We start from the raw sequence: 57,671 nt of genomic DNA, 5'->3' as shown, positions 1-57,671 counted from the left end.
AGCGATTCCAGGTACTGCTTGCCAGTGCGAATCATCGCGAGGTCTCCTTGGTGGGCTTTCGGGGTGTGACAGTCCCTGCCCTGGAGAAGGGCATATGGACACGGATACGAAATTGGGGTTTCGCCTGGCGCGGCCAGGTGGCTTCAAGCAGCCTTAAGCCGCCTTAAGCCGCCTTAAGCCGCGACCGGCTGCGTAGTGGCATAGCTGCGGCGGCAGTAGACCAGCGGCGTGTCGTTGCTGCTCTCAGCGCCGGAACTGCCGAGCACCTGCGCGACGAAGACGCTGTGGGTGCCGATCTCGAGCTGGTCAACGACCTTGCAGTCGAGCGCGACCATGGCGGACTTGCTGTATGGCGCGCCGGTGCCGAACACGCCCCAGCCGTCACCGTCGAAGCGCTGCGCCATCGGCACCGCGCCGGCCCCGGCAAACAGCTGGGACACCGCGGTCTGGCTGGCGTGCAGCCAGTTGATGCTGACCACGCCGTTGGACTTGATCACGCTGTTTGCGGCGCTGCGACGATTGATGCAGAACAGCACGGTGGGTGGCGAATCGCTCACGGAACAGACAGCCGAGCACGTGACGCCAGCGCGGCCTCCGGCGCCGTCGGTGGCGATGACGGTCACGGCGGTGACCGCACGCGACAAGGCGTCGCGGAAGCTGGTGGCGTCGATGGCGGCATCGGTAAAGCGATTCGCGCCGGCTTCGATGAAGACTGCGGACGACATGGCGATCTCCTCCTTGTTGGGGGCCTTCCCCGCTGCCCTGCGACCGGGCTCCGACGAAGCTTTGTCTCTGGAAACCTGCTTTCTGATCTGTGTCAGCTGTGTGAAACTAGACTACAGCCGAGCCGGCCCGTTTGCTAATCACCTCGCATCATGGACACTATTCCCCAGCGTCATGAAGACGAACTCAGCCTGAATCAACTGCTGGTGCTGGATGTACTGCTGAGCGAGCGCAGCCTTACCAAGGCGGCGCGCGTGCTCAACCTGACCCAGCCTGCGTTGAGCAAGACGCTCGCGCGGCTGCGCCAGTATTTCGGGGATCCGCTGTTCGTCCGCGTCGGCCTGCGCATGGAGCCGACACCCAAGGCGCTGGGGCTGGCCGAGCCGGTGCGTGGCATCCTTCAGAGCGTGCGTGCGCTGCGCTCGGACCATGTCGGCTTTGACCCACGCACCAGCCAGCGCAGCTTCAGCTTCTTCCTGCTCGATGCCGGCGCCTCGCAGATGCTGCCGCCGCTGCTGAGCCAGCTGGCGGAGGAAGCGCCGGGCATCCTGGTGCAGGCGGTCAACGCCGATGCCACGCATCTCGACATCTGGCTGGAGAACGGCCTTGTCGACCTGGCCATCGGCTCGTTCCCGGGGCTCACGCAGAGCATCCGCCGGCAGCTGCTATGGCACGAGACCTACGGCGCCGTCGTGCGCAAGGACCATCCGCGGCTGGCACAGCTTGGCGATCTAGATGCCTTCGTCGCCGAGAAGCATGTACTGGTCTCCGCCGTCGGTACCGGCCACCAGCACCTGAGCATCGAGCGCGCCATCGAGGCCGCTGTGCCGCATACCAACATCATCTGCCGCGTGCCGAGTTTCGCCACCGCGGGCCTGATCGCCAAGCACTCGGACGCAGTGGCGGTCTTGCCGCTGACGCTCGCCCGGGCGCTCTGCAAGGACCTCAATCTCACCGTGGTAGCGCCGCCGCTGACGCTGCCCGGCATGGACATCGCCCAGCACTGGCACGATCGCGTGCATCGCGAGCCCGGCAACCAGTGGATCCGCGCGCTGGTGCACAGGCTGTTTGCCCGGCACGATGCCGTGGCGGGCGCGGCTGCCGGGTCAAACATGGAAGGATGAGCGCCGGTTATAGACACCATGAAGGCAAAGGATTGGCGTCGTGCGCCATCGCCTCCTAGCATGCGGTGCATGACAAGAGGAGGAGAACATCATGCAGGTGACAAGGCAAGCAGACGCGCTGCGTCTGGCGGCATCCGTCGTTTCGATCGGCACCTTCGATGGTGTGCACCGCGGGCATCGCGCCGTCCTGGCTGCGTTACGCGCCGCCGGGCGTTCGCTCGGACTGCCGACCGTATTGCTGACATTCGACCCGCATCCGCGCGCGCTCCTGCAGCCGCAGAGCGCGCCCCGCATGATTTCCACCGTCGATGACCGTATCGCGCTGATGGCCGATAGCGGCGCCGTCGACCACTGCCTGGTGCTGCCTTTCGACCAGGCCCTCAGTGAAGCCAGTGCCGATGACTTCGTTCGTGGCTTGCTGCTGGCGCGTTTGGGCATGCGGCGACTGGTGGTTGGCGCAAATTTCCGCTGCGGTCGGGGACGCCAGGGTGACGTCGATTACCTGGGCCAACTTGGCAAGGCGCACGGCTATGCCGTCGAGCCCGTGCAGCTGCATGCCACCAACGCAACCGGGACCGATGTACGCTGTTCGTCCACGGAAGCACGCCGGCTGATCCAGAGTGGCAACGTGCGCGCCGCAGCCGCGTTGCTCGCGCGACCGCATGAAATTCGTGCCATGGTAGTCGCCAAAACACCTGCCCGTGCCAGCGGCGCCGCGGAGATCCGTCTCCCGCACGACATCTGCTTGCCGCCTGTGGGGCAATACGCTGGCGCGGTCCGCACCCAGACGGATACCCCGCACTGGCGACCGGCGCTCGTGCAACTGGGGGATGCGGATGGCTTGGCTCGCGTGTTCAGCGACGCGCAGTTTGCGCCGATGCCCGGGAGTGCGCTTTCGGTGCGTTTTTTTAGCTCGGCGGCGGCTTAGTGTGCGCAAGCCTTCTCGCCTGTTTGGGGCTTTTGGCGCTGCGGTTCGCTGAGTTCTTCTGGGGGCGCTTTTTGGCTTTGTGCTGCTAGTTCGTAACGACGCCCGCGCATGGCATGCGCGAAGTAGAGAGAGAGAGAGAGAGAGAGAGAGAGAGAGAAGAAAACGAACCTCGGGCGCCAGCGACGTTGACGAGCTCGCACCCCGACTACGACGTGCGCGCAGCGCAGCCGAAGGCGTCCCGCCACTGACCTGATTGGAACGCTGTACCCGAGTTCAACTTGGGGATCGTTCAAAAGCCGTGCAGCGCCAGGCGCTTTGCCCCTTCCAGCGCCTGTTCAGCCGGGCCATGCTGTTCCTGGACGCGCCCGATCACGCAAGGCTGCGACAGGGACTCAATGCTGGTTTCCGTCCGGCGGCACTACGCACTTTCGCCGGCACCATCGAGCAAATGACTGCCGGGCTGATTGAGCGGCTCGCAGGCGCCGAAGAGTTCGATTTCATGGAATCGATCGCCAGGCCGCTGCCGGCGATGGTCATTGCCAGGCTGCTTGGGATGGACGCCAGGAACGAGCCGGACTTCCTCGCCTGGTCTGAAGACCTGGCCGCGTTCATCGGCGCGCCGAATCCCGACGCGACGCTGAAACGGCGCGCGCAAGTCAGCCTGCTCAAAATGGCGGCGGCCTTTGAATCGATGCTGGCACGCCGCAAGGCACAGGATTCGGACTTGCCGCAGCGGGCGCAGCCAGAGCAGCGGGACCTGATCGGGCATCTCCTGCATGCCGAGGCCGAAGGCAAGATCGAGGCCGGGGCAGAACTGCTGGCGCAATGTGCCATGCTGCTGTTCGCCGGTCATGAAACGACGCGCAATCTGCTTGGCAACGGACTGCATGCACTACTGAGCCATCCCGAGCAATTCAGCGGCTGCGCCAGGCCCCCGAGCTGCTGCCCAATGCCCTGCGCGAGTTGCTGCGCTACGAGAGCCCGGTCCAGTACACGGGTCGTCGGGTGGCAACGGACATGATGCTGCATGGGCGCCAGCTGCGGCGCGGAGATCTGGTCGTTGCCCTGATCGGGGCGGCCAATCGCGACCCGGCCCGGTTCCGCAACCCGGACAGCCTGGACATCGCGCGGCGCGAAGGGTCGCATCTTTCCTTTGGGCACGGTCCGCCCGTCTGCATCGGCGCCGCGTTGACGCTGATGGAGGCAGAAATCGTGTTCCGGGCGCTCCTGCGCCTCTGGCCCGGGCTCTCGCTCGCGGATGCCGAACCGCATTGGAACAGCAACCCTGTCTACCGTGGACTGACCAAGCTAACCGTGCAAAAGCGGAGCCAGACTGCGTAGCAGTTGGAAAACCAGCCCGCGAGGAATTGAGACCGAGCCCAGCATTCCTCGTGTGCGCCATCGACCAATGAGCATCGGGATGCGTCCATGGAGCACCCGCCCGCATGCTGCAAGCGGACGCCCCGGGCCATGCCATCCAACCGTCTTGAGAGGATGCCTGTATTCTTGGTGCAAAGCCATGCTGGCGAGTTCTGCTATGCATGGCCTTGCTCGCAAGCGCGCCAAACCTTACGCGCCACGCAACAGGATCAAGCCTGAGCCCGCCGCTGCCGCAGCAGCCGGTTGGCCACGCCGATCACCGCGTCCACCGAAGCCTCGACGATGTTGTGGCTCATGCCCACGCCGAAGCCGGTCCCCGGCACGCCTTCCAGCGCTACCTCGACGATGGCCATCGCCTGCGCTTCGGCACCGGCGCCGGTGGCACGCTCCTCATAGGCGTCGATGCGCATGCGCAAGTCCAGCGCATGCACCACCGCCGCGATCGGGCCGTTGCCTTGCCCGTGCAGGGTCTTGCGCACGCCATCGACCGTGACGTCCAGCGCAATGCCCTGTCCGCTCTGATCGAGCTTGTAGCCGTGGTACACGATCGCGGCGCCCGTCGCGTCGGACGACAGATAGGTTTCACGGAACAGCTTCCACAGCTCCGGGGCACTGATTTCGGTCTCACTGGCGTCGGTGGCCTGCTGCACCAGGGTGCTGAATTCGACCTGCATGCGCCGCGGCATCACCACGCCATGCTCGCGCTCGAGCAGGAAGGCAATGCCGCCCTTGCCCGACTGGCTGTTCACGCGGATCACGCTGTCATAGGTGCGGCCAAGGTCCGCCGGGTCGATCGGCAGGTAGGGAACCTCCCAGATGCTGTCGGGATCCTGCGCGGCAAAGCCTTTCTTGATGGCGTCCTGGTGCGAGCCGGAGAACGCCGTGAAGACCAGGTCGCCCGCGTAGGGATGACGCGCGTGGACCGGGATCGAAGTGCATTCCTCGGTGATGCGCGCCACCGCATTGATGTCCGAGAAGTCCAGGCCGGGATGCACGCCCTGCGTGTACATGTTCAAGGCGAGCGTCACGATATCCACGTTGCCGCAGCGCTCGCCGTTGCCGAACCATTCGATCTGGTCGGCAAAGATGTTGGGCGTGGCGTTCTCGACGGTGGTCGGCAGGTTGATGATGACGCGCCGGTCCGCCCGGGCGCCCCACGCCTCGATCGCGGCGTGGCAGGCCTGCAGCGACACCTCAAGCTCGGTCGCGCTGAAGGTCTCGGGCGAATACTGCAGCGTCCACTGGGTCTCGGGATGCTGGTCGGTGAGCTGCTTCAGGTAGCCGACATGATGGAAGGCGCAACATCCAAATCGGCGAAGGCGTCGCACCCCGTTGATGCGGCTCGATAGGTTGAAGTTTTGGCATGGACAGCCGGCTCAGCGAAGGCGCACCGCAATCCATCTCCGCGCCACGGCAGCTGGGGGGCGCGCTTCTCCCATGCATTTTGTCTGACCTCGGCTGTGATGTCGGTATCGGACGCCTCACTGAGCGCCTGAGGGAACTGCAGCGATCCGAAGGGCCAGCCGCTTTTAATCGGCAGACGCCTCCACGAGCCTGGTCAGGCCGCTTACGTCAGGTCTTCCAACAGTACTTTGGCATCTTGCCAGTCAACGGTATCGAATCCCTCGGTGAACGTCCCATGAACACCGGCCAGGATCGAGCGCGCAGCATCCGTCTTGCCGCAGCGTTGCCATAACCGGGCCACGCTCAGCGCGCATTTCAGCTCGACTGACCTGGCTCCTTGGTCACGAGCGATGGCAATTGCCGCCTGAAAACAGGCTTCGGCTTCCTTGGCCCTGGTGGACGAGCCGGCTTCGTCGCCAGACAACATCAGAATCAGTTCCCCCTTGAGCCGAAGCAGAATCGGCTCAGCGAACCGCTCACCCGTGTTCTTCACCAGAGCTAACGCCTCGCTCAGCACATGAAGCCCTGCCTCGGCTTGCCCTGCTTTTCCATAAGCGTTGGCTAGCAGTCCCAGAAGCGTCGGCCGACCCAATGCCGCTCCGGTGGCTTCGTGGGCCCTGAGGCCTTGGTGTATTTGCGCGATTCCCTCCTCATGACTACCCTGCTCGGCCAGCGCCCAGCCGCGCAGGATCGTTCCCCAACCCAGATAGAGTGGGAACCCTTGGTCGCTCGAAAGCGCGATGGCGGCGTCTGCATACTCCTGCGCCAGTTGCACTTCGCGCCGGTACTGGTGCAATTCGGCCGCGAAGATCAGGCTCAAGGCAAGGCCGAACGGGTCAGAGGCCTTTCTCGCCAGCGCCAGCGCTTCCTCGCTGCGCGCGCGCGACTGGTCCGGCAAGCCCAAAAACCAGAGGGTCCAGCTCAACGTGCTCCGCATATGAACGGCGGGGTTCCGCGCATAACGCAGAAGTTTGCTGTATGGTTCCCGATCGGGGCGGTGCAGTGCCAGCGCCTGCTCCGTGTGGGTACGGGCCATCCTGATCTCGCCCAGACGGAACACGGTGGCTCCGAGAATTCGGTGCGCCTCCGCGAGCTGCTCCGGTTCTTGTGTGTCCTGCGCGAGACCGAGGAGCCGCTCCGCCAAGGCGTGTGCCGTATTGAGTTGCGCACGCAATAGATAAAACGACCACAGTCCTAACTGCGCCGAGAAGATCTGCGGTGTTTCTCCGCCCTGTTCGCACAAGGCTAATGCACGCGTGTAGGTCTCCTCCACCTCTGGCGCACCATAGCCTCGAGCGGCCATCCAGGCAGGACCGAGGGTCAGCAGCATGGTGAGTTCCTCGTGGGCGCGTTCGGGGGTATCAGGCAGGGATTTGAGTAGATCAAGGGCTGCACTGAGATGCCCGATCGCCTCGAGCTGAGCTGAACGTTGCAGGGCCTGTTGGCCGGCGAGCTGCAGGTATTCGACCGCCTTCGGAACATTGCCGCTCTGGCTGTAGTGGTGCGCCAGCTCGCTGCAATACTCCTTCAGCCTGCCGGGAAACAATGCCTCGATGGCCTGGGCCGTACGTTCATGCAGTATGCTGCGCTGCCCCGAAAGCAGGGAATTGCCCGCGACCTCCTGCGTCAGCGCATGCTTGAACGCGTACTCCACCTCCGGGAAGGCGGGGCGCTCGTAGATGAAATCCCCAGCCTGCAGGTCAGCCAACAGGGGGTGCAGCACGTCGTCGGGCAGCGCCGTGACATGCCGAATCAGACTGGAGGGAAACTCCTTTCCGATGACTGCCAGCGACTGGAGCAGTTCCTTCTGCGGGACGGACAGCCGGTCGATACGGGCGGCCAGCACGCCCTGCACGGTCGTCGGCATATGCAGCGTCAAAGGGGCCTTCTCGATCCGGTAGTTTCCGGGCTGGCCGAGCAAGGCGTTCTCCTCGGCCAGTGTCTGAACCACTTCCTCCATGAAAAATGGGTTCCCTTCGGTCTTCGACAGGATCAGCAGTTTCAGGGGCGTGAGAGAGGGATCGTCCCCCAGCAACCCCGACAGCAGTCCCTGCGCCTCCGCCTGGCCCAGCGGCTCCAGGCACAAATGGGTGTAGTAGCGCCTGTGTGACCAGTCATGCCGGTACTCGGGACGGTAGTTGACGAGCAAAAGCATCCTGGCACCCGGCACGGCCTCGATGAGGACATTGAGGAAAGCCTCTGTTTCACTATCCAGCCATTGCAGGTCTTCGAACAGGAGTATGAGTGTCTGATTTTGACTTTCGCGCACAAGCAGCCGCGCGATCGCCTCAAAGGTGCGCTGGCGGCGGATGGCGGGATCCATGGTTGGCAAGGCCGAACCCGGGTCGATGATGCCGAGCAGATAGAGCAGGTAGGGTAAATGGTCCTCCAGCGCGCGATCCAAGATCAGCAGCCTTCCGGTGACTTTCTCGCGATACCGGCGTTCATCATCCTGAGTTGTGATCTGAAAGTAGTTTCTCAGCAGATCGATCAAAGGCAAGTAGGGAAACGCCTTGCCGTGCGACACCGAGAAGGTTTCGAGCACCATGCAGCCCTGCTGCGAGCGTGCCTTGAACTCGTAGAACAGGCGCGATTTGCCAACTCCCGCTTCCCCCACGACCCCCACGCTCTGCCCATGCCCGGTCTTGGCGCGTTCCAACGCCTCACTTAAGCGCTCCAGTTCGGCCTCGCGGCCGACAAAGCGAGCCAGCCCGCGGTGCGCCCCCACCTGCAGCCGCGTGCGCAATGCGCCGAGGCCGAGCACCTCATACACCACAAGCGGCTCCCGCAGGCCCTTGATGTGGGTGCTCCCCAGGGTCTTGAATTCGAAATAGCCCTCGGTCAGTTTGTGGGTCGATTCGCTGACGAGGATAGATGACGGCTTAGCGACCCCTTCCATGCGTGCAGCGATATGGATGGTATTGCCGACCGGGTCGTAGTCGGTGCGCAAGTCATCCTTGCGGATCGAACGGACCACCACTTCCCCGGTATGGACACCCACCCGGATCTGCAGCGGGATGCCCTGCTCCAGCCGGACCCTGTCACTATGGCTGCTCATGGCTTGCTGCATGCGGAGTGCCGCAAACAGCGCCCGCAGAGCATGGTCTTCGTGGGCGATCGGCGCACCGAAAAGGGCCAGGATGCCATCCCCGAGGGCTTTGGCCACATACCCCTCATAGTGATGCACAGCTTCCATCATCAGCGCCACAACCGGGTCGATCAGGCTGCGGGCTTCTTCAGGATCCAGGTCCTGGATCAATGCCGTCGATCCGGCCATGTCCGCAAACAGCGCTGTAATCGTCTTGCGCTCGCCGGCTGCATCTGCTCCCTTCGCCTCCATGGCCGCCCGCTCGGCGCGGATCCGTTCGGCCAGATGGGGCGGCGTGTAAAGAACAGGTGCAGGGACAGCCGGCGCTGGAGGCGGGCGATGGAGTGGCGCTGCAACCGAATCGGCCAATACCGCACCGCATGAACGGCAAAATTTCGCGGTGGGACTGGACTCGTAGCCGCAGTGAGGGCAGATTTGCGCAAGCCTTTGCCCACACTCCTCACAGAAATTGGCTCCCGCGGGATTCTCAAACCCGCAATTTGCGCAGCGCATGTTGCCCTCTGAATGCCGCCTGCCACGAACCCATTAGAGGCGCAATCACCGCCCTTCGCAAGACAGATCGTGGAGTCGGAGTGTGAGCCAAGCTGGTCACTTCGAGTTTCGCAGGACCACCTTGCCCGCCATCAGTTCGAGGCAAGCTAGATATGGCAGCAGCCGTGACACGGGTCGCGACGAAGCCCGTCATGCGGGCCGCTGCACCTGAGGATGCGATGCCCGTAGGCCCGGCTGCGCCAAAAGGTGCTCCGCGAAGAAGCCCTGTGGTCACCATTGCATTAACGCAAGTTCGCCGGCGATGAGCGGGCGTTACGCAGGCAGTACAGCTGACGGCTGACCACCGCGACGCTTACGCCACTTAACCCCGGCCTTATCCGATTTTATTGAACCAATTCACATCCATCACTTCATCTGACTAACACAGATGTCTTCGATATTGACAGATCGGCGGTAGGTGTCTACGATGGCTAGCAGTCATCGGGGGCCGCCAATGAACTGAATTGACCCACGTCTATAGCCTTGCAGGAGACATAACGCCATGGCAAAAGCCTTTGCATCACAAGCCGACCTTGAAGTGAAGAAGGTCACCTTTACCCAGCTGTCGGAGAGCGCTTACGCGTACACGGCGGAAGGCGACCCCAATTCCGGCGTCATCATTGGCGACGACAGCGTTCTGATTGTCGATACCACCGCCACCCCTGCCATGGCGCAGGACCTCATTGCGAGGATTCGCAGCATCACGGACAAGCCGATTAAGCATGTTGTGCTTTCGCATTACCATGCTGTGCGGGTACTGGGCGCTTCCGCGTACTTCGAGGAGGGGGCACAGCACGTCATCGCCAGCCGCGGCACTTACGAGCTGATTCAAGAGCGGGGTGAGGCCGATATGAAGTCGGAGATTGAGCGCTTCCCCCGCTTGTTCGCCGGTCTCGAAACCGTGCCGGGACTGACCTGGCCGACCTTGGTCTTTGAGCGTGAACTCACGCTGTTCCTTGGCAAGCTCGAAGTGAAAATTCTGCACCTGGGTCAGGGGCATACCAAAGGCGACACTGTCGTCTGGATTCCCTCGCAGAAGGTGCTGTTCTCCGGTGACCTGGTTGAATTCGACGCCGCTTGCTACTGCGGTGACGCGCAACTGGAAGAGTGGCCCACCACCTTGGAAGCGCTGCGCGGGCTGGGGGCCGAAAAGCTGGTGCCTGGCCGCGGACCTGCATTGACGACGCCGGAAGCAGTCCAGCAGGGGCTCAACTATACGAAAGACTTCGTTACCACGCTCTTGGAAAGCGGCAAAGCTGCAGTAGCGAAAAAGCTCGACCTGAAAGGCGCTATGGCTCTGACGCGTGAGTCAATGGACCCGAAGTTTGGTCAGGTTTTCATCTACGAGCATTGCCTGCCGTTCGACGTTACCCGAGCTTACGACGAGGCGAGCGGCATCAAACACCCTCGAATCTGGACCGCGCAGCGTGACAAGGAAATGTGGGACGCACTGCAAGATTAAGGGCCCTCGCCTTCCGTTGCGCTGGAAGGTGAATTGCAACCCGGTTCGCCCCGCGACCGGGTTTTTTTATTGTGTGCGAATACGACCCGACCGAGCCGTATCCGCATCGGTCACATTAGGCTTGCGATGAGACGATGACTCGGGGCTCGACCAGGAACGTCGTAATTTCGTCGATGAACGTCTGAGCGTGTGCCATGGTGCGTACGCCTTCAGGCGAAGCGAACGCAGCGTTGAGCGAATCTGGGTCGGTGAACCAGAGTTCAACAACGCCATCGATAGGCAGTTCGCCGTAGCCACAGGGCGTGCCCTTGGTTGCCTCGCGTTCCACTACGAGGTTCTGACGGTAGCCCGCCACACCAGGCATGAGCTTCACGAGGCGCGCATGTTCGACTCGCCATTCGCGTTCAAAAGTTGCTTCATCGACGTCGGAGCGTCGACGCAGGAATGACATGCGTTTGAGGAGCTTGCGGCTCGGATCAGGTGCAATCACCTCTCGCCGGTCGAGGGTAAGGATGCGAAGCCGGCCAATGAAGCGTGCTTCGTCTTCGGCAAGCGCCGGGGCCACTTCTGATGCGAAAGCTTCACGCATCGCGTCGACATTCTCGAAAGTCAGGTCGGAAAAGCCGTCGACATGCTCGGGTCCTCGCTTGTAAGTGATACCGCGCTGCGCAGTATCTATAACATGGTTTTGAAGATAGCTCCGAAGCCCCGGTAGACGTGCTGCGAGTGGGCCGTGGACTTCAGTCCAGTAGCGACGGAAGTCCTCTTGCAACCAGTCGGTCCTTTTGTTCAACAGTCCCATACGAACAGTCATGACGATGCCTCCATTTGGCTGGTGGTGGGTAGTACAAGTATCGTGTTGGCGGATGGCGTCGAGCCATCCGCCTTCAAGCGGCGCAACTTCGCTTTGTCCAGTGTCACGCCCGGCAACTATGGGTTGCCTTGGCATACTTAGAGCCAGCTCTGCTTCACCGCTTAAAAGGAATGACGCACTCCAATAACGGCCCCTGCTTGGTTCTGTCCTGGATTTGCGTTGCCGAACGACTTTCCTGAGTCGAAAAAGCCAAGGTTGGCCGAGCCCTTGTTCTTCGTGTATCCCAGCGACGCGTATAGGTGAGTGCGTTTCGAGAATGCATAGTCAGCATTCAGCGCGAACAACCAAGGGTCGCTACCCGTGTTCCTGAAGTCCTGGAAATAGGCAGCGCCAGCCAACGTGACGGCCGGCGTGACCTGCCAGTTGACGCCGGCCCAGTAGAGATTGGAGCCCTGGTTGCCGATACCCGGCGCCGCACCGGGCACGATGCCCCCGTCATACCCTCTCGCCCACCGATAGCCCGCGAAGAACTTGCCTGCGCCTACGGAATATGTCGCAGCCGTGGAGGCGCGTCTGACCTTCGCGTCCGGCGATTGAGTCAACGTTCCAGTGTTGATTTCGTCGTAGGCCGCGGCAACGCCGAATCGGCCGATGTCGTACGTGAGGTAGCCACCGTACTCGCGACCAAGCTTGGGATTGCCAGGTACCTCGCCCCCGTTGACGACGCTACTATCTGCACCGAAACTATAGAAAGCCGAGGCTTTCAAGCCGCCAAATACCCCAACATACTTCACAGTGTTGTCGGCGCGTCCGACGAAAAAGGGGTCTTGGGTAAATACGGAGTACTTTGTGGCTAGCGTCATCGGGTCGTAGTTGCCCACGAAGTCGAAGAATGCGTTCTGTTGGCGGCCCAAGAGAATGCTTCCCCAAGGCGCTTGCAGACCTACATATGCCATCCGCCCAAAGAGCCGACCACCCTGACCAGATTTCCCGGTATCAGCGTCGAAGCCACTCTCCAAAACGAACACGCCCCGAAGGCCGCTTCCGAGGTCCTCCACACCGCGAAGGCCCCAGCGCGAACCGGCAATATTTCCTGACGTCAACCGATAGACGTTGTCGCCGTTCCCGGGCTGGTGATTGGCATACTCGATGCCGGCATCCACCACGCCATAAAGAGTCACCGACGACTGGGCGACGGCTGAGGCCGCCGTCAGGGACATTACTGCACCGAACAATGCTTGTTGTTGAAAGCCAATCCGTCTCACAAGTTTCTCCTCCACTGCTCTCTTGGTAGTTGCTACGATTAATCTTTGGACAAGTGATGCCATGCAGGCGACCCAGTCGTCCGCATGCCAAAGCCTTGTCCTGTCTGAAAGGTGGCCCCTTTTTCTAGTGACCTTTGAGATGTGCGAGCCTGCCATAAGCCATTGCTAGCACCGGTAGCGCGACGGCTGCCAGCTCGAACAGCGGCGCCTCGCCAAAGGAATCGACTAAAACTGCGGCAATTGCCATTCCGATTGCCTGCCCGAAGAACAGACTCGCCGAAAACAGGCCTACGGCGGTTCCTCTTGCCTGTGGGACCATTTGCGTGGCTTGAGTCTGCAGCGTGTTATGAAGCATGTAGAAGCCCAGCCCCCCGAGGAAGCAGCCGAGAAGGCTCCACTCCCAGCGCGAGCCGGTCGCAACGGTGGCAAAGCCCAACCCGAGAGAGACACCGCCCCAACTGGCCAAAGCGCGAATCGTGAGTCGCCGTATCAACAGCCTGGAGACAAAGACGTAAGCGAGCCCTCCAGCTCCGTACATCGCCATCACGCCACCCGCCGCGCCCAAGCCAAGACCGAACTGCCTGTTCAGGTAAGCCGGTACGAACGCGAATCCCGCAAGCGTGAAAAGCCCTTCAATCGCCGTGATAAGCAGAATGATGCGCGCCCACGGCTCGCCGAGAACGGTTTGGATTTGTTTGGCGAAGCTAGCATTGGCGGCCAAATCCCGCGCCGCATGTGATGCTTGTCTATGCACTAGAAGGGCCGCCACGGCGAAGCCCGTGGCCAACACCCAGAAGACGGTGCGCCAGTCGATGGTCTCCGCAATAAGCCCTGACAACCACTGGCCTGCAATCACCCCCCCGACTGTCGCGAACAGGTATCTAGCCAGAACCTGCTGGCGGCCCTCAAACGGAACCGTGTCGCCAATCCTGGCCATGCTCATCGGGATTATCCCGGCAGCGGCGGCCCCAGACAGCCCCCGCGCCGCTGCCAGAGAAGTCATGGTAGGCGCAAGCGCCGCGAGGACATTCGCTATCGAACAAGCCGTCAATGCCACTGCAATGACGCGCAGCTTTCCAAAGCGGTCGCCGAGCGGCCCATAGACGAGTTGAAGCAAACCATAGGCAAGCACAAACGCCGATATGGACTGCGCCGCCGCACCGACAGGCACCGAGAAGTCTGCCGCCAACGCAGGAAGTAGCGCGTCGCATGCTCGCATTGAGGCCATGCTCAGTGCAGCAGCCACGCCCAGCGCCCCAAGTGCCGCGGCATTCCCTGAAGTCGCGGCTCCGGAAGAGACCATCATTTTTCCACCTTCCAGGTCAGCCGCCCAGGTAAGCCGCACGCACCTTCGGGTCGTTGAGGAGCTGCTTTCCGGTGCCGGTCAGGATGACTTTTCCCGTCTCCAGTACATAGGCACTGTCTGCCGCCGACAGCGCGTTGCAGGCCATCTGCTCGACCAGAATGATAGAAAGCCCGGTTTCACGCAGCTTCAAAATCGATTCGAAAATCTCCTCGATGATGAGCGGTGCGAGACCCAGTGAAGGCTCGTCCAACAGCAGCAAACTGGGGTCACTCATCAGGGCCCGGGAGATCGCCAGCATTTGCTGTTCACCGCCTGACATCGTTCCCGCATGCTGGTGCTGTCGCTCCTTCAAGCGCGGAAAGCGTTGGAACTCCCGCTCCAACCTCGCCGACAGGTCGCCTGGCGACAGGGCTCTGCAAAGCGCACCGAGCATCAGGTTGTCCCTGACAGTCTGGTCAGGAAAGACACCACGCCCCTCGGGAGACAGCGCAATACCGAGCTTCACGCGTTCATGCGCCGGAGCATTTTCGATGCGCTGACCGTTGAATTCGATGCTTCCGGAGCGCACCCGCTCCGCGCCCGCGATGCTCTTCAACACGGTGCTTTTGCCCGCGCCGTTTGCTCCGATAATGCTGACGACCTCGCCACGACGGACTTCCAGGCTGACGCCCTTGACCGCCTCAATGGCACCGTAGGAGACTCGCACGCTGTCGAGTTTCAGGATGAAATCGTTACGCATGGGCGACAGCTCCTGTTCCAAGGTAGGCTTCAACCACCGCTTTGTTCGATTGAACTTCCGCGGGGGTTCCTTCAGCAATCTTGACGCCGTAGTCGAGGACCACAATGTGGTGCGACACGCGCATCACCATGTCCATGTGATGCTCGACCATAAGCATGGTGACGCCCTGGTTCTTTATCTTCACCAGGTAGTCGCACAGTTCCGCCGTTTCCTGAGGGTTCAACCCTGCCGCAGGTTCATCGAGCAAGAGAAGCTGAGGCTCCGTTGCCAGTGCGCGTGCCAGTTCCACGCGACGCTGGAGTCCGTAGGGAAGACTTCCTGCGGGCGTGTCGCTTAGCTGGTCCAAATCGAGGAATTCCAGAATCGCTGTAGCGCGCTGCACTGCGTCCGCTTCTTCGCGCTTGGCGTTCGGAAGTCCGAGCAGGGACGACCAAAAACCATTGGCCATGCGGCTGTGCCGGCCCACCAGCACGTTGTCAAGAACAGACAGCTCACCGAAGAGGCGCAGGTTCTGAAAGGTCCGACCCACACCCATGGTGCAGATGTCGTGCGGGCGACGACCAACGATGTCAGTGCCGTTCAGCTGGATGCTGCCCTCATCGGGACAGATAAGTCCGCTTAGCATATTAATCATGGTGCTCTTGCCCGCACCGTTCGGACCGATAAGCGCGTTGATTTCGCCGCTACACAGGCTGAACGACACGTCCTTGGCTGGCTTCACGCCACCAAAGGCCTTACTAACACCACGCACAGCAAGCATCGACCCGTCTGGCTGAGTGCCACCACGGCGGCCTACCGAGAATAAAGGCGTGACGCTGTGGCGGGCGGCCCCTTTGACAGCCTTCGAGCTTCCCCGGCGAGACTGGAATAACCCCATCACGCCGTTCGGCATCACGTAGAGGGCAAAGAGCAACAGCAGGCCATAAATCAAATGCTGAACCGAGGGCCAGCGACTCAGGAGCGCATCGACAAGCGTCAGCACAATTGCACCCACCAGCGGGCCCATCGACGAACCTGCCCCGCCGAACAGCACCAGTAGCAAGATGAAGATGGAAAGATGGAAGCTGATGAAGTCTGAATTGATGTACTGGTTCTGCTGAGCAACCAGTGCTCCCGCTATGCCGCAGCACACCGCAGCGATGACGAAGGCCAGGACCTTGGCTCGGTACACACGCACGCCCACAGACGATGACGCAATTTCATCAGCCTGGAGGGAAAGGAACGCGCGACCGAACCGGCTCGCCAGCAACGAGCGAAGCAGAAGATGTATCGCTACAGCGAGGGCAACGCCGAAGATGACCCACTGAATGCTGCTGAACGCGGTGCCTTGCCAGGTCAGGGAGCCAATTCCGTAGATACCCTGCGCGCCGCCGAATACTTCGGTCCATTCGGTAACCAGCTTCTCGACCACGATGCCAAACGCGAGCGTGACCATTGCCAGGTACGGCCCCTTCACACGAAGAGACGGCAAGGCAATCAGGACACCAAAAGCGCCGGAGATGACCGCTGCCAGCGCAAATGCCAGCCAAGGATTCACGCCATACTTCGACGTCAGTAGCGCCGCTGAGTAAGCGCCGGCGGCGAACAGACCTGCTTGCCCCAGCGATTTCAGGCCGGCAAAGCCCACCAGCACGTTCATGCCGGCTGCACAGATATAGTAGACGCACATCATGAACATGATGCGCAGATAGTAGTCATTGCCTAGGGCCACCGCGGTTCCGATGAAAGCCGCGGCCACAACGCCGACAAGAGCGAAATGAGCAGGTGCTTTCATACCTTCTCCACAGTGCGGAAGCCAAAGAGACCGTTCGGTCGGAATGCGAGAACGAGAATCACGAGAGCAAAGACTGCCACCTCCCGCCACTGCGCCTGCCAGAGGTTGATAAGCTGTTCAAGAACGCCAAGCACGAATCCGCCGATAACGCAGCCACGCGGATTGTTCAGCCCGCCCACCATCGCAGCGGAGAAGCCCTTCAGGCCGACCGCGATACCCATAAAGAGCGAGGCTTGGGCAATGGGCGCCAAAAGAAACCCGGAGAGTCCGGCGAGAGCCGAACTCACCAGGAAAGCACCAATCATCACCGCGTTGACGTTGATACCCATCAAAGATGCCACCGTCGGGCTGTGAGCCACGGCGCGCATCTTCTTGCCGAGCATGGTCTTGCGCATGCTCCAATCCAGCGCGTACATGACGAGCACAGACACCACCAAGATGAGAATTTCTTGGGGACGAATGCCGACCCCAAAGACCCGAATGACCTCGTCACCAAGCGGACTCGGCACCACGATGGGCTTCGGTCCCCAGATAGCCAGTCCAACGCTCTGCAGTACGATGCCGAAACCGAGCGTGCTCATGACCCAGTTCATACCCGGCTTACCCGAGAACGGCTTGATGCCAAGCAGGTACATGAGATACCCAAGCAGTGCGGCAACGACGAGGACCACCAGCAGGGCAATCAGCTGCATTCCTGCATTTGGCATCAAGGTCTGGAAGGAACTCGATGTCATGGGTAGTCCTACCAGCAGAAGCAGTACGCTGACGCCCGCGAAGGAGCCCGCGGAGACAAAGTCGCCATGCGAGAAGTTCAGGGTCTTTGTCGTCGTGAATGTGACGCTGAACCCCATAGCAACCAGGCCATAGGCAGCACCGACAGCAAGGCCGGCGAAGAGCGCTTGCAACAGGCTCGTCAATGCCGTGCCGCCTTCGACGGCTGCCACGGGAGACAGCGCGGCCGTGCCTTTCGTGACTTGACCTTCATAGTCAGCCTTTGTGAGGCTGGAGATGACAGGGTCCGAGTAGGGGAGCAACTTGCCGCCCTTCCATTTGGTCCACACGAGGTCGTCGGCCTGGATGGCTTCGTGCTTGGTCGCAGTGAAGGGATGCACATACGACTTCATGACGCCTTGGACCGGCTTGCGCAAGTTCTCGAGCGCCTCTTTCACCTTAGCGCCGTCCGTCGAGCCAGCCTGCTCAATGGCTGCAGCAAGCAAAAGGACCGCGTCATAGCCATGTGCTGCAAAGGGAAAAGCGCTCGGCGCCTTCATGTCCGCGGCAATCCTGTCAAAGAGTGCTTGTTGCCTGGGGTTGCGATTGTCAGTAAGGGTCCGCATGAATATCGGCTTTTCTGCATGGACCGGGCCGGCGGCATCAAGGAAGGATTGATTGTCTGCAGCCCACGAAGACAGCAGGAGCGGGTAATACCCAATCTTCTCCATGCTGCGGACGAGCTGGGCGATTGGCGTCGATTGGGCCCACACCACGATGGTGTCGACATTGGCCGCCCTGAGTTTGTTCAGCTGCGAGGTCATGTCGGTGTCGCTGACACCGAAACGCTCGACGGCAACCGGCTGCACACCTTGGGAAGCTCCCAGCTCCTGAAGGTCCTTGAGTCCCCCTTGGCCATACCCGGTGGTCTCAGCCATAAACCCCACACGCTTCGAAGTGGGATTCTTGCGTAGATAGGCCAGCAGGCCTTTGATTTGCTCTTTGTCGACCATGGAGACACGGAACATATAGTTCTCGGCCCCGGAAGGACTTGTGATGGTGGTACCCGACGCAATCGTGGTAACAACCGGAATCTTCCGTTGATTAGGAATGTGTTTCCACGCAAGCGCGTTGCCCGAGTTCGTCGGCCCAAGAATGGCGACAACGCGCTCGCTGTCGATAAGTTCGCTCATGTTTTGGATAGAGCGCGGCGGTTGCGACGTGTCGTCGCGCACAACGAGCTCTAGGGGACGTCCCAGAACGCCTCCGGCTGCGTTGATATCCTTGATCGCAGCGCGCATCCCCAGCACGCTTGCCTGCCCGCTTTGCGCGGAAGGGGAAGCCGATAGATCCCCATTGAAGCCCAGTCGGATATTCTGCGCATTTGCGGGGGCATAGGTCGTGCAAAGGACGGCCGCAAGTGCAAACGCGCAGCTTATGAGGCGACGGATAGACATATTGTCTCCATTGATGTGAGTGAGGCGGCGGCATAAATCCCAGCCGCCTCTTTGGCGCTCTCAGGCGCCTCGTCAACTTTTCACACTGACAGAACTAGATGGCGAGGAAGCCTCCATCGACCGGAAGCGTCACGCCGGTGACATAGGACGACATCGCAGACGCTAGGAAAACCACCGGGCCTAGGAGCTCTTGCGGCTGTCCGACACGCCCCATGGGGATACGTGCCATGAAGCGCTGCAGTCGTTCAGGCTCTCTGCGGGTGAACTCACTCATCGCTGTTTCGATAACACCCGGCGCGATGGCATTCACGCGCACGCCGTCAAGTGCCAGCTCCGCGGCAAGCGATTGCGTGAAGAGCTTGATGGCACCTTTGGTTGGCGCATAGGCCAATGGCCCGGCCTGGCCAGCGAAAGACGCAATGGAAGCAACATTGATGATGCTGCCGCGCGTTTCCCGAATGGACGGCAAGAACGCGTAGGTAACATTGAACGTACCCTGCACGTTCACATCGAAGGTCTTCTTCCAGTTCGCTTCCGCTCGCTCGCTATCGATTCCCTCGCGAATCAGTATCCCGGCGTTGTTCACCAGAATGTCGACTCCGCCGACCTCCTGAGAAACTGCCAGTGCTACGGCCTTGCATGCTTGTGCGTCGGTCACGTCCAATGCATATGCCCATACTTCAGCGCCTTCCGCCGCGACCAGCGCCACAGTCTCGGAAAGCGTTTGAGGATTCATGTCCGTCGCGACGATTCGCGCACCGCAGCTCGCGAGGCCGATGGCCAGTGCACGCCCGTTGCCCTGGCCCGCGCCAGTGATTACCGCGGTCTTTCCATGGAGCGATACCTGGGCGGCAACCGAGTTGAATTTTGTCATCAAGGTCTCCTTCGTTCTTATGCAGCCCGTGGCTGTGCCAAGGTGCTCTTGTTGGCGTTCGAGCGTTGGCCGTTACCGGCTGCCGCAAGATGCTGACCTGCGACGTAGCCGAAAGTAAGGGCCGGCCCGAGAGTGATACCGGCACCCGGATAGTTACCGCCCATGATGCTGGAGATGTCGTTGCCCACTGCATATAGACCAAGGATGGTCTTGCGGTCACGGGTTAGAACCTGCGAATTCTCGTTTGTCACCAACCCTGCGAAGGTACCGATGTCGCCGACAACCAGCTTGATGGCATAGTAGGGCCCGCTCTCGATGGGGGCTACGCACGGATTGGGCTTATGCAGGGCATCGCCCTGATACCGGTTGTACGCCTTGCTTCCCTTGCCGAATTCAGGGTCTTCGCCACGGACAGCATGGACATTGAACTTCGACACAGTGTCCTGCAGTGCCTGGGCGGGCACGCCAATAACAGAGGCCAGTTCAGCAAGCGTCTTGCCACGCTTGAGATAGCCATTGCGGATGTATTTTCCGATGGGCATCGGCGACGGTGGCACACAGCCCAGTCCATAGGTGCGCAACGTCTGGTGGTTACAAATCAGCCAGGAGGACACTTCCTTTTCGCCCTTCGAGGCCTTCACCATGTCCTGGATGAAGTCGTGGTACGAATTGCCCTCGTTAGTGAAGCGCCGCCCTCGTTGACTCACAGCAATCACACCAGGCTTCGCACGGTCGATGAAGTGCGGCATGACGCCCTTGGAACCGTCTGAACGCGTGGTAACGGACGCGGGCACCCATGCAGCAGCATGGGGGATGGAGCCATCCACCCAACCGCCAACGGATTCTCCGAGCCGCAGTCCGTCGCCGGTGTTGGCTTGCGGCGACGGGCTGAAGTGCTCCCGCCCTGTCGGCGCATGCGGAAACAGTGCTTTGCGGCGTTCGATGTCATGCGGGAAGCCACCGCAAGCGAGGACGACTCCTTGACGGGCAATGATTTCGACCCGCTGACCCTCACGTTCCACAACCGCTCCAGTGATGCGGTCTCCCGTGGCAACCAGCTTACGAGCCGTCGTCGAAAGCCAAACTGGAATGCCGAGGTCTGCCGCAGCCTTGTGCAGCCGGCCAGCCAGCGCATTCCCGTTGGTCAGCGTCATGCCGCGACCGTACCGGGCTACGTCGAGAAAGTGACGGGACAAACGTTTCGTAACGTAGACAAAGGACTCCAGCGAACGGAACACGCGCATGAAGTGCCAAATCTCCTTGCCCGAGCCAAGCATCATTCCGAACACGGTGAGTTCGGGGAGCGGAGGCGCAAGGTTCTTGATGAGCGGGCCGAGCTCCCGTCCATCAAATGGGCGCGCCACCATCGAACGCCCTCCTTGTACGCCTCCGGGTGCTTCTGCATGGTAGTCCGGGAAGACCGGCGGCATGTCGAACTTGACCGCGGTCTTTGACGTAAAGAAGTCAACCGCTTTGGGACCGTTCTCTACGAAAGCGCTGACGCGCGCCTCGTCATAGTGCGTCGTCGCTTCGTGCTTCAGATAGGTCTTCGCCGCATCGGGGGCCTCATGGATGCCCTGCTGTTTCGCCAGCGACGTACCAGGAATCCACAGCCACCCGCCTGACCGTGCGGTCGTGCCCCCGAACTTGGGCTCCTTTTCGATTACCAGAACCTTCAAGCCCTCATACGCGGCAGTGACGGCCGTGGCCATCCCCGAAGCGCCCGAGCCGATGACCAATACGTCACATTCGAAAATCTCTTTGTCCACCTCTTGCTCCTCATTCATGTCGGCTGACCGCGTAAGGACGGGCTGGCCGGGACCGTGAGCACAGTCTAGGCAGACTTTCGATATTCGTCAATGCATCTGCTATTATCAGATGACACGAGGTAATCAGATATGCTCGATATAGGAGAAAACCCCTAGTGCTACAATCGCCCCCACAACCCACTCTGAAATTTGCGCCAACCGTGGAAGCGAAGACCCGTCGAGGCATCCAGTCGATTGAAATCGGAAGCAAGCTCCTTATGGCCCTCGCTGCACACGGCAAGCCCATGGCTCTCGGGGAGCTTGCGAAGGCCGGGGGGATTACTGCCGGAAAGGCGCACCCCTATCTGGTGAGCTTCCTGAACGTCGGCTTCGTGACGCAGGAAGCCGCCTCCGGCCGCTATGAACTGGGGCCCCTTGCCTTGCAGGTGGGACTGGCGAAGCTACAACAGCTCGACCCGGTCAAAGAAGCGGCTCCGCACGTGTCCGACCTGGCCATCCAGACGGAGCAGAGCGTTGCCGTAGTGGTATGGGGAAATGCAGGCCCGGTCGTAGTGCGCCTGGTCGAACCCACGCACCCGATGCACGTCAACCTCCGAACCGGTACGGTGATGTCGCTCTCGAACACAGCCACCGGGCGACTTTTCGCGGCCTTCCTCCCGCCCAAAGTGGTCGAGAACTTCCTTGCCACCGACATGTCGCGGCTTGGACTCCATGCTGACCCCAAGCAACACGACCACCAAAAGCTGGAGGCGGAACTCGCAGAGATTCGGCGCCGCGGCATGGCCCGTACATTGGGCGAGCCAATTCCCGGCATCAATGCCTTCAGCGCGCCGGTGTTCGACTTTGAAGGCAACATCGTGCTTGCCATCACCGTCATGGGGCCACTCGGTACATTCGAAGAAGCGTGGGACGGCAAGATTGCGCAAGCCTTGCGCAAGTGCTGCGAAGAAATTTCGACACAGCTCGGCTACGGCAAGCAACGAATCGCAGTCTGAGAGACTGAGCCCTGAAAGTTTGCGGTTCTCATCCCCCCAATTGCCTCATTGGCGAGCTCAGCTTGCGCTATAACGATTAAAGCTGGACCGGGTTGTTCCGCGCGTGCCGCACGCACCGCCATTGGCCGCGCCCCTCGCTCAGCGTAGAGGACACACCGGGGTAGAATTTCCTTCCACACAATTGGTCCGGCGGCCTACTTTAATAGCCATTGTTTCTCCTCTACAGTCGCTCACGCTAGAGCACCGTGTTACCCATGGAGAAAAAACAATGAAGCCATCAAAATTGGTATTTGGCATCGCCGCCTTTGCTGCCATCGTTGCCACGGCACCCACCATTGCAGCGGACGCGCCGCAATCGTCGGCCGAAGCCAAGGGCTCAATTACCGCCCCACCCCTTAAGTATCTGTACACGTCCGTGTCCGACGTCTCGCAAGCGCGCGGGGACGCGTCCGCTACAGTAACCCGAGCACAAGTAAAAGCTGAACTTGCGAACGCCTGGAAAGAAGGAGCGCTTCCGTGGAAACCATTCGAGTATCCACATAAGCCCGCTTCGTCCTACCAACGATAGGGTGTCCAGAACTCAGTGCGTGGCTGCCGTGCATCTGCGATGCAGCCACGCGGCCAAGCAATTCGAACCTCTAGTCGAGACTTCCTTGCTCAGCCTGTTGGACAAGCTCATCAACGACAGCTCTAACCTTGGGCAACAGATGTCGATTTCTCGGCCAAATGGCGTGAATCGGCATTTCCCCTCCCGAATGCCCGGCTAATACCTCGACCAATTCACCCCGTTCCAGGTGACCTCTCGCCAGCCACATCGGCAGTTGTGACAATCCGCAACCGGCCAGCGTTGCTGCGAGCATGGCGTCCCCGTCACCGAACTCATGCGTGGCCGGTGGCGCATATCGATGCGCGATGCCATCTTGCAAAAGAATCCACGTCTTTACCTGGTCGCGGCGGAACCCAACAATACAGTGATGGTTTGCAAGGTCATTGATGGTCGCAGGGGTTCCGCGCTGCGCAAGATATTCCGGTGCGGCACAAACAGTCAGCCGTTGGGTGGTTAAGGGTCTCGCAACGAGCCCACTGCTGTCGGCAAGTTCCCCGATTCTGACAAGCAAGTCGATACCTTCTTCGACAGCGTCAACGAATCGGTCATTGAATGTCAGAGTCAGCTCCAGACCAGCGTATCGCTTGGCCATGTTCAAAAAAATAGGGAGCAGTATCCGGCGGCCATACGCAGCCGGCATGTCAACCCGAATGCGACCTTTGGGAGACGTCTGCTGGGACTTAAGCGCCGCCTCTGCCTCGCCGATTTCGTTCATCGCCCGTTCGCAGCGAGCAAAGTAAGCCTCGCCGTCAATCGTCAGACTCAATCGTCTCGTCGTCCGGTGAAAGAGTTTGACGCCGAGACGCTCCTCAAGGCGCAAGACACTTTTTCCGACAGCCGATTTCGTGATGCCGAGCCGCTCCGCTGCCGCCGTAAAAGTCCCGGCGCGGGCAACTTCCACGAAAGTCATGATGCCGTTCAACTGGTCTAAGTGAGGCACGAAAGTATCCTTTTTGTCCACAAAGAAGCGAATCCAGACTGGTTCAATGCATTGCAAGTACGCTCTATAGTTGCGAAGGCTCTACGACATTGCACAAATTGACGCTACCCATGGATTCACTCGCGAAGCTTCATCTCTCGGCGCTCGACTTGGCTCCCATCACGGAGGGCGGGTCAATCGCGCAAACGCTGCGCCACTCCGTTGAGCTGGCCCAACACGTTGAGGCCCTCGGCTTCAAGCGTTACTGGGTAGCGGAGCATCACAACATTATTGACATAGCAAGCGCTGCAACAGCAGTCATCATTGGCCATGTCGCAGCAAACACTAAGTCGATTCGCGTGGGCTCTGGCGGCATCATGCTTCCGAATCACCCCCCACTTATCGTGGCGGAACAGTTCGGTACGCTCGAGACGCTCTACCCGGGCCGCATTGACTTGGGCTTGGGTCGAGCTCCCGGAACCGACCCAGAGACCACGCGTGCGTTGCGCCGTAACGCTGTCTCTGGCGAGAGCGAGTTCCCTGAGCAAGTGACAGAACTGCAATCATTGTTTCTACCAGCCAGCCAGCATCAGTCGCTGCGCGCCATACCTGGGGCTGGCATCAATGTTCCTCTCTGGCTACTTGGCTCTGGCACGTTCACTGCGCAGCTGGCCGGTTACATGGGTCTGCCCTTTGTCTATGCCGCGCACTTCTCTCCGCGTGCCCTCGACCAAGCGCTGGCCTTGTATCGTTCAATTTTCCGGCCATCGCCACAACTGAACGAGCCATATGTGGTCGTCTGCGTCAACATTGTGGCCGCAGACACAAACGCCGACGCTGCATTCCTGGCGACCACAGAACACCAGAAATTCCTTGGTCTCGTGCGAGGGACTCGCTTCCATCTTCCGCCCCCCGTCGTCACTATGGACGATATGTGGAGCACCTTCGAGCGCACGCAAGTGATGAGCATGCTCAGCGAGTCCATTGCTGGAGACGTCGATGAAGTCCGCACACGCCTTGCATCCTTGGTGGAGAGAACAAGCGCCGACGAAATCATGGTCAACTCCTGGATACACGACCATGCCGCTCGGCTTCGGTCCTACGAACTTATTGCGAAGGCAAGAGGTTGATGCAGGGGCTCACCGTCGCGAATTCTACTTTGCAAAAATAGGCCGAAGCTATCCGAATGGATACCTTCGACCTCGAAGGGGTACGACGCCTCTACGCGCACCCATGGAGCCTTTTAGAACCAGTGCATCACCCCGGTATAGACACCTTGTTGGCTAGAGCCAGCCAACGGCTTGGTATTGGCGGATGATTCCACGGAGAATGCCGCGTTGCCGCCGTTGATGACCGTGCCGACAGTACCGTAAAGCATGGTTCTCTTCGACAGGTAGTAGTTCGCCCCCAGCGCCAGCAAAGTGCCGTTGCCTCCCGATTTGTTGACGTTGGCCCTGTACGCGCCGGCCAGAACCGTCAACGCGGGTGAAGCCTGGTAGTTCGCGCCGACCCAGAACATTTGATGCTTATCCGCTCCGGTAGGATTGTTGACATCGGCGACAGTCGCCCCTCCGGAGCGAATGAGGCTATATCCGCCGAATAGCTTCAGGTCTCGAATCTGATAGACGGCGCCGGCTGCATACTCGCGGGATGCCGTATAGAGATTGGTGAACTCTCCCCGCTCGTCCCGGATTTCTTCGTAGACACCCTTGAACAGAAACGGCCCATTTGCGTAGCTCACACTCGCGCTAAGCTGCCTGCCAGCGTTGAAGTTTCCGGCGCTTCCGTTCAGGCCGGCTTGCGCCCGGAATGAAAAGCCTCCCCAGATGGGCGAGTTATAGGTGATAGCATTTGTACGCGGCCCCCAGTTCCGGCCATATGCGAGTGTTCCCACACTTGTGGTCTGCATTCCCATGGGGTCCACGGCCCACAGTTCTCCGTCCGTGAGGGCCATTGCGCGACCAAGCCACAGCGTACCGTAGGTATTGTCGGAGAGGCCGACAACGGCGTAGCGGTTGAAAAGGCTGTCACCGAGCACCTGACCGTTTCCGGTCGTGAACATGCTCTCCAAGTTCATCACGGCTTTCAGACCGCCACCCAGGTCCTCCGTCGCCTTGAGACCCCACCAACTCACCCCCCACTGATTGCCGAAGCGAAACACGTCTCCGGTCTGGCCATTTCCAATGGCCACCTTGTTCACATAGTCCACCCCACCGGAGACACGTCCGTACAACGTGACACTACTTTGGCCAAAGACGGAGCCCGCGCTACCAACAAACAAGAGAGCAGCAATGACACCTTTGCTGCTGACAACGTGCTTCATCAACTTCATCCTCTCCTCCGACGTTATATTTGTGACCTTGATAGACCTTCAACTGCTGATGATTCTTCCGACAGCTTCCGCGCGTCCCTGTCGCGCGCCATTTCGTCAGGCAAAGCGCTGCCATACCGGGCCGATTGTCTCGGCCGGGTGCGGCAATTTCTCCAGTTGGTTATTGGTGCGGTTTCGTTCGCAAAGCTGCTTGCGGGCGAGAGCCACCGTAGCTCCCGTCATCTCCGGCCCTTAGGCGCGCCTCCTAAGCCCCGCAAGAATGGCGGGGAGATTTCGAATCGCCGTGGCAAGCAGAATTGCGGCCGCCTGGACCAGCAGCTGGATGGCTGCACTCGCGCCCAGCGCTAGAACGAGTTGGCCGAGTTGCGCCATAAACAGCGCTGCAACAGCGCTGGCAATGACGCTGCCACGCCCACCGGTAAATGGCGTGCCGCCGACGACTACAGCAGCAATGGCGGGCATGAGATAGTCGTGTCCGGCATTTTGCGAAGCACTACCGATAAAGCCCGCCAGCAGAAGGCCGGCAACTGCAAAGCACACGGCAGAGACCACATACGCACCAACCTGGTAGAAGGTCACGGGGACGCCGGCCGCAGCGGCAGCTCGCGGACTGATGCCAACCGCCACAAACTTCCTGCCCACAATGGTCTTTCGCGTAACGACCCACACCGCCACAACAAACAGAACGGCAAGAACGATGCTGTACGGCAAGCCAACGAACTGCGAGTGTGAGAACGCTTGCAACGGTTCTGGCACCGAAATAGGTGAGTTTCCGGTGATGGAGCGTACCCCTCCGATGAACAAGGCGTTAGTCGCCAGCGTTGCCACTAGCGGAGTAATCGACAATCGCGATGTCAGGAAGCCGTTGAGAATGCCGCCAATCACCGCGACAGCCAAGGTCCCGAACACTGCTAGCAGCATGGAGCCAGTGCCAAAGCCCAAGGCCGCCACCAGCGCTCCGGAGAGCGTTACCATTCCTGCGGCTGACATGTCGAGCCCGCGCTGTTGAATGACTATGGTTTGACCAGTGGCAACGATAGCCAGAATCCCTGCGAAAGGCAGCATGGCGAGGAGCGAACTCTTTGTTACCGTCCCTGGCGCCAAGACTGCACTCACGGCAAACAAGACTGCTGTGCCAAACCAAATCCACGAGAATTCATCGAGCAAAAACCGCGGCTTAGCCAGTGGAACCGTGTGTTGGTCAACGCGGGTGGTGTTCAGTGTGTAGTCCATGATCATTCTCTTGTTCAGGCTGCCACCACTATCTGGCGGCTCTTCGAGTAGATGGCCACTGCCACCAGAATCATCGCGCCGAGGAGGTACGACTGCCACGCATCACTCAGATTCAGGAAGGTAGTCACCACGTTCACCTGAGTAATCAGCATCGCGCCGAGCAAGGCGCCGAGGAAGGAGCCTCGCCCGCCAAACAAACTCGCTCCGCCAATGACCGCGGCAGCAATGCTAGTTAGCGTGTAGTCGGCACCGGCAGCCGGGTCCCCCGAGCCCACTTGCGCCATCATCGGAATTGCAGCAATGGTGGCAAGGGCAGAGCATCCGACATAGGCTGCCAACAACGTCAGACGCGGCCGAACCCCTGCGACCCTGGCTGCCTCAGGACGCGAGCCGAAGCCACGGAATACGATTCCCCACCTGCACTTGAAGAGACCATACTCCAGCGCGACACCAAAGACCGTAGCGACAATCATGGCGAGCGGGAGGAAGCCGAGTGTTGCCGAGATTCGATCCATGACACCCTCAGCGATAAGTCCACCTGGAACCGGACGAAGGATGAGGGAAACTGCTTGCAGCATCATGAAAGTAGCGAGCGTCGCCACCATCGGATGAAGTCGCAAGGGGTCCACAAGGAACCAGTTGAATGCTCCCACGGCGATCGCCACAGCTAGCACGACGGCCCAACCCACCGCATATTGTTCTGGCGTCGCGCCATCGACCAGATAGAAGGACTGGATGACAACAACGAGCCCCATCAGCGGGCCCACCGACAGGTCAATGCCGCCGACGAGCATTAGCATCTGCTGGCCGAAAGCGACCAAAGCGAGTGTCGCCACAAGACCAAGAAGCCCCGTCATATTGCGTTCTGACAAATAGAACTCGTTTGCACTCGCGGCATACGCGCCAAGCAGACCAATCGCAAGACAAAGCATGACGATCGGTGCCCAGTCTCCCGCTGCCCACTTCCAGAACGGCGAGGCCTTCCCGTCGGCGCGACTGCGCACAGACGTGGATGTCAGCACTGCACTAGTGATGTTGTGCTCAGTGACCTCGTCTCCGCGCAGCTCTTTGACAACTTGTCCACGGGAGAAAATGAGCACGCGGTCACAGAGTCCCGCAACCTCTGTTGCATCCGAGGAAACGATAACCATGCCCGTGCCGCTGGCCGCCGTCGCCCTCAGGGTCTTGTAGATTTCCATCCGCGCGCCGATGTCAACGCCTTGAGTCGGCTCATCGACCAGCATGACAGCTGGCCGACTGGCGAGCACACTCGAGAGTACGAGTTTCTGTTGGTTGCCACCTGACAGAAGCCGAATCGGCGTTTCAAGCGAAGCCGTCTTCACAGCGAATTCTTGAACCGCCTCCGCAGCACGGGCCGTATCCCTGCGGCCTGACAGAAAGCCAGCTACGCTGCTGCGAGCCAGGCTGCGCAGGGAGAAGTTCTCCCGGACGCTCAGTTCGCCGAAGATGCCCTCCCGATGACGGTCGCCGGGAACGTATCGAATCCCTCCTTGGCTTGCCCCTTTTGCGCTTTGCACGCGCACTGCCTTGCCGTTGACGGTTACGGCACCACGTGACTTCGACAGTCCTGCCAGCGCGCGCATGAATTCGCGTTGACCGTTTCCATCAATGCCAGCAAGCCCAACAATCTCACCGCTTCTCAGCGCCATGGACACTTTCGCGAACCCTTTGCCTTCGAGCTGCGCGACTTCCAATACTGTCGAGCGGCTCGCATTGCCCGAGGCTTTCGGCGGAAATTCTCGGTCCAGGGTCCCACCGACGATTAGCTCCACAATGTCTTGCTCAGTGAGCTTGCTGGCGTCATAGGTTCCTTGACCCTGCCCATCTCGCAGCACGGTCAGGCGCTCAGCAATAAACTGAACCTCACGGATTCGATGCGAGATGTAGATGACCGCACACTGGCGCGCTACCAGGGTCCGGATTTTCGCGAAGAGTCTCTCGACATCTTCGGCACCGAGGTGCTCAGTAGGTTCGTCCAGGACAAGCACCTTGGGTTGAGCAGCCAGCGCCTTGACAATCTCCACGATGAACCGCTGCTCCGGATTTAGGCTGGCCACACGGTCGGCCCCAGAAATCTTGATGTCCCGGTGCCATGTCCTCATCAGGTCTCTCGCCCAATCGTTGAGCGATGCCTTTTTGGGGCGCAGCTTTTCCGGAACACCGAGATACAGATTCTCCGCCACCGTCAGGTCAGGCATGAGTGCCGGTTCCTGCCGGACAATGGCCAGCCCGAGCTCGCGTGCCAACTCAGGGTTGCCACGCATTTCTTTACCATCAATGCGCACGCGGCCTTCTTCCGGCACAAGCGCGCCGGAGGCCACGGCCATCAATGTCGACTTGCCCGCGCCATTCTCGCCTACCAGGCCGTGCACTTCGCCTGCATTGACCGAGAAAGTAACGTTGTCGAGGGCCTTCACACCAGGAAAAACTTTCGTGATTCCCTGGACCTCAAGGAGCAGCTTCGTTTCGCGCTTCATCTTGTAACCTGCCGGTGTAGTTTGAGTTTCGCCAAAGGCGTCATGGTTGGAGACACGGACCCATTCCGCCTCGGCGAAGCAGACAGGCACCGATGTTCGGGTTGCGTCCCGGAGCCATGCACCGATGGCGTAGACAGCGAATGCCCTTGGAGTGGGCTTTAAAGTGCGCCCTCGACGGACAACTCGCGCTGCTCTTGATAGGTGGGATAGTCGGCATAGCCCTTCTCACCACCCGTGTAGAGCGTCGGCAGGTCTACCGAGCTCAGTGGCCACCGGTTGCGGAAGCGCGCAACCAGGTCAGGATTGGCAACAAATGGTCGGCCGTAGCCCGCGAGGTCACATAGACCTTGCTCAATGAGCGCTTCTCCCGATTCCTGGGTCAAGCAACCGGTAAGAATCAGCGTGCCCGTGTATGCATCGCGGAACTTCCAGAGGAAGTCCTCACCGATGCCCTCGTTGATGAACGCCTTCTGGTCACTGAGATGGACGTACGCAAGACCTCGTTTGCTGAGCTCTTTGCCGAGCGTCAGCCAGGTGTTCTCCTCGTCATCGAAGGCAGGCATGTCGTATAGACGCCCGAAAGGTGAGAGCCGGATGCCTACTCGGGTACTGCCCAGTTCGTCTACCAACGCATCAACGGTTTCGAGCGTTAGCCGTAGCCGGTTCATGGTGCTGCCGCCGTACTGGTCAGTCCGTGTATTCAGCGCTCCATTTGCAAACTGCTCAAACAGATAGCCGTTCGCAGCGTGAACTTCGACGCCGTCGAAGCCCGCCTCGCGAGCCCTGATACCGGCGCTAACGAAGTCGGCCGTTATCCTCGGAATTTCGCTGGTATCGAGAGCACGCGGTTGACTTGCCTGGATCGGGCCGGGCTCGCCGTTTTCGCCATACGCATAGCAATTGCTGTTACGAGCTGCGACGTCGACGGACGAAACCGGTAGCGCACCGTTCATCTGCAAGCTGACATGCGACATGCGGCCGACATGCCAAAGCTGAATGAATATCTTCCCATCTTCCTCATGGACAGCGTCCGTGACCTTCTTCCAGCCAGCGACCTGCTCACTGGTGTAGATGCCGGGGGTATAGAGATAGCCAGTACCTTCAGCCGAGACTTGGGAACCTTCGCTGATAATCAGGCCGGCGCCAGCGCGCTGGCGATAGTACAGAGCGGTCTGCTCATCGGGCACCGTGGTCCTCGCGCGGCATCTCGTCATCGGCGCCATGACGACACGGCTCGCCAAGCGGATACCATTCATATCGTATTTTTCCAGCAGCTGACTCATAACGTCTCCCTCCCTACCTTCGATTGATGGCCGCCATATTCGCGGCTCAACACCTGCGACTTCCCTTTGCGGTACTCAGCGGCGCTTCTGGCGTGGTTGTCGGTGAATGCCCGTAGGGCCTGCTCACCAGCTTTCCTTGACGAAGGGGCTACGGACCCATCCTTCAGTCCAGGGCGATGCCTGCTGAACGACGCCGGTGATTTCCTCGAAGAGCCACTTTCCGTCGACCTTCACTAGCGTGTCCTTGTACTTGCCGGCGATAAACACTGCTTCGCCCTGCGGAGATTGCTCCGACGGTGCCATCGACACGAAGCAGACCAGATAGAACGTCGCAGTGGCACGCTGACCGTCAGCGTCTACTTCGACTGCGGGCGAGACAATGTTGTGCAATGCCCAGGTGATGCCTGACGAGAGGTTGCGGCAGTGCTGCTTGATTTCCCCGCGCCCCTTTGCTTTGCCGCCAACGCCTTTGATTTCCCACAGACCGTTCTCGATGAAGAGGGAGGCGACACCCTCGGGGTCGTACCCGTTGTCCAGATACTCGGCGTACTTGGCCTTCATATACTTGATGGCTTCAATGTCTTCCAGACGAGACACGCGCTGTTCCAGGCTGAGATTCGCGATTTCCATAGTGCAACTCCAGGTTAATAAGGTTCTCTAGGACACTGACGAACGGAGCTACCAACTCGATTCGCCTCGATTCCGAGCCGCAATTCGACGCCTTGATTCTTTGCGCACGAGCTGTTGGGGTAAGGACGCGAAACCAAGCGGACCACAGGTAGAAGACCTGGGTTTTGAGCATTGAATGGCGTCGGGAAAAGCGGGGCCCAGAATAGGCGCGACAACGGTGGGCACAGAGCTCATATGGCCCTGTGACCAGCGTCAAAGTTGTCTCCTTTCTATGTGGGCCCGAATTCTTGGGCTCTTTGCCACGAATATATGAAAGGAGGCGCCGACCTTCGCGACTGGATACGCCAGATTCACTGGACTGGATGCGCCATGTACCAACGCGCGCTCGTCACGCAGTACCGCTTAGCGACGCATTGGCGGCACGGCAAGGCGCGGGGCACCGGTCGCGAGCTGCAAACGCCACCGCGAAGATGGGCGCACGCATGTAAGCAGCTGCTTACATTTCACGACTTCTACGGGTTAGCTCGCATTCACGGTTCGATATTTTCGAACTAATTTGTTGATGTCTAAGCCGCCGATGAGCGACAGCCCCTCAAGAAGGTCAAGCTATGGTTGAACAGTTCGACACCTCTGCAGTAGTCCCCCGTGATCGCCTGAATCACTACCACGACGTAATCTGTCGTCTTTACTGCCATGTGGACTTGCCGGCATACGCAGACCAAGCGGACAGATTTCGGGCTCACGTCCTACAGAAGCCGATTGGCTTCATTGGAATCGGCGACATCGCTGCGCCGGGACTGCGGTATGTCCGGACGAATGATGACCTTCGCCAGACGCCTTCAGAGGACTTCCTTGCAAGCCTGCTCGTCGAAGGAAGCGCGACGCTTGAGCAAAGCGGCCGAAGCGCTGTGCAGAAGGTTGGTGACATCGTCCTGTACGACACGGCACGAGCCTTCAAGTACAACTTCTCGTCCGACTATCGAATCGTTCTGCTCAAGATTCCGCGCAAGCAAATGCTTTGCCGCCTTCCTGATGCGGAGCGGCTGACTGCAATTACCTTGGATGGCCAGTCGGCCATGGGAGCATTGGCCGGTTCTGTCATTCGAGGAACTTCACGCATATCCTCCGACTTGGAGCCCTGCGCGTCGTCTAAACTCGCGGCGTCGGTCGTCGACATATTCGCGGCTTCCGCCGAGACCGAATTCCACGACCTCAAGGGCATGCTGGAACGCCATGGAAGCATTTTGCACCGCGCCAAGGACTACATTGAGGCGAACCTGGGCGACTCGGAGCTTGATGTCGACGCCATCTGCAATGCTATAGGGGTATCGCGCCGAACTTTGAATCGAATCTTTGCCTCTGACGGCACGACGGCGATTCGATGGCTTTGGCAAAGGCGTCTTGAGGCAAGTCACATTGCGCTTACAGAGGGCCGCTCGCAACATATCGCTGATGTGGCAATCGCTTGTGGTTTCAGCGACTTCTCACACTTCAGCCGCGCCTTCAAGAAGGCATATGGGGTCGCTCCTAATACGCTGATAAGGCGTCTAAGTTAGAGCGGTTCTGATAGCGAGATGTAAGACAAACGCCATGTGCGACGGACAGCACATGGCGTTTGCTATTGCGGCTTTCTAAGGTCGGGCCGTCAGCCTAAGCGAACACTTCCGCTGTCAGTGGCGCCCGAGTCCAACTAGCCGAGGTAGACGCCCACGGACTTGAGCTCCGTGTAGGCTTCGATGCCCGAGAATCCCATCTCACGTCCCCAACCGGATTGCTTGTAACCACCAAATGGGAGGGCAGCGTCAGTCTGATTGTGATTGTTCACCCAGACTACGCCAGCACGAATGCGTGCGGCAAGCTTGTGAGCCAGACTGAGGTCTTTGGTCCAAACGCTTGCCGCTAGGCCGTACACGGTGTTGTTCGCCTCGCGGACCAGGGCGCCAAGATTGTCCGAGCTCATCTTCATGGCCGAGATGACAGGACCAAAAATCTCTTCCCGATACACCGTCATGCCGGGTTCGACGTTGGTCAGGACGGTCGGGCGTAGGAAGTAGCCTGGACCCGACGGCTGCCCACCACCCGAATAGACCTTGGCGCCCTCGTCGATGCCTGCCTGCAGAATTCCTTTCACGCGCGACAGTTGGCGCTCCGAAATCAGCGGTCCCAAGCGGGTAGCGGGGTCAAGCCCGTGCCCCAGCGTCAGCGACTCGGCATACTCCGCCACGCCAGCAACGACGCGGTCGTACACGTCTTCGTGAATGTACAGTCGCGAACCCGCGGTACACGCTTGGCCGCTATTGAGAAGAACTGCCTCCGCGACACCAGGGATGGTTCGCTCGAGGTCTGCGTCAGGAAAGACGAATACAGGGCTCTTGCCACCCAGTTCAAGCGTCACACGCTTGAGGTTGTCTGCAGCCGCTCGCACGATTGCCTTGCCAGTAGCCGTGCTACCGGTAAAGGCAACTTTATCCACATCGGGGTGCTCGACCAGTGCAGCGCCGGCCTTGCCGTCGCCCGTCACTACGTTCAAAACACCCGGCGGCAGGCCGGCTTCACGGCAGATTTCCGCGAGGCGCAGGGCCGTGAGCGGCGTGTCTTCAGCCGGCTTGAGAACGACCGTGCAGCCAGCGGCTAAGGCTGGTGCAAGCTTCCATGCGGCCATAAGCAGCGGTACATTCCACGGAATAATTTGGCCAACAACGCCGATGGGTTCGCGGACGGTATAAGCATGCCATTCACCTGGCATGTTGACCGGAACAGTACTGCCACCAATCTTGGTAGACCAACCCGAGTAGTAGCGGAAATGGTCGGCCGAGAGGCGAACATAGAAGTTCTTGGCGACATTGTAGGCGGAGCCTTCGTCAAGCACTTCGAGCTGAGCCAGCTCTTCGGCATTCTCGTCGATAAGGCTGCCGATTTTCCACAGAATCTTGGCGCGCTCATTGGTAGACATGCGACGCCATTCGCCATGCTCGAAAGCTTCGCGCGCCGCTTTGACCGCAGCGTCGATGTCAACAGCGCCACCATCCGCCATCGTCGAGATCTTGGCGCCGGTAGCCGGGTCAATGACGTCCCGGGTGGCGCCAGACGCGGGTTGGACCCATTCCCCGCCAATAAACAGTCGATGTTGCCTCGACAGGAATCGTTTCGTGGCTTCGGAGAGGCGTTCTTTGAAATCAATGAGTTCAACTGAGGATGTCATTCGGTCACCTTTAACAACGAGGGCTGGGGGCTGCTGAGCCAAACGTCTTGCCACGCCAAGCGCCCCCGTGGTTAGGCGGCCGAAGAAAGCGCCGCCACATCGGGCCTTAGCCGGCGTACTCGACCTGACGGTCGTACGTGGAACCGGCTGCGGCGTGACTGGAGCCTGCATCGGCAAGAATCATGTCAGCGGCCTTTTCAGCAATCATGATGGTCGGCGCGTTTGTGTTACCGCTCGTCAGGGTCGGCATAATCGATGCGTCAACGACGCGGAGGCCGCGGAGACCGTGCACACGCAGGCGTGCGTCGACGACCGCCTCTGCATCAGAGCCCATCTTGCAGGTGCCGACCGGGTGATAGACGCTTTCGCTTTTGTTGCGCAGATATTCGTCGATGTCGGCATCCGACTGCACCTCGCGCCCAGGGCCAAACTCCTCGCCACGATAGGGGTCGAACGCCTTCTGCCGAATGATGTCCCGCGCGATTCGCAGGCCGTCGCGCATAACGCGAACATCGTCGGCAACCGCAAAGAAGTTCGGGTCAATGGCGGGCAGCGCGAGCGGGTCTGCAGTGCGAGCCATCACCGTACCTCGGCTTTGAGGGCGAGAGAGATTGAAGTACGGCATCACGCCCTCTTCAAAGAAGATCTTCCGACCGTGGTCCTCGTACATGACCATGTTTAGGTGGAACTGAATGTCGGGTGCGACAACACTCGGGTCAGTCTTGACGAACGCCAGAGCTTCGACGCCATGGTATGCAGCGGGTCCCGACTTCGTCGCCGCGTACTTCGCGAGCGCACCCGCCGAGTTGAGGATGTTCAGGTGCTTCAGCAGCGACAAGGGCTGGGTGATTCGCTGCTTGAGGCCGCAGCCGAGATGGTCCTGGAGGTTTCGCCCGACGCCCGGCAGCTTGTGGGTCACCGATACGCCAATGGATTGCAGATGCTCGGGGTCGCCGACGCCGGAAATCTGCAGCAGGTGCGGTGAGTTGAACGCTCCACCGGACAAGATGACTTCCTTCGATGCATAAACCTTCTTCGTGTTCCGGCCAGAGACATACTCGACGCCCACGGCCCTGTCCCCATCGAACAGGATACGTGTCGCCACAGCATCAGTAATGACGTGCAGATTGTCGCGGCTGCGGATAGGCGTGATAAAGCAACGGGACACGCTAGAGCGGACACCGTCCGCAAGCGTGCTGTCACAAGGACCGAAGCCTTCCTGGTCGCCACCGTTCAAGTCATCGTTGTACTTGTAGCCCGCCTGGATACCAGCTTCGATGAAGGCAGTTGCAATCGGATTCTTAATGCCGAAGCGGCTAGTCTTCAGCGGGCCGCTGCCACCGTGGACGGCGTTTTCCCCGTCCGCCCAGCTTTCAGACTTCTTGAAGTACGGCAGACAGTCTTCATAGGCCCAGCCTTCGTTGCCAAGTTCGCGCCAGTGGTCGTAGTCAGTGCGGTCACCACGCGTGTAAATCATCCCGTTCACCGTCGTGCAGCCGCCAATGCTGCGTGCCCGGGGAATGAACATCTCACGATTGTTCATGTACCGCTGAGTGACGGTGTGGTAGCCCCAATCGAGCTGCCCGGTCTGCATCAAGCGAAAGTAGCCTGCAGGCATATGAATGAACGGGCTCTTGTCCCAACCGCCTGCCTCAAGCAACGTCACGTGAACGCTGGGGTCGGCGCTCAGACGATTGGCCAAAACACAACCTGCCGAGCCGGCACCGATGATGATGTAGTCAGTCATTTCTATCTCCGTTTCTTTCATCTCGCCACCTTGCGGGTGGACGATTCTTTTGCTCGAATCTTTTCTGCCCTGTCGTCCTAGGCCGGTGAGCGACCTGAGTGGGCAAGCCAGTCAACCTTTGGAAGGATGTCGCGCGCGCTGTGGCAGTGGAAGGAATTGCCCCCCGGAGCGACCGGGGGCCAACTCTTCTGCTCACGAATTGGTGCTATTGCTGAAAGACAGCTTTGAGCTTTTCTGCGGACAAGGCCGAGGAAAAGTCGGCGTCCGGCGGCGCGCTGGTGTCACACTTTGGCTCAACGCCAGCCGAGCTGTCAGCGTAGGGATAGGGGAAGACCGTCGTCGACTCACTGTTCGATGTTCCCTGGTAATGAGCGACGGCACGACGGCCAGCGAAGCGTATGACGGACGTAGTACCGTCAAGCGAGAAGTATGGAAATGCTTTGCCCGACTTCTTCATGGCCAAGTACTTGCAACTAAGCTCGTTAATGCTTGCATTCGTCGCGATGGCGGGAACCGGAAGCCGAGCCTGTTCGAATGCCTTGACGGCAGCCAGCGCAGTGACCCCGTAGTCCGTCGCCACACCGTCGATTTTTGGGTACTTAGCGATAAGGCCGGCCACAGCCTTCTGGGCTCCGACGGGGCTCCAGTGCGTCACGACAAAGTTGTTCTCGAGTAGCTTCAGGTCCGGATACTTCGCAAGCCCGGACTTGAAGCCGTCAAAGAAGAGCTGCGACGACATTGCACCTGGCGCGCCACCGAGGAAGACTACGTTGCCCTTCTTGATGTTCTTGCCGTACCAGTCGGCCCACACGGTTCCCATCCGGAACACGTCTTCCGTAACGTTGACGGTGTAGTCTTTGCCTGGATTTCCCGGAATCTTAGCGAGATAGGGAACGACCGTTACACCTGCCTTCGTTGCAGCGCGCATCGCTGGAATCTGGGCGGCACCGAAGTCTGGGAAGACAATAAGCACGTTGACGCCTTGCGCAACCATGCTATTGATGTCGGAGTTGGCCTTCTGTTGGTCGCCGTTGGCGTTCGTGTAAATGAATCGTTTGAGGTTACTGCAACGGCCGACCTCGTCTTTGAGTTCGGCAAGTGCCGTCTTGCGCCATGTCTCACCACCGTAGCCATCAGACAAGCCGACAATCATCGGCTTGGAACCGCACATCGGAGAGATGTCTCCTTGTTGGGTTACCAGTTGGGATTCGGCGGCCGCAGCACCAAGCGGGGTTACGCTAATCATTGCGCCGGTAGCCACTACGCGCATGGCATTGAATAGTACTTTCATCGTCTCCTCGTCTATTTAGCGCCAGCAAGCTGACTTATGTAGCCGTACTCGACAGCCTGATGGCGAATATAGGAGAGCGAGTCGGATGCTTCGTGGCTCAACGCGCCATATTTGATAGCCTGTGTGCGCCACGGTCGAACTGGACGGCGAGGAACCAAGCACACGGCGCGGCGCGACAGCTCAATACAGAAAATTTGCTTGCCTAGTCGCGCGGGGAAGTCAACGTGAAGCGACTTGTGAAGCCTTGCTGCCGGCTGGCGACTGCATTTCCAGGCAGTGAAGGGAGCCCATGGCTTGCCGTGTTAGCGAAGCAACCGTACCGACCGCGCATCCGCTCGATGCGCAATACGTGCTCGGTAGGAACAGATGACCCAAGCCAAGCTTGACGTGGCCAAAGCGGGTGCCGCGACGTCGTACATGTCTGGATTTGCCAACGAATTTGCCACCGAGGCTTTACCCGAGGCGCTGCCGGTTGGTCGCAATTCGCCCCAGCGAGTGGCGTATGGCCTGTACGCCGAGCAAATTTCTGGCTCTGCCTTCACAGCACCGCGCGCCCACAATCGTCGTTCCTGGCTCTACCGGACTCGTCCGGCGCCCATGCATAAGCCGTTTGTCCGCATCGAGCAAACAACCAACACGGTGGGTAAGCCGTTTCGACGAGGTGCCGCCCTCGCCGAACCAGCTGCGCTGGAGCCCGCCGCCCATGCCCGCGCGCCCCTCAAGTGCGGCCTTGCGGAGGTTCAAGCGCTCGTCAAACTTTGCCGCACATGAAGATGGCGGGGTGTTTTTCAGCAAGGGAGAGCAGCGCGTCTATGACGACTCTCACTTTCGGCTGGATGTATCGTGTGCGCGGCCATATCACGTGAATCGGCATTGTCACGCCGGCATGGTCATCCAGCACAGTAACCAGCGCACCGCTGCGCAAGTGGTCGTGCACGAGCCATGTCGGCAGTTGCGAGACTCCGCATCCATCAAGGACTCCTTGCACCATCATTTCGCCATCGCCGAGTTCGTGCCGTACGCGAACATCCTGGTGCTCAACTTGGCCTTGTGCGTCCTTGAGCAGCCACGCGGCGCGCAGCCCCTTGCGCCAGCCGATAATGCAGTCGTGTGCGAGCAAACTTTCTTTGCCATTCACTGAACCGCGTAGCTCCAGGTACTTGGGTGAGGCACAGATGACGAGGTACTGCTCGCCAAGCCGACGCGCTACGAGTTCCGGGTCGTCTCTAAGGTCCCCGATGCGCACAGCGACATCAACGCCTCCGCTGACAATGTCGACTGTGCGGTCGCCAAAAGTTATCGCCAGGTCCAGTTGCGAGTACTGCGTAGCCAAGGAGATGAGTGCTGGAGCAATGTGCCGACGACCAAACGCCCCCGGCAGGTCGATGCGTACCTGCCCGCGTGGCTCCGCATGTCCCGTCGAGAGGAAATTCTCGGTGTTGCCCAGGTCTTCCAGCGCCCGCAAACAACTCGCGAGATAGGCTTCGCCTTCATTTGTCAGACTGAGCTTGCGCGTAGTTCGATGCAAGAGCTTGACGCCGACTCGACGCTCGAGTCGAGTAACCGCTTTCCCCACCGCTGAGCTAGTAATCCCGAGCTGCAGCCCCGCAGCCGTAAAGCTCTGCAGTTGCGCGGCGAGGACGAACTCCTGGATGCCGTCGAAGCGCGAGTCGCTCATATATGCCTCCAAGATTACTTTCCCCGGATTATAGCCTCCGAGGATGAAGTGGATGGAATCTTGGGGCATTAATTCTTTCCGAGACATTAACTAAGCTGGCGCATCTCTTCAGAAGTGAGATGCCCCCTGTGCAAACCGACGTTTCCCGCTTGCTCGCCAACGAGGCCATCAAGGACCTCCGCCAGCGCTATTGCCACTACCTGGACGCCAACCAAATGGACTCGCTCGCAGCGTTGTTCACGGAGGATGCAATTTGCCAGGTGGACCGCGGAACCTGGCGCGGACGCGACGCCATTCGTCAAGGGCTTGCCGATGCCTTCACGGCGTTCGACACCGACAAGCGAGGTCGCTACCCGTTCTTGCATGCGATTACGAACCAATGGGTCGAACTACTGGACGAAGACCGCGCCGAAGGGCGTTGCTACCTAATAGACCTCGCGACCGAAGGCCCGAAGACCTCAAATCCCCTGTTCCTGTTGGGTCTCTACGCAGATGAATACCGCCGCGTGGACGGTCGATGGTTGATTAGTCGTACGCGCCTCGACGTCGTATGGCCCGAGCCGAACGTAGGCGGCGGCAATCCCGGCAATGACCTAATGCTGCCCACCTGAGCCAAGACATTCTCACACCCACTGACTTCCCAAACGCAAACTCGAATGAGCAAACTCTTTGAACCCTATGACATGAACGGCATGGTGCTGGCCAATCGCATCGTGATGGCACCCATGACGCGCTCCAGAGCAGTGACCGGTATTCCTGATGAGCACACAGCTCTCTACTACGAACAACGTGCGACTGCTGGCCTCATCATCTCGGAAGGCGTCCCGGTATCCGAGGAGGGACGCGGGTATTTGTTCACGCCAGGGATATACACCGATGAGCAAGCCGAAGGGTGGAAGCGTGTAACTGACACGGTTCATGCCCGAGGCGGCAAAATCTTCGCGCAGCTTTGGCATGTGGGCCGCTTGTCCCATGTGTCCCTTCAGCCGAATGAAGTGGCACCAGTGTCGTCGGTAGCCCAGACCGCAGAGAATTCGTTGGTCTACGCGTGGGTCGAATCAGGCAAGGCGGGCCCCATCCAGGCAAGCCATCCGCGAGCATTGCGTGTTGACGAAATTCAACGCATCACTGCTGACTTTGTCCGAGCTGCCCGCCGCGCAATGGAGGCCGGCTTCGACGGTGTCGAGCTGCATGGCGCGAACGGCTATCTTTTCGAGCAGTTCCTCAACGGAGCACTGAACTCTCGTGATGATGAGTATGGCGGGTCCATCGCGAATCGCCGACGCTTCCTAATGGATACCCTTAATGCTGTTGCTCATGAAATCGGCAGCTCTCGCGTAGCGGTCCGCCTCTCGCCATTTGGCCGCCTCTACGACATGAAGCCCTTCGCGGATGAGGCTGAGACCTGGTTGAGCCTCGCCGAAGCATTGAATCCCAAGGACTTGGCCTACGTTCACCTGAGTGACCAACTGACTATCGGCGCCGAATCGATTCCTGATGGCTTCGCTGCGAGGTTTCGTCAAGCGTACCAGGGCACTTTGATTGCTGCCGGAGGCTTTGACAGCGTCACAGCGGAAGCAGCGTTGGACAATGGGGACCTTGACCTAACCGCGTTCGGCCGTCCGTTCATCTCCAACCCTGATTTGGTGGAACGGATGCGGCAAAACTGGCCCATTGTTGAGCCCCACCGCGAGTCCTTCTATGGTGCAAACGAGAGCCTTGCAAAGGGCTACACGGATTACCCGTTTTACCAGGAGGCTCAGCCGAGCTAATCACTTGCTCTGCGGCAGGCTCCATGATTGGTCAGCGACGTGTGTCTTGGCCCTGGCAACGAGCATCCCAGGCTTTTTAACGGCCTCACTGCTACCTGGCGGTGTACCCGCCATCGGCAAAGTAGGTTTGCCCGGTAACAAAGCTCGCGTTCGGTGAAAGCAAGAACAGAATGACCTGGGCGATTTCATCGGCTGCAGCCAACCGCTTCATCGGGTGCAAGCCTGCCAATGAAGCCTTGGTTTCCTCATCGCGGTCCGCCAGCAGCGGCGTTGCGACGTAGCCGGGCGCCACGGCATTGACGCGAATACCCCGCTCGGCACACTCCAAAGCAACTGACTTGGTGAGACCGACCACGGCATGCTTGGCGGCGGCGTAGGGGCTACGCCCGACCATGCCGACGCCACCGAGAATGGACGACACGTTGACGATGGCTCCGCCTCCGCTGGAGAGAATCGCCGGGACCTCATATTTGAGCCCGAGGAATACGCCCGTGACGTTGACGCCAATGTTTCGCTGCCAGTCCTCCCAGGACACGTCCTCGACCATTGCGTAGCTTGCCGCGACACCCGCGTTATTCACGGCAAGATGAAGCCCTCCGAACATCTCGCAAGTCAGCCTTACGACAGCCTGCATGTCTTCTGCTTGCGAGACATCTGCCTTGACGGCATGCGCTCGCCCCTCGATGGCAGCAATGCGTTCGGCTACGGCAAAAGCGGCCTCAAGGTTGGAATCGGCCACAACCACACTGGCACCGCAGCGTGCGAGGGCCTCGCACGTCGCCGCGCCAATTCCGGATCCGCCGCCCGTGACGAGCGCGCATTTCCCTGTCAAGTCTATATTCATTACTCGGCGCCGTATAGATAGTCTCGCGCGTTACTCTGGCGTGCGGCACCGCCGCGCCGCCGGAAGCGTGGGTCAATGCTGTTGAACGTCAGTTTTGCGGGGCACCCCGAACCACATTGCCAATCCACTTGCCATGACCATTGCGGCCACCAGGTACAGCGCGTTGTCCATGCTTCCCGTCTGGACCTTGATCTGGCCGATTGCCCACGGGCTCACAATCCCGCTGGTAATGCCAACGCTGCTGATGAAAGCGATGCCTGCGGCTGCGCTGCTCTTTGGCAGATGACTTGCAGGGAGCGCCCAGAATAGCGGCAAGGCCGCATAGATCAGCACGCATCCAACCGAGAGCATGGCCAGCATTCCGGCAAGGCTCGGCAGGTGCAGAGTCAGGCCAATCAAGGAAAGCGCGCCACCGGCAGTGCAGTACAGGTAGTGACGATGGCGCTCGGCCTTTCGGTCGGAATGTCTGGCGATGAAAATCAATCCGATGGCGCCAATCGCATTGGGTACGACGGAATACAGGCTGACCGATACAACATCCGTGATGCCAAAGTCGCGAATCATCAACGGCATCCAGGTACTGAGCGCCAGCGAACCCCACGTCAGCGAGAAGTAGATGAAGGCAAACAGGTACACGCGCGGACTACTCAGGACGCGCGTCAGTGCGCGCAGCGAGTGAGCTTTGACGCCATGGTCTTCGTGGATGTTGCGGGAAAGGAATGCCTTTTCGTGCTCACTGAGCCAGCGCGCCTGCCGCGGTTCGTCGTCCAGAAAGAAGGCGGCGAGTATCCCGAAGACGATTGCCGGGGCACCTTCGATGGCGAGCATCCATTTCCACCCTGCCAGCCCCATCACACCAGACATGTCGCGCATGATCCAGCCAGATACCAAACCACCCATGACGCCCGCAACTGCCACGCCTGCGAAGAATATCGCCAGCACGGAGGCGCGGCGCGAGGCGGGAAACCAATAGGTCAGGTACAGCACGATGCCCGGAAAGAAGCCCGCTTCAAACACGCCCAGCAGAAAGCGCATCGTATAGAACTGCGCGGGCGTGGAGACCGTCACCATACCCACCGAGGCGAGGCCCCAGAGGACCATGACCCGCGTGAAGGTGCGGCGCGCACCGAAGCGTGCCAGCAGCATGTTGCTCGGCACCTCACAGAGCACGTAGCCTACGTAGAACACTGCCGCCCCCAGACCGTACATGGCATCACTGAAGCCCAGATCCTGCTTCATCTGCAAATGGGCGAAGCCGATGTTGATGCGATCGAGATACGCGATGACGTAACATAGGAACAAGAAGGGAATAGTGCGCAGCCAGATTTTGCGGTAAAGCGCATCCTCTTCGTTCGAAGTGTAAATGGGGGCTACCATAGCCCCTGGGGCGAGATTGCTCATTGGTCTGTCTCCGGTCGGTGTCCGCGCTGCCGGCGTCTTAGTGCGCCTTGGCTATGGTCAGGCGGGTGAGGCACGCGGAACGGCGTGCCCGGCAAAATCAGGCGGTCGCCGCCTGTTGGGGCGCGACGCCCTGACGCGCTGCGAGCATTGCGGCCCTCAGGACTTCGGCGTCTCCAATATGGTTGGCAAGCAGCAGGATGAGTTGCGCATTGGCAGCCTGGCTCTGGTTTTCGCTCAGATCACGGTGCATGTCGATCAAAGCTTCGTAGAAGTCATCGGGGTGGATCAGATTGGGTTCGGTGATGAGTGGCATTTCTCTGACTCGTCGTAAAACTTCGCTCCGCGCCTCATGCGACGGCGGCTGCCGTCAGTTCTGCGTCTTGAGGTACCTCGCGTGATGAAGAATGTCCGGTTGCCCGGCACATCGCACGTTGCAATGCCTGCTCGACGGCCGGCAGGTTGACACTGCGCCAGCGTGCGCAGACATGCTGGTCCGGGCGAATCAGGTATAGCGTGCCGGGGCGCGCGTCATACCGCTGCGCGGCCAAGCCATCGGTGTCATGAAGCACGATCGTTCCCGCAGGCGCGTCCGGCATGCTGTCGGGTGCGTCTGGGGCGCTGACAAGGACAATTCGCAGTGGGACTGGCCCATGCACGGCTTGCAAGGCGCGCACGGCAGCGGCATCGAGCGCTCCGAATGCCAGCGCGGTAAATTGTCCGCCGAGATGCGACAAGAGCCAATCCGATCCCAGGGCGCTGACGACTGGCGCATCCAGGCAAGCCGCACCGGGCACCATTGCGCCGCTGAACGTCTCAACGTCGGATGTGTTCAACGGTGACCCGGCAAGTACCGCTGGCACCGAAAGGCGGCCGCTGTTCACCAGTCCGCGCGCAAACGGGTGTTGCTTCGACAGGCTCAGCACGGCATCGCGAAATACCCGGCTCACAGGACTCTTGGGCGTGATGAAGTCCGTAGCGCGGGTGGAGTTCCGGATGTTCTCGTCAGCTGCGTACTCACGTTCGCTGGCGTAAGTGTCGAGCAGGCTGTCGGGTGCGTGGCTACGCAGCACGAAGGCCAGCTTCCACGCCAGGTTCTCCGCGTCCTGCACGCCGCTGTTCGCACCCCGGGCACCGAACGGCGACACACCGTGGGCCGAATCGCCGGCAAACAGCACGTTGCCATGGCGGAAGCTGTCCATGCGCAGACAGGAGAACGTATAGACGCTGACCCATTCCAGCGTGAACTTCGCATCCTGGCCGAGCAGGGCACGCACACGCGGGATGACGCGCTCCGGCGTCTTCTCCAGTTCCGGGTCGGCATCCCAACCGAGCTGGAAATCGATACGCCAGACGTCGTCGGGCTGCCGGTGCAGCAACACCGACTGGTTGGGGTGGAACGGCGGATCGAACCAGAACCAGCGCTCGGCAGGGAAGCCGGCTTCCATCTTGACGTCGGCAATCAGGAAGCGGTCCTTGAATGTGCGCCCCTTGCTTTCGAGACCAAGGAGCCGGCGCAACTGGCTACGCGCACCGTCGGCGGCTACAACATAGCGGGCCTGAAGTGTATAGGGCCCGTCAGGTGTATCGACCGTCAGGACGACACCGGCACCTTCCGCGCCCTGCTCCGATTGACTGATGCCTGAGACGCGGTTCTTCCAGCGAATCTCGAGATTCGGCAACTCACGCGCACGCTCGAGCAGGTAGCCCTCGACGTAATACTGCTGGAGGTTGATGAAGGCGGGCCGGCGATGTCCGGCGTCAGGCAGCAAATCGAATGAATAGACCTGCTCGTCGCGCACGAACACCTTGCCGACGTTCCAGCGCACGCCTTTGTCAACCATCCGCTCTCCGCAACCGAGACGGTCGAAGATATCGAGGGTCCGCTTGGCGAAGCAAATTGCACGTGAGCCATTAGAAAGGGCGCAGTCGTCGTCAAGGAGCACCACCGGTACCCCGTACTGCGCGACGTCAATCGCGGTAGCCAGCCCGACCGGCCCGGCGCCCACAACTACCACCGGGTGAAGGCGGGGAGCGTGCTCCGGTTTCTGCTCCGCACACGCCTGGTAGGCTAACATCAGGTTCTGGTAATCGATACTCATCTTCTTTCTCCATCGCGCGGCCGAGGGGAATCCTCGACTTGCATGCCGCTGGTCCCTGTACCGCGCTTCATATTCAGTCCTGCAGCGCCGCCCACATTTCCTTGTCGCGCTGTGCCGTCCAGATGCGCGGATGCGTGATGCCGGCGGCTTCGTCAAACGCGCGCGACACGTCGAACGGCAGGCAGTGCTCGTAAATGAAGACCTGCGCGAACTTCGGATCCATGGTGCGGCGCGTGTGGGCCATGGCAGCCTTCAGGTCGAGCTTGTCGGCCACTGCTTCCTTGCCGGCCTGGAACAGCGTGGTGACGAAATCCTTTGTGTAGGCGAGGCCGTTGGCCACTTCCTCGGGCGAGGTCAGCGCGGGGCCGCGGCCGGGGACGAGCTTCTGGGGCTTGAGGGCGGCCAGCGCGTCGAGCGTGGCGGGCCATTCGGCGAGCTGTGCGTCGCCGCAGTAGCAGGCCGCGTCGTACTCCACCAGGTCGCCGGAGAAGAGCACCTTCTCGGAGGGCAGCCAGACCACCGTATCGCCCTTGGTGTGGCCCGAGCCGAGGTGGGCGATGCGCACTTCCAGCTTGCCGAGGAAGAGCGTGATTTCCTTCTCGAACACCAGCGTCGGCCAGGTCAGACCGGGCACGGTCTCCACGCCAGCGAACAGGCGCGGGAAGCGTTCGATTTCCGACTTCATGTCGGCTTCGCCGCGCTCCACGATCATCTCGTAGGTGCCGCGGCTGGCAATAACCTGCTGCGCGCCTTCGTTGAAGTAGGCCGACGCGCCCAACACGCGCACCGCGTGGTAGTGCGACAGCACCACATACTTGATCGGCTTGTCGGTGATCTCGCGGATGCGCGCGATCAGGTCCTGCGCCATGGCCGGCGTGGCGGTGGTGTCGACGATCATTACGGCGTCGTCGCCGATGATCACGCCCGAGTTCGGGTCGCCTTCGGCGGTGTACGCCCAGGCGCTTTCCGAGAGTTGGGTGAAGGTGATCTGCTTGGCTTCCAGGTCAGCCTGGGATGCGAATGCCTTGGTCATGCTGTCGGTCTCTTGTGGCTGTGAAGCGAGGCAGAGCTTCCGGGCTCGCGGCGCTGCACCGTCGCTTCGATATGTGTTCTCAAGTGGCCCTGCTTCGAGCCTTGTGGATACGTTTCAGGGTCGGATAACGATTCACGCAGCCAGATAGCCGCCATCGACGGGCAAGGTCACCCCCGTGACATAAGTCGACATGGATGACGCCAGAAACAGCACCGCGCCTACCAGCTCTTCCGGCCTGCCAACCCGGTTCATCGGAATCCGCGCCATGAAGCGCTCCAACTTCGCCGGATCGGACCTTGTTGATACCGTCATCGGCGTTTCGATGACGCCAGGCGCGACGGCGTTGACGCGAATGCCGTCCTTGGCCAGGTCCACGGCGAGGGACTGGGTCAGCATCTTCACGGCACCTTTGGATGCGGAGTAGCCGAGCGTATTGGGCTGACCCGAGAAGGACGCGATCGACGCAACGTTGACGATGGCGCCCTTGCTCCTGCGCAGGGCGGGCAGCCAGGCATGCGTGACATGAAAGGTGCCGTCATGGTTGACCTTCATCACCTGCTGCAGGTTGCGCGCCGCATTCGGGCTGTCAATGCCCTCACGGATGATGATGCCTGCGTTGTTTACCAGCACGTCGATGGGGCCGACGCTGCCCGTGACCGCTTCGGCTACTGCGTAGCATTGCCGGGGATCGGTCACATCGAGCCCATAGTGTCTTGCCAGATGGCCGTTGGCGGTGATCATGTCCGCCGTCTGCCGCGCGTTCGATTCGTTCATGTCGGTGACGACAACAAGCGCACCGGCTTCGGCCAGACCGCAGGCAATGGCACGGCCATTGCCTTGGCCAGCACCGGTGATGAATGCGACCTTCCCGGTCAACAGGTTGGAGAACGTCATGGTTTGTACGTCAGGAGAGGAGTGGGCTGTCACGGCGACCACGGTTCGGCGCGGCCGCGTAAGCGGCAGAGGAAGTGAAGACTGTCAGTACGTCGCTGCGAGCGCTTGCCGTACAGGCGTCGCAGTACGCCCCGGATGCGAAACCGTTGCGTGGTCCGCGATGTGGTTGCCAGCCACGTAGCCGAACGTCAAGCCCGGACCGAGCGTAATGCCCGCTCCGCTGTACTCGCCGCCCATGATGCTGGCAGCGTCATTGCCGGCGGCATACAGACCGGGGACCGGCACGCCATCAGCAGTGATCACCTGAGCGTGCTCATTCGTCCTGATCCCCATGAAGGAGCCCAGGTCACCCGGCACAAGCTTGATTGCGTAGAACGGCCCGGTGCGCAGCGGAGCGACACACGGGTTCGGGGTGTGCAGCGCATCGCCCTGATAACGGTTGTAGGCCTTGCTGCCGCGACCGAACTCGGGATCGCGCCCGTACTGTGCGCTCTCGTTGTACTGGCGAATGGTGGTCTCAAGCGTCTGCGCATTGACGCCAAGCTGCTTTGCCAGATCCGCAATCGTCCTGCCCCGCTTGAGATAGCCGTTGCGCAGGTGGCTGCCCAGCGGCATCGGGAAGGGCTTGACGAAGCCGAGGCCATAGCGCCGGAGCGCGGCATGGTCGGCAATCAGCCAGCAAGCGGTTTCGGACTTCCCTTTCGATGCGGCGATCATCGCCTGCACGAGGTCGTGGTACGAGTTGGCCTCGTTAGCAAACCGCCGGCCATCCAAATTGACGGCAATCACGCCCGGTTTGGCCCGGTCAATGAAGTGAGGCATGATGCCGGTTGTGCCATCCTTGCGCGGTACCAGGGACATCGGCGTCCAGGCAGCGGCATTCGACAGCGTCTTGTCAAAGGTCCCACCAACGGCCTCTGCCATGCGCGCGCCATCGCCCACGTTGGTTAGCGGTGTGGGCGAATAGTGGCCGTGACCGGATTTGACGTGCGGGTAGGTTTCCTTGCGACGCTGGAGGTCATGCGGAAATCCCCCGCTGGCCAGCACCACCCCGTGACGTGCCTTCACGCTGACCTTCTTCCCGTCACGCTCCACCACGGCCCCGGTGACCCGGTCGCCATCGTGCAGTAGCTGTAACGCCGGCGAGGACAGCCAGACCGGAACCGATAGGTCGGCCGCGGATTTCGCCAGCCGCGCAGCCAGTGCGTTGCCGTTGGTCAACGTCATCCCCCGTCCATACTTCATCACCTCAAGGAAATGCTTCGCGAGGCGTTTGGTGACATACCAGGCGGATTCCAGCGACCGGGTGACCCGCATGAAGTGGACGATCTCCTTGCCCGAGCCGATCGTGACGCCAAAAACGGTCAGTTCCGGCAGCACTGGTCCCAGCGTCTTGAGCTGCGGCCCCAACTCGCGTGCGTCGTAGGGTCGCGTCACCATCGACCGTCCGCCTTGCGCGGCCCCAGGGGCCTCGGCGTGGTAGTCCGGGAACGTCAGGGGCATGTCGAACTGGACGGCGGTCTTCGACATGAAGAACTCGATGGCCTTCGGTCCGTTGGTCAGAAAGGCACGCACGCGCCGTTCATCGAACCCTGCGCCGGCCTGGTTCTGGATGTAGGTGAATGCTTGGTCTGGCAGTTCATGGTGCCCATAGGCCTTGGCCAGGTCGGTGTTGGGAATCCACAGCCATCCGCCCGAGCGCGCTGTCGTGCCGCCATAGTAGCTGGCCTTCTCGACCACGATCACTTTCATGCCGCGGCTGGCAGCGGCAATGGCCGCGGACATGCCAGCGACGCCCGATCCAATGATCAGGACGTCACATTTTTCCTCATGCGGTGTAGACATCAACTTCTCCATTCAAGACTGCGGGGTTGGGGGGCTTCAACCCTTCCCCGATTCGCGCTAGATTAACACTAGCATGATTGAAGATATCTACATGTTAACCCTATGCATGCGTATTAGATAATATCTAGTGCTATACTGAGCGCATCATTCATCTCTTAGCAGGAACGCACGTGGACAACACTGAGCCGGCGCCCGAGCGCGAGCGTCGTGGCATACAGTCGATTGAGGTTGGGGGGGAAATCCTCAAGGTGCTGGCGTCGGAGGCCAGACCGATGGCGTTGCGCGACCTGGTGAGGGCCGCCAACATGCCGTCTGGAAAAATTCACCCTTACCTGGTCAGCTTTGGAAAGATTGGCCTGGTCGCCCAGGACCCAGTCACGGGCCACTACCTGCTCGGGCCCATGGCTATCCAATTGGGGTTGACCAGTCTCCAGACGCTGAACCCGATTCGGGAGGCCACGCCGTTTGCGGATTCGCTGTCGGAAGAGACCTCGCATGCGGTCGCGCTTGCGGTATGGGGAAATATGGGCCCGGTGATCGTGCGCCTGATTGATGCGGCATATCCCATTCATACGAACATCCGCACCGGTACAGTCATGTCGCTCGCCAATACGGCGACGGGACGGGTGTTTTCGGCGTTTCTTCCGCGCCAACTCACTGAAAAGTTGCTGCTGGACGATTGCATACGCCTTGGCCCCGATATCGCACATCCGCTCGATGCCAAACTGGTCGAGGGCATGATCGAGGATGCCCGGACGCGCAAGATTTCACGAGGCGTTAACCATCCCACGCCGGGGATCGTCTCCTTTTCGGCGCCCGTATTCGATTACTCGGACAACATCGCCCTCGCAATCACCATCATGGGGCCCACTGGAACCGTCGATACGGATTTGGACGGGCCCGTTGCGAGAGCCGTTAGGGCATGTGCAGAAGGTGTTTCGAGACGCTTGGGTTATCGTGGCACTTACTAGTTGTCCATCGAGGGCGCCCGACTCCGAAGGATGAAGCGGGCTTGGGACCGATTCATTGCGGTTGGACGGGGATAAGATCGTATTTGGCGTCGGCAACGAGGTCGGCTTGTGCTTGGTGCCCCGAGCCCGTTTGCTAGTTGGATCCGCAGCCCTGCGAGTACCCCGAATTGTGACCACGGGTGGCGACACCCGGCCAGCGCCGTGCGCTTAACCAGATGCGCCGCGTGGTTCGCGTCGTTCCGATCGTGGACCTCGAAGCCCACGATCTTGCGGTTGTACACGGAGCGCAATCTGGAACAGATGCGACTGTTCTACCAAGCTTGGCCCATCGACCACATTTCGCAGACACCGTCTGCGAAATTGCCCACCGCCCGAATTTCGCAGACATCGTCTGCCATTTCCACTGGTGATGAGATTTCCAAAGTCTTGTCCCGGAATTCTGTCGACCTGCCGGAGCTGGCCAAAGCCTTCCCGCTGCCCTGGTCTGCGTACGTCCGACTGCTCTCGGTGCGCAATGAGATGGCGCGCGGATTCTACGAAACTGAAGCCCTGCGCTGCGGCTGGTCGGTACGGCAACTTGACCGACAGATCAATAGCCAGTTCTACGAACGCATTGCTCTGTCAGGCAACAAGGCCGCCATGTTGCAGAAAGGCGAAGTAGCCGAAAGCGTCGATGTCATCACACCCGAACAGGCCTTGAAGGACCCGTTCGTGCTGGAATTTCTCAATCTGAAGGACGAGTATTCCGAGTCGGACCTCGAGGAGGCGCTAATCCAGCACTTAGCCGACTTCCTCTTGGAACTGGGTGACGACTTCGCCTTCGTCGGGCGTCAGCGCCGACGACAGCTGGTTTCGCGTCGATCTGCTGTTCTTCCACCGCCAGCTCAAATGCCTGCTGGTCATCGACCTCAAGATCGGCAAATTCAGCCATGCTGATGCCGGCCAGATGCACATGTACCTGAACTACGCCCGCGAGCACTGGATGAAGCCGGGCGAAAACCCGCCCGTCGGGTTGATCCTATGCGCGAGCAAGGGTAGCAACGAGGCGCACTACGCGCTGGAGGGCCTGCCGAACAAGGTGCTGGCCGCCGAATACCAGACCGTGTTGCCTAACGAGAATCTGCTGGCCGCGGAACTGGCCAGGACAAGGCAGGAGCTGGAGGCACGCCTTGGCCGGCTAAACGACGCAGGAAGCGGCGAGTGAATGCGCGGCCCCGAACTTCATTATCCGCATACCGAAACAAAAGTGGGTCTTCCGCAATTTGTGTGACGACGACGACCTTGCGTTGGAGGATGTTTTAGCGTGGAACGGGGTCGCCTCCGGCGCCCACCACCATTTTTGATGACCATGTGGGCGAGTCTGGTAGCCTTGTGCCGGCCGCACGGTCTCAGCCGCCTGCGATGGCGATCGGACCAGCGTCTCCAGCAGGACAAGGCAGGCCACGGGCCACCGGACCCCCTTGCCGAACGTAATGGACTAAGCTAGCCTAAGTTCATACTGAGGAGAAGACCATGCGGACGGTGAACATTCATGAGGCCAAAACGCACCTTTCGCGGCTCATCGAAGAGGTGGCGGCAGGCGACGAGGTCGTGATTGCGAAGGCGGGCAAGCCGGTGGTCCGGATCGTGCCGTTCGCAAAGCCAAAGCCCCCACGGCGCCTCGGCGGGCTGCAGGGCAAGATCCGCACGGCGGACGACTTCGACGCGCCGCTCCCCGATGACTTGCTGGCTGCATTCGAGGGACGGTAATGCGCATCCTGCTCGATACCCATGTTTTCCTCTGGGCGGTGACGAATGACCCGAAGTTGAGCCAGACCGCGCGGCAACTGATCCTGGATGCCGAGGAGGTCTTCATCAGTGCGGCCAGCATCTGGGAAATCTCCATCAAGGCGGGCCTAGACAAGATCGAAGTCGATGTCGACGAACTCATCGCTGAAATTCCCGCCGCAGGCTTTCGCGAGCTTCCTGTGACGAACATGCATGCCGCCGCAGTGCGTCATCTGCCAAACCACCATCGAGATCCGTTTGATCGGCTGCTGGTCGCTCAGGCGATCACCGAACCATTGCGACTGCTATCGGCAGACGAACACGTCTGGAAGTATTCCGACCTCGTCATTCGGATTTAGGGTCCACAGAAACTTCGGCAGTGACGGCATAGCAGCCGAGGGCGGCCCCGATTTGACCGCTCCCCCAAGCTCCGCCGATTCTGAAAATACGGCGCCTACTCATGGAATTGCTCCCGCTCCCACCTTTGGACGGTCCGGCCGCCCCGCTCCCCACCGCGCTTCCCATCCCGCTGGAGCGCCTGCGCCTGCCTCCGGCACTGTCCGGCGTCGCCGGCAGCAACCGCGCCTCCGCCAACGCCACCCGCATCGCCGCGGCCGACGACCTCGGCGCCGTCACCGCCTGGCTCGCGCGCAATGCCGACAGCGCGGCGACGCTGACCGCCTACCGGCGCGAGGTCGAGCGGTTGATCCTATGGGCGGTGCTGCAACTGGGCAAGCCGCTATCGTCGCTCACGCACGAGGACCTGCTCACGTACGAGCGTTTTCTGGCCGACCCGCAACCGGCCGCGCGCTGGGTGCTGGCCGGCGGCAAAAAACTCGCGCGCAGCCATCCCGACTGGCGCCCGTTTGCCGGACCACTGGCGCCCCGCAGCGTGCGCCAGGCGCTGGTGATCCTGAACGCGCTGTTCGCCTGGCTGACCGAGGCCGGCTATCTGGCCGGCAACCCGCTCGCGCTCGCGCGCCGCCGGCGCACGCCGACGCAGCCGCGCATCACGCGCTACCTGAGCCACGAGCTGTGGGACGCGGTCAAGGAGACCATCGAGGCGATGCCGGGAACGACCGACACCGCCACCGAGCGCGAGCGCCTGCATGCGGCGCGCTGCCGCTGGCTGTTGACCGTGCTCTATCTGGGGGGCTTGCGCGCAGCCGAGGTCACCGGCACGGCCATGGGCGCCTTCTTCTGCCGGCGCGATGCCCGGGGCGTCGAGCGCTGGTGGCTCGAGGTAATCGGCAAGGGCAACAAGACCCGGCTGGTGCCGGCTACCGACGAACTGATTGCCGAACTCGCGCGGTATCGCCGCGCCCACGGGCTGGCGCCCACCCCGCACCCCGGCGAGACGCGCCCGCTGTTGCTACCGGTAATCGGCCGCGAGGGCCGCGAGCACCCTGACAAAGGCCTGTCACGCGGGGCGCTGCACCTGATCCTGAAGGAGGTGTTCGGCCTGGCGGCCGCACGCCTGCGCGCCCGCGGGCCCGACTGGGAAGCGCAGGCCGATGTGCTGGCCAGCGCCTCGGCCCACTGGCTGCGCCACACCGCCGGCTCGCACATGACCGACCGGCAGGTAGATTTGCGTTATGTGCGGGATAATTTTGGGCACGCGTCGATTTCGACGACCAGCGCATACCTGCACAGCGAGGAGGATGCACGGCACGAGGCCACGCAGGAACGGCACCGGATCGGGTGGGCCGCCCCAGCCGGAACGCCCGCACATGCCGTGGCCGTGAAGGCAACCGGAAACTAAGCGACCTTAGCGCAGGATGCCCTCGTGACGAACCTATTGATCGGTGGAGGGGCAAGCTACGGCGGTCGGTTCGCTATCAACCACGACCAGCAGTTGGCCCCTACCGTCTGAGCGGTGGCAAGTTTTCCCATCTTGCTCTATCATGAAATGTCAAGATCCATCATGCTGGAGCCTGCTATGACCACTGTCGCCCGCGAAAAATTCTCCTCCCAAGCCGCGCCTGAAGTGCTGGCGGCGTTGCGTCAGATTGCCGAAGCGCAGGGACGCCAGTTTCAGGCGGTGCTCGACGAGGCTCTGCGCGACTACATCGACCGCCAGCAGAAAGAACGTCCGCGCCGTCATGTGATGGCGTCATTCGCGTCCAGCCTCGACGAATTCGACAGCCTATACCGCGAACTGGCCAAGTGATCGGTGATGAGCGGACGTGACTACCTGACCGTAGCCGATGTGCTCGGAATGCACACCGCGTTGATGCAACGCTATGGCGGCGCGCCCGGAGTCCGTGATCCCGGCGCTCTGGAGTCCGCGCTGTTCAGGCCGCAGACGGGCTACTACGAGGACATCGTGGCCGAGGCGGCGGCGCTGCTCGAGAGTCTCGCCATCAACCATCCTTTTGTGGATGGCAACAAGCGGATCGCCTTCGCTGCTGCCGATGTGTTCTTGCGGATCAACGGCTGGCGCTTGCAGCGTCCGTCGATGCAAATCCACATCGAGATAATTCAGATGTTGGAGTCTGGCACTTTTGACATTGCTCATTTGGAGCCCTGGTTGCGCGCGTTTGCCAGGCCAACGGCGTGATCCTCATGTTGCAGATCGCTATTTCTGCGACTGGCGACCACTAATTCTGAGAACGTGGCGTATCAATGGGGCCCCTTGATTTCCGCGCAATTTACCGGGGTAGCCACCCCTAGCATCCATGCGGTTTTCCGGCTGATGCCTGTCTAAAACCCCAACCTAATCAGTCACTTGCTGACTGGACCAGCCAGGCGACGCCCTCGGTGCCGAAGTAGGCTGGCCTGCCGCCAAAGGTCCGACGCGTCGCCATCAGGTGCAGGTACTTCCAGGTCGAGGAGCCCTCGGCGATATCGGCCAACGTCTCTCTGAGCTCCTGAAGTTCGAGGTTGCCGTTCTGATCGGCGTAGATGTCGCGCCAGACCTTTTCGACGGCTTTGCTTGGCTCGTAGGGCACGCTGAAATCGCGATCCAAAAGCCGTTGCGATTCAGATAGTGAGCACGTCGTCATAGAGGCTCGGTTCGGCCAGCGCCTTGTTGAGCTGATCCGGGCGCTTCGCCTGGGGCGGTGGTGGCGGTGAAGCGTGCGGCGGTTGCTGCGCAGCGGTAGTGGGCTCGGCGAGTACGGCGGCGTAGGGCAAGCCCCAGTGTCGACCACTGGCGATGTCCTGGACCACAGCCTGGGTCTGACGCAACTCGAGGATGCGCCCAGTATGCGGTTGCGGCGTGTTCTTCATCGCCCCGGTAGCGGACCTTGAGATAGCCGAACTGCTTGAAGATGCGAAACGGATGCTCCAGCGTGACGCGGATGCGGGTTTTGACCCGTTACAAAAAATTTAGCACAAGTAATTTCAACGATCAGGCAAGACTCTTTCAAAATACTCGCGTTGAACAGCCGGCAGCTTGAGTCCGGCCAGGTCCGAAGGATATTTCACGAACAGGACTCTCGACAGTTCTGGATCGACCTGATCCTTTAGAAATGTCCCAATCCTTTCGGGCACTTCCGCGCGAGACAATTTCAGCCTGGCTTCCTTGAAAAAAGCACAACGCACATCGTTCTCCACCCGGGTCCAGCCATTGGCTAGCTCGAGGTCTTCATGGGTCAGGCCGGTTTCTTCCTTGACCTCTCGAACCAGAGAATGCTCCAATGCCACGGTGCCGTCCTGCAGTACATCATCGTCATTCAACGTTCCGGAGGGGAAATAGCTCAGCCCTGCATTCGAAGTATGCGACGCCATCGTGCCCAACAGGAAGAAATCATCCGATGTCTTGACTGCCGCAATCGGAAAACACAGTTTCGCGCTCTTGATGGGATGATTGAGTTCGCGCCACGCCATGAACGCTGCGTAGGACGTCCGGAGCAAATGTACCTCCAGCGAAAGATCGTCACCTGACATATCGTGGGACATCAAGACCGGGCCGTTGAATATCTTCGGCTGACGTTCGGTCAGGAAAGTCCAGATTCTGGAAATATCGGACGAATGCGAAGTTTCAAAGTCCCAACGAATTCCTGCATCAATCTTCGCCGAAACATGTGAGTGCTTTTGATAAACTTCCATTCAATTTCCTCAGCAAAGTAATTTAACCGGTCTACAGAATCTTCTGCTCCACCTCTGTCTCCACATCGAAGTGCTGCCTGATCTCGCGTTGCATGAATTCAATTAGCGCACAAATATCACTTGCACATCCCGGCCGCCCCGAGCGTCGAGGCGTCAGTGCTTAACGCGTTGTTCGTTCGCTCCACCGTAACGCCAAGCCACTCAGGAGAGCGTATGACAGCCCGAACGTCTTCTAGCTCGCTGGGAACGTTCCTCAACACGGGTCTGCGAGCAGTGAAGATCGAGGCGATGATTAGAGGGAGCGCCGCATTCTTTGAACCTTGCCCTATAACCGTGGATTGACGATACTTGTTTCCTGATTTCACCCAAATTTCCATCCCCGCTCCCTTCCTAGCTACGCTGCAATTTCGGTGACGCTAACTAATGAGCAGATTTTTTCCTCGCTGAGTCGAAAATCGATAGGTCGTTAAGTTATGTCTGATTTAATTAAATTAATATCTGCAGTTTGCAAAGCGAAAAGAACGCGTAAATACTTCTAGTCCTTGCTCGAAAATTATCCTGCTCGGCCAGCGTCAATATGATGACTGTCTGTTGAAGTGATAGTACGTACCAAATCGAACAAATATAAGCTAGCAATTTTGGTAGGACGGCCGTTCTTGCATTGATGCTGCGAATTCACTTCGTGCAGGAATGGTTTGATCTTAGCCACGTGGCGCTGGAAGATGCGCTGATGACAGCATGGCGATGCGCGCGCGTTTGCGGGCATTGCCCTGGCGATCGACACGGTGCCGGAAGCGACCACATCAGTTCAGTGTTCCAGCCAGCCAAGGCTCAGGGTCGTTGCCGGGCGCGAAGAACACCGCGTGTAGGCGCAAGCATCCGGTAAGCTGGTATCCTCGCAACGCTTGATCTGGGCCCGCCCTTCAGCAGGGATTGGCACGGCGTCGACACCCTTCGGCACCTTTCCCGCCGGGCCCGCCAGCAACACCAGCGCGCGCACCAGGTAGGGCCGATCGCTCGCCACGGTGCGGGCGTCCAGTTGTTATGCGCGTGCCCGACGATCACCACGGGCGCTTGGCCGGCATGCTCGATCACCGTCGCGATATCTCCTGCCCAATCATGCGGCGTTTGTCGCGACATGCGCCACTTTCGGCCGGACCCGCTCGATCCTGCATTGCTGGAACGCTTGTTGCACGCTGCGCATCTC

General features: G+C 60.2%; 48 protein-coding genes and 5 pseudogenes (1 of these 53 running past the window's edge). 19 read left to right on the top strand and 34 right to left on the bottom strand.

All coding sequences use genetic code 11. From position 1 onward, the window contains the following. A protein-coding gene (tcpA, locus tag AC3WL8_RS22130) for a 3,5,6-trichloro-2-pyridinol monooxygenase TcpA (protein ID WP_013958823.1) crosses the window boundary here: on the bottom strand, window positions 1-35 show its start. Its footprint begins 1,519 nt before the window's first position; the window shows 35 of its 1,554 coding nt (coding positions 1-35); the start codon lies at window positions 33-35; the stop codon falls past the left edge of the window. 138 nt (window positions 36-173) lie between these two features. Further along, a complete protein-coding gene (locus AC3WL8_RS22125) occupies window positions 174-725 on the bottom strand; it encodes a flavin reductase (protein WP_013958822.1) in 552 nt (183 codons plus the stop codon). A 150-nt stretch (window positions 726-875) separates the two neighbouring features. On the opposite strand from AC3WL8_RS22125, the gene AC3WL8_RS22120 reads away from it, so the two are divergent. The 4 genes from AC3WL8_RS22120 to AC3WL8_RS22105 all read left to right on the top strand — a co-directional run bounded on the left by AC3WL8_RS22120 (window position 876) and on the right by AC3WL8_RS22105 (window position 4,116). Further along, window positions 876-1,847 (top strand): LysR family transcriptional regulator, encoded by a 972-nt coding sequence (locus AC3WL8_RS22120; RefSeq protein ID WP_013958821.1) that lies wholly within the window; start codon window positions 876-878, stop codon window positions 1,845-1,847. Between the two features lie 91 nt (window positions 1,848-1,938). Continuing rightward, entirely contained in the window at window positions 1,939-2,775 is an 837-nt protein-coding gene (locus tag AC3WL8_RS22115) for an FAD synthetase family protein (RefSeq protein ID WP_492378820.1), read from the top strand. Between the two features lie 346 nt (window positions 2,776-3,121). Next, window positions 3,122-3,796, top strand: a complete 675-nt coding sequence (locus tag AC3WL8_RS22110) for a cytochrome P450 (RefSeq protein ID WP_492378819.1) — start codon at window positions 3,122-3,124, stop codon at window positions 3,794-3,796. After that, a complete protein-coding gene (locus AC3WL8_RS22105) occupies window positions 3,739-4,116 on the top strand; it encodes a cytochrome P450 (protein WP_492378818.1) in 378 nt (125 codons plus the stop codon). Before AC3WL8_RS22110 ends, AC3WL8_RS22105 begins: the two co-directional genes overlap by 58 nt. 248 nt (window positions 4,117-4,364) lie before the next feature. Here AC3WL8_RS22105 and AC3WL8_RS22100 read toward each other — a convergent pair. Next, window positions 4,365-5,447, bottom strand: a pseudogene (locus AC3WL8_RS22100) (alpha-isopropylmalate synthase regulatory domain-containing protein); the annotation flags it as partial. Between the two features lie 275 nt (window positions 5,448-5,722). Next, window positions 5,723-9,160: an adenylate/guanylate cyclase domain-containing protein gene (locus AC3WL8_RS22095; protein ID WP_492378817.1), complete on the bottom strand. Its 3,438-nt coding sequence runs from the start codon at window positions 9,158-9,160 to the stop codon at window positions 5,723-5,725. 541 nt (window positions 9,161-9,701) lie between these two features. Between AC3WL8_RS22095 and AC3WL8_RS22090 the strand changes: the two genes are divergently transcribed. Beyond that, window positions 9,702-10,661: an MBL fold metallo-hydrolase gene (locus AC3WL8_RS22090; RefSeq protein WP_492378816.1), complete on the top strand. Its 960-nt coding sequence runs from the start codon at window positions 9,702-9,704 to the stop codon at window positions 10,659-10,661. Window positions 10,662-10,776: 115 nt separating this feature from the next. Here AC3WL8_RS22090 and AC3WL8_RS22085 read toward each other — a convergent pair whose 3' ends face one another. The 9 genes and pseudogenes from AC3WL8_RS22085 to AC3WL8_RS22045 form a co-directional block, all read right to left on the bottom strand. Further along, window positions 10,777-11,475 carry an EthD family reductase gene (locus AC3WL8_RS22085; protein ID WP_492378815.1) on the bottom strand — a complete coding sequence of 233 codons (699 nt, stop codon included), beginning with the start codon at window positions 11,473-11,475 and terminating at the stop codon, window positions 10,777-10,779. A 161-nt stretch (window positions 11,476-11,636) separates the two neighbouring features. Then, window positions 11,637-12,695 carry a porin gene (locus AC3WL8_RS22080; RefSeq protein WP_492378872.1) on the bottom strand — a complete coding sequence of 353 codons (1,059 nt, stop codon included), beginning with the start codon at window positions 12,693-12,695 and terminating at the stop codon, window positions 11,637-11,639. Window positions 12,696-12,864: 169 nt separating this feature from the next. Next, window positions 12,865-14,046, bottom strand: a complete 1,182-nt coding sequence (locus AC3WL8_RS22075; protein ID WP_492378814.1) for an MFS transporter — start codon at window positions 14,044-14,046, stop codon at window positions 12,865-12,867. A 16-nt stretch (window positions 14,047-14,062) separates the two neighbouring features. Then, window positions 14,063-14,785 (bottom strand): ABC transporter ATP-binding protein, encoded by a 723-nt coding sequence (locus tag AC3WL8_RS22070; protein WP_492378813.1) that lies wholly within the window; start codon window positions 14,783-14,785, stop codon window positions 14,063-14,065. Beyond that, window positions 14,778-16,559: a branched-chain amino acid ABC transporter ATP-binding protein/permease gene (locus tag AC3WL8_RS22065; RefSeq protein WP_492378812.1), complete on the bottom strand. Its 1,782-nt coding sequence runs from the start codon at window positions 16,557-16,559 to the stop codon at window positions 14,778-14,780. The genes AC3WL8_RS22070 and AC3WL8_RS22065 overlap by 8 nt, the downstream gene beginning before the upstream one ends. After that, the gene (locus AC3WL8_RS22060) at window positions 16,556-17,410 is read right to left on the bottom strand and encodes a branched-chain amino acid ABC transporter permease (RefSeq protein WP_492378871.1); all 855 of its coding nucleotides are present in this window, start codon (window positions 17,408-17,410) and stop codon (window positions 16,556-16,558) included. The genes AC3WL8_RS22065 and AC3WL8_RS22060 overlap by 4 nt, the downstream gene beginning before the upstream one ends. Before the next feature lie 231 nt (window positions 17,411-17,641). Next, window positions 17,642-18,727, bottom strand: a pseudogene (locus tag AC3WL8_RS22055) (ABC transporter substrate-binding protein); the annotation flags it as partial. Window positions 18,728-18,821: 94 nt separating this feature from the next. Then, entirely contained in the window at window positions 18,822-19,601 is a 780-nt protein-coding gene (locus AC3WL8_RS22050; protein WP_492378811.1) for an SDR family NAD(P)-dependent oxidoreductase, read from the bottom strand. Window positions 19,602-19,618: 17 nt separating this feature from the next. Next, a complete protein-coding gene (locus AC3WL8_RS22045) occupies window positions 19,619-21,388 on the bottom strand; it encodes an FAD-dependent oxidoreductase (protein WP_492378810.1) in 1,770 nt (589 codons plus the stop codon). 239 nt (window positions 21,389-21,627) lie between these two features. Between AC3WL8_RS22045 and AC3WL8_RS22040 the strand changes: the two genes are divergently transcribed. After that, window positions 21,628-22,365, top strand: coding sequence for an IclR family transcriptional regulator (locus AC3WL8_RS22040; RefSeq protein ID WP_492378870.1), 738 nt, complete (start codon window positions 21,628-21,630; stop codon window positions 22,363-22,365). A gap of 268 nt (window positions 22,366-22,633) precedes the next feature. Then, window positions 22,634-22,933 (top strand): DUF4148 domain-containing protein, encoded by a 300-nt coding sequence (locus AC3WL8_RS22035; RefSeq protein ID WP_492378809.1) that lies wholly within the window; start codon window positions 22,634-22,636, stop codon window positions 22,931-22,933. Between the two features lie 70 nt (window positions 22,934-23,003). Here AC3WL8_RS22035 and AC3WL8_RS22030 read toward each other — a convergent pair whose 3' ends face one another. Then, window positions 23,004-23,969 carry a LysR family transcriptional regulator gene (locus tag AC3WL8_RS22030; RefSeq protein WP_492378808.1) on the bottom strand — a complete coding sequence of 322 codons (966 nt, stop codon included), beginning with the start codon at window positions 23,967-23,969 and terminating at the stop codon, window positions 23,004-23,006. Window positions 23,970-24,022: 53 nt separating this feature from the next. Here AC3WL8_RS22030 and AC3WL8_RS22025 point away from each other — a divergent pair, with 53 nt between their 5' ends. Then, window positions 24,023-25,021: an LLM class flavin-dependent oxidoreductase gene (locus AC3WL8_RS22025; RefSeq protein ID WP_492378807.1), complete on the top strand. Its 999-nt coding sequence runs from the start codon at window positions 24,023-24,025 to the stop codon at window positions 25,019-25,021. A gap of 113 nt (window positions 25,022-25,134) precedes the next feature. On the opposite strand, the gene AC3WL8_RS22020 is transcribed toward AC3WL8_RS22025, so the two are convergent. The 5 genes from AC3WL8_RS22020 to AC3WL8_RS22000 all read right to left on the bottom strand — a co-directional run bounded on the left by AC3WL8_RS22020 (window position 25,135) and on the right by AC3WL8_RS22000 (window position 31,867). Then, a complete protein-coding gene (locus AC3WL8_RS22020) occupies window positions 25,135-26,214 on the bottom strand; it encodes a porin (protein ID WP_492378869.1) in 1,080 nt (359 codons plus the stop codon). A 240-nt stretch (window positions 26,215-26,454) separates the two neighbouring features. Next, the gene (locus tag AC3WL8_RS22015) at window positions 26,455-27,456 is read right to left on the bottom strand and encodes an ABC transporter permease (protein WP_492378806.1); all 1,002 of its coding nucleotides are present in this window, start codon (window positions 27,454-27,456) and stop codon (window positions 26,455-26,457) included. Between the two features lie 14 nt (window positions 27,457-27,470). Next, on the bottom strand, window positions 27,471-29,954 hold the full coding sequence (locus AC3WL8_RS22010) for an ATP-binding cassette domain-containing protein (RefSeq protein ID WP_492378805.1): 2,484 nt from the start codon (window positions 29,952-29,954) through the stop codon (window positions 27,471-27,473). Between the two features lie 158 nt (window positions 29,955-30,112). Further along, on the bottom strand, window positions 30,113-31,237 hold the full coding sequence (locus tag AC3WL8_RS22005; protein ID WP_492378804.1) for an alkene reductase: 1,125 nt from the start codon (window positions 31,235-31,237) through the stop codon (window positions 30,113-30,115). Window positions 31,238-31,360: 123 nt separating this feature from the next. Continuing rightward, window positions 31,361-31,867, bottom strand: a complete 507-nt coding sequence (locus tag AC3WL8_RS22000; protein ID WP_492378803.1) for a nuclear transport factor 2 family protein — start codon at window positions 31,865-31,867, stop codon at window positions 31,361-31,363. Window positions 31,868-32,475: 608 nt separating this feature from the next. Between AC3WL8_RS22000 and AC3WL8_RS21995 the strand changes: the two genes are divergently transcribed. Then, complete coding sequence (locus AC3WL8_RS21995; RefSeq protein ID WP_492378802.1) at window positions 32,476-33,423, top strand: helix-turn-helix domain-containing protein; 948 nt, start codon at window positions 32,476-32,478, stop codon at window positions 33,421-33,423. A gap of 134 nt (window positions 33,424-33,557) precedes the next feature. Here the strand turns inward: AC3WL8_RS21995 and AC3WL8_RS21990 are convergent, their stop codons facing one another. The 3 genes from AC3WL8_RS21990 to AC3WL8_RS21980 all read right to left on the bottom strand — a co-directional run bounded on the left by AC3WL8_RS21990 (window position 33,558) and on the right by AC3WL8_RS21980 (window position 38,107). Further along, complete coding sequence (locus tag AC3WL8_RS21990) at window positions 33,558-35,069, bottom strand: aldehyde dehydrogenase family protein (protein WP_492378801.1); 1,512 nt, start codon at window positions 35,067-35,069, stop codon at window positions 33,558-33,560. 106 nt (window positions 35,070-35,175) lie between these two features. Then, on the bottom strand, window positions 35,176-36,816 hold the full coding sequence (locus tag AC3WL8_RS21985; RefSeq protein ID WP_492378800.1) for a GMC family oxidoreductase: 1,641 nt from the start codon (window positions 36,814-36,816) through the stop codon (window positions 35,176-35,178). Window positions 36,817-37,021: 205 nt separating this feature from the next. Then, on the bottom strand, window positions 37,022-38,107 hold the full coding sequence (locus AC3WL8_RS21980; protein ID WP_492378799.1) for a substrate-binding domain-containing protein: 1,086 nt from the start codon (window positions 38,105-38,107) through the stop codon (window positions 37,022-37,024). 366 nt (window positions 38,108-38,473) lie between these two features. Between AC3WL8_RS21980 and AC3WL8_RS21975 the strand changes: the two are divergent. Further along, window positions 38,474-38,828 (top strand): annotated as a pseudogene (locus AC3WL8_RS21975) (homogentisate 1,2-dioxygenase); the annotation flags it as partial. 30 nt (window positions 38,829-38,858) lie between these two features. Here the strand turns inward: AC3WL8_RS21975 and AC3WL8_RS21970 are convergent. Next, window positions 38,859-39,785: a LysR family transcriptional regulator gene (locus AC3WL8_RS21970; RefSeq protein WP_492378798.1), complete on the bottom strand. Its 927-nt coding sequence runs from the start codon at window positions 39,783-39,785 to the stop codon at window positions 38,859-38,861. Between the two features lie 128 nt (window positions 39,786-39,913). Between AC3WL8_RS21970 and AC3WL8_RS21965 the strand changes: the two genes are divergently transcribed. Both AC3WL8_RS21965 and AC3WL8_RS21960 read left to right on the top strand, forming a co-directional pair. Further along, the gene (locus AC3WL8_RS21965; RefSeq protein WP_492378797.1) at window positions 39,914-40,396 is read left to right on the top strand and encodes a nuclear transport factor 2 family protein; all 483 of its coding nucleotides are present in this window, start codon (window positions 39,914-39,916) and stop codon (window positions 40,394-40,396) included. A 45-nt stretch (window positions 40,397-40,441) separates the two neighbouring features. Beyond that, window positions 40,442-41,557, top strand: coding sequence for an alkene reductase (locus AC3WL8_RS21960; protein ID WP_492378796.1), 1,116 nt, complete (start codon window positions 40,442-40,444; stop codon window positions 41,555-41,557). 91 nt (window positions 41,558-41,648) lie between these two features. On the opposite strand, the gene AC3WL8_RS21955 is transcribed toward AC3WL8_RS21960, so the two are convergent. The 7 genes from AC3WL8_RS21955 to AC3WL8_RS21925 form a co-directional block, all read right to left on the bottom strand. Then, the gene (locus AC3WL8_RS21955; RefSeq protein ID WP_492378795.1) at window positions 41,649-42,401 is read right to left on the bottom strand and encodes an SDR family NAD(P)-dependent oxidoreductase; all 753 of its coding nucleotides are present in this window, start codon (window positions 42,399-42,401) and stop codon (window positions 41,649-41,651) included. Between the two features lie 72 nt (window positions 42,402-42,473). Further along, window positions 42,474-43,802 (bottom strand): MFS transporter, encoded by a 1,329-nt coding sequence (locus AC3WL8_RS21950; protein WP_492378794.1) that lies wholly within the window; start codon window positions 43,800-43,802, stop codon window positions 42,474-42,476. Window positions 43,803-43,899: 97 nt separating this feature from the next. Beyond that, complete coding sequence (locus AC3WL8_RS21945) at window positions 43,900-44,115, bottom strand: DUF2783 domain-containing protein (RefSeq protein WP_492378793.1); 216 nt, start codon at window positions 44,113-44,115, stop codon at window positions 43,900-43,902. A 34-nt stretch (window positions 44,116-44,149) separates the two neighbouring features. Further along, window positions 44,150-45,901: an FAD-dependent oxidoreductase gene (locus AC3WL8_RS21940; RefSeq protein WP_492378792.1), complete on the bottom strand. Its 1,752-nt coding sequence runs from the start codon at window positions 45,899-45,901 to the stop codon at window positions 44,150-44,152. Between the two features lie 73 nt (window positions 45,902-45,974). After that, window positions 45,975-46,934: an MBL fold metallo-hydrolase gene (locus AC3WL8_RS21935; RefSeq protein ID WP_492378791.1), complete on the bottom strand. Its 960-nt coding sequence runs from the start codon at window positions 46,932-46,934 to the stop codon at window positions 45,975-45,977. 132 nt (window positions 46,935-47,066) lie between these two features. After that, a complete protein-coding gene (locus tag AC3WL8_RS21930) occupies window positions 47,067-47,828 on the bottom strand; it encodes an SDR family NAD(P)-dependent oxidoreductase (RefSeq protein ID WP_492378790.1) in 762 nt (253 codons plus the stop codon). A gap of 84 nt (window positions 47,829-47,912) precedes the next feature. Continuing rightward, complete coding sequence (locus AC3WL8_RS21925; protein WP_492378789.1) at window positions 47,913-49,685, bottom strand: FAD-dependent oxidoreductase; 1,773 nt, start codon at window positions 49,683-49,685, stop codon at window positions 47,913-47,915. 158 nt (window positions 49,686-49,843) lie between these two features. Between AC3WL8_RS21925 and AC3WL8_RS21920 the strand changes: the two genes are divergently transcribed. The 7 genes and pseudogenes from AC3WL8_RS21920 to AC3WL8_RS21890 all read left to right on the top strand — a co-directional run bounded on the left by AC3WL8_RS21920 (window position 49,844) and on the right by AC3WL8_RS21890 (window position 54,971). Then, window positions 49,844-50,644 (top strand): IclR family transcriptional regulator, encoded by an 801-nt coding sequence (locus AC3WL8_RS21920; protein WP_492378788.1) that lies wholly within the window; start codon window positions 49,844-49,846, stop codon window positions 50,642-50,644. A 285-nt stretch (window positions 50,645-50,929) separates the two neighbouring features. Next, window positions 50,930-51,848 (top strand): annotated as a pseudogene (locus tag AC3WL8_RS21915) (PDDEXK nuclease domain-containing protein); the annotation flags it as partial. 308 nt (window positions 51,849-52,156) lie between these two features. Further along, on the top strand, window positions 52,157-52,393 hold the full coding sequence (locus AC3WL8_RS21910; RefSeq protein WP_492378787.1) for a type II toxin-antitoxin system Phd/YefM family antitoxin: 237 nt from the start codon (window positions 52,157-52,159) through the stop codon (window positions 52,391-52,393). Continuing rightward, entirely contained in the window at window positions 52,393-52,770 is a 378-nt protein-coding gene (locus AC3WL8_RS21905) for a type II toxin-antitoxin system VapC family toxin (RefSeq protein ID WP_492378786.1), read from the top strand. Before AC3WL8_RS21910 ends, AC3WL8_RS21905 begins: the two co-directional genes overlap by 1 nt. 101 nt (window positions 52,771-52,871) lie before the next feature. Beyond that, complete coding sequence (locus tag AC3WL8_RS21900) at window positions 52,872-54,173, top strand: tyrosine-type recombinase/integrase (RefSeq protein ID WP_492378785.1); 1,302 nt, start codon at window positions 52,872-52,874, stop codon at window positions 54,171-54,173. 177 nt (window positions 54,174-54,350) lie between these two features. Beyond that, entirely contained in the window at window positions 54,351-54,581 is a 231-nt protein-coding gene (locus AC3WL8_RS21895; protein WP_035823610.1) for a hypothetical protein, read from the top strand. Window positions 54,582-54,587: 6 nt separating this feature from the next. Next, entirely contained in the window at window positions 54,588-54,971 is a 384-nt protein-coding gene (locus AC3WL8_RS21890) for a type II toxin-antitoxin system death-on-curing family toxin (protein ID WP_492378784.1), read from the top strand. 160 nt (window positions 54,972-55,131) lie between these two features. Here the strand turns inward: AC3WL8_RS21890 and AC3WL8_RS21885 are convergent, their stop codons facing one another. The 4 genes and pseudogenes from AC3WL8_RS21885 to AC3WL8_RS21870 all read right to left on the bottom strand — a co-directional run bounded on the left by AC3WL8_RS21885 (window position 55,132) and on the right by AC3WL8_RS21870 (window position 56,464). After that, window positions 55,132-55,380: a hypothetical protein gene (locus tag AC3WL8_RS21885; RefSeq protein ID WP_492378783.1), complete on the bottom strand. Its 249-nt coding sequence runs from the start codon at window positions 55,378-55,380 to the stop codon at window positions 55,132-55,134. Between the two features lie 13 nt (window positions 55,381-55,393). Further along, window positions 55,394-55,642 carry a hypothetical protein gene (locus tag AC3WL8_RS21880; RefSeq protein ID WP_492378782.1) on the bottom strand — a complete coding sequence of 83 codons (249 nt, stop codon included), beginning with the start codon at window positions 55,640-55,642 and terminating at the stop codon, window positions 55,394-55,396. Next, window positions 55,616-55,730 (bottom strand): annotated as a pseudogene (locus tag AC3WL8_RS21875) (IS5/IS1182 family transposase); the annotation flags it as partial. The gene AC3WL8_RS21880 and the pseudogene AC3WL8_RS21875, both read right to left, overlap by 27 nt. A 26-nt stretch (window positions 55,731-55,756) precedes the next feature. Next, window positions 55,757-56,464: an NUDIX hydrolase gene (locus AC3WL8_RS21870; protein ID WP_492378781.1), complete on the bottom strand. Its 708-nt coding sequence runs from the start codon at window positions 56,462-56,464 to the stop codon at window positions 55,757-55,759. Window positions 56,465-57,671 lie beyond the last annotated feature (1,207 nt).

The sequence above is a fragment of the Cupriavidus sp. FW305-F7 genome (assembly GCF_058782875.1).
This window is presented reverse-complemented; position numbering and strand designations above follow the sequence as displayed.

Coding starts and splice junctions, on each gene's coding strand:
- AC3WL8_RS22125 (WP_013958822.1), bottom strand. CDS start 725: ATGTCGTCCGCAGTCTTCATCGAAGCCGGCGCGAATCGCTTTACCGAT.
- AC3WL8_RS22120 (WP_013958821.1), top strand. CDS start 876: ATGGACACTATTCCCCAGCGTCATGAAGACGAACTCAGCCTGAATCAA.
- AC3WL8_RS22115 (WP_492378820.1), top strand. CDS start 1,939: ATGCAGGTGACAAGGCAAGCAGACGCGCTGCGTCTGGCGGCATCCGTC.
- AC3WL8_RS22110 (WP_492378819.1), top strand. CDS start 3,122: ATGCTGTTCCTGGACGCGCCCGATCACGCAAGGCTGCGACAGGGACTC.
- AC3WL8_RS22095 (WP_492378817.1), bottom strand. CDS start 9,160: ATGCGCTGCGCAAATTGCGGGTTTGAGAATCCCGCGGGAGCCAATTTC.
- AC3WL8_RS22090 (WP_492378816.1), top strand. CDS start 9,702: ATGGCAAAAGCCTTTGCATCACAAGCCGACCTTGAAGTGAAGAAGGTC.
- AC3WL8_RS22085 (WP_492378815.1), bottom strand. CDS start 11,475: ATGACTGTTCGTATGGGACTGTTGAACAAAAGGACCGACTGGTTGCAA.
- AC3WL8_RS22080 (WP_492378872.1), bottom strand. CDS start 12,695: ATGTCCCTGACGGCGGCCTCAGCCGTCGCCCAGTCGTCGGTGACTCTT.
- AC3WL8_RS22075 (WP_492378814.1), bottom strand. CDS start 14,046: ATGATGGTCTCTTCCGGAGCCGCGACTTCAGGGAATGCCGCGGCACTT.
- AC3WL8_RS22070 (WP_492378813.1), bottom strand. CDS start 14,785: ATGCGTAACGATTTCATCCTGAAACTCGACAGCGTGCGAGTCTCCTAC.
- AC3WL8_RS22065 (WP_492378812.1), bottom strand. CDS start 16,559: ATGAAAGCACCTGCTCATTTCGCTCTTGTCGGCGTTGTGGCCGCGGCT.
- AC3WL8_RS22060 (WP_492378871.1), bottom strand. CDS start 17,410: ATGGGGTTCAGCGTCACATTCACGACGACAAAGACCCTGAACTTCTCG.
- AC3WL8_RS22050 (WP_492378811.1), bottom strand. CDS start 19,601: ATGACAAAATTCAACTCGGTTGCCGCCCAGGTATCGCTCCATGGAAAG.
- AC3WL8_RS22045 (WP_492378810.1), bottom strand. CDS start 21,388: ATGAATGAGGAGCAAGAGGTGGACAAAGAGATTTTCGAATGTGACGTA.
- AC3WL8_RS22040 (WP_492378870.1), top strand. CDS start 21,628: ATGGCCCTCGCTGCACACGGCAAGCCCATGGCTCTCGGGGAGCTTGCG.
- AC3WL8_RS22035 (WP_492378809.1), top strand. CDS start 22,634: ATGAAGCCATCAAAATTGGTATTTGGCATCGCCGCCTTTGCTGCCATC.
- AC3WL8_RS22025 (WP_492378807.1), top strand. CDS start 24,023: ATGGATTCACTCGCGAAGCTTCATCTCTCGGCGCTCGACTTGGCTCCC.
- AC3WL8_RS22020 (WP_492378869.1), bottom strand. CDS start 26,214: ATGAAGCACGTTGTCAGCAGCAAAGGTGTCATTGCTGCTCTCTTGTTT.
- AC3WL8_RS22015 (WP_492378806.1), bottom strand. CDS start 27,456: ATGGACTACACACTGAACACCACCCGCGTTGACCAACACACGGTTCCA.
- AC3WL8_RS22010 (WP_492378805.1), bottom strand. CDS start 29,954: ATGAAGCGCGAAACGAAGCTGCTCCTTGAGGTCCAGGGAATCACGAAA.
- AC3WL8_RS22005 (WP_492378804.1), bottom strand. CDS start 31,237: ATGAGTCAGCTGCTGGAAAAATACGATATGAATGGTATCCGCTTGGCG.
- AC3WL8_RS22000 (WP_492378803.1), bottom strand. CDS start 31,867: ATGGAAATCGCGAATCTCAGCCTGGAACAGCGCGTGTCTCGTCTGGAA.
- AC3WL8_RS21995 (WP_492378802.1), top strand. CDS start 32,476: ATGGTTGAACAGTTCGACACCTCTGCAGTAGTCCCCCGTGATCGCCTG.
- AC3WL8_RS21990 (WP_492378801.1), bottom strand. CDS start 35,069: ATGACATCCTCAGTTGAACTCATTGATTTCAAAGAACGCCTCTCCGAA.
- AC3WL8_RS21985 (WP_492378800.1), bottom strand. CDS start 36,816: ATGACTGACTACATCATCATCGGTGCCGGCTCGGCAGGTTGTGTTTTG.
- AC3WL8_RS21980 (WP_492378799.1), bottom strand. CDS start 38,107: ATGAAAGTACTATTCAATGCCATGCGCGTAGTGGCTACCGGCGCAATG.
- AC3WL8_RS21970 (WP_492378798.1), bottom strand. CDS start 39,785: ATGAGCGACTCGCGCTTCGACGGCATCCAGGAGTTCGTCCTCGCCGCG.
- AC3WL8_RS21960 (WP_492378796.1), top strand. CDS start 40,442: ATGAGCAAACTCTTTGAACCCTATGACATGAACGGCATGGTGCTGGCC.
- AC3WL8_RS21955 (WP_492378795.1), bottom strand. CDS start 42,401: ATGAATATAGACTTGACAGGGAAATGCGCGCTCGTCACGGGCGGCGGA.
- AC3WL8_RS21950 (WP_492378794.1), bottom strand. CDS start 43,802: ATGAGCAATCTCGCCCCAGGGGCTATGGTAGCCCCCATTTACACTTCG.
- AC3WL8_RS21945 (WP_492378793.1), bottom strand. CDS start 44,115: ATGCCACTCATCACCGAACCCAATCTGATCCACCCCGATGACTTCTAC.
- AC3WL8_RS21940 (WP_492378792.1), bottom strand. CDS start 45,901: ATGAGTATCGATTACCAGAACCTGATGTTAGCCTACCAGGCGTGTGCG.
- AC3WL8_RS21935 (WP_492378791.1), bottom strand. CDS start 46,934: ATGACCAAGGCATTCGCATCCCAGGCTGACCTGGAAGCCAAGCAGATC.
- AC3WL8_RS21930 (WP_492378790.1), bottom strand. CDS start 47,828: ATGACGTTCTCCAACCTGTTGACCGGGAAGGTCGCATTCATCACCGGT.
- AC3WL8_RS21925 (WP_492378789.1), bottom strand. CDS start 49,685: ATGGAGAAGTTGATGTCTACACCGCATGAGGAAAAATGTGACGTCCTG.
- AC3WL8_RS21910 (WP_492378787.1), top strand. CDS start 52,157: ATGCGGACGGTGAACATTCATGAGGCCAAAACGCACCTTTCGCGGCTC.
- AC3WL8_RS21905 (WP_492378786.1), top strand. CDS start 52,393: ATGCGCATCCTGCTCGATACCCATGTTTTCCTCTGGGCGGTGACGAAT.
- AC3WL8_RS21900 (WP_492378785.1), top strand. CDS start 52,872: ATGGAATTGCTCCCGCTCCCACCTTTGGACGGTCCGGCCGCCCCGCTC.
- AC3WL8_RS21895 (WP_035823610.1), top strand. CDS start 54,351: ATGACCACTGTCGCCCGCGAAAAATTCTCCTCCCAAGCCGCGCCTGAA.
- AC3WL8_RS21890 (WP_492378784.1), top strand. CDS start 54,588: ATGAGCGGACGTGACTACCTGACCGTAGCCGATGTGCTCGGAATGCAC.
- AC3WL8_RS21880 (WP_492378782.1), bottom strand. CDS start 55,642: ATGAAGAACACGCCGCAACCGCATACTGGGCGCATCCTCGAGTTGCGT.
- AC3WL8_RS21870 (WP_492378781.1), bottom strand. CDS start 56,464: ATGGAAGTTTATCAAAAGCACTCACATGTTTCGGCGAAGATTGATGCA.